Origin of the sequence: Thalassococcus profundi, assembly GCF_003344785.1 — a bacterium.
GTDB lineage: Bacteria > Pseudomonadota > Alphaproteobacteria > Rhodobacterales > Rhodobacteraceae > Puniceibacterium > Puniceibacterium profundi.
Map to the genome: position 1 here is coordinate 219,165 of NZ_QPMK01000006.1, position 50,220 is coordinate 269,384.

52 protein-coding genes (1 of these 52 cut by a window edge) are annotated in these 50,220 nt (G+C 67.2%); 29 read left to right on the top strand and 23 right to left on the bottom strand.

Annotated features, from left to right (window positions below):
* The 24 genes from DU478_RS10815 to ureG all read left to right on the top strand — a co-directional run.
* Nucleotides 1-141, top strand: the end of a protein-coding gene (locus DU478_RS10815; RefSeq protein ID WP_114510965.1) for a DUF6151 family protein. 450 nt of this gene lie to the left of the window's left edge; 141 of the gene's 591 nt are visible here — the last part of the coding sequence; its start codon lies off the left edge, out of view; the stop codon is at nt 139-141.
* Nucleotides 142-225: 84 nt separating this feature from the next.
* A complete protein-coding gene (locus tag DU478_RS10820) occupies nt 226-1,479 on the top strand; it encodes a sarcosine oxidase subunit beta family protein (RefSeq protein ID WP_114510966.1) in 1,254 nt (417 codons plus the stop codon).
* 87 nt (nt 1,480-1,566) lie between these two features.
* Complete coding sequence (locus tag DU478_RS10825; protein WP_114510967.1) at nt 1,567-1,836, top strand: sarcosine oxidase subunit delta; 270 nt, start codon at nt 1,567-1,569, stop codon at nt 1,834-1,836.
* Nucleotides 1,826-4,750 (top strand): sarcosine oxidase subunit alpha family protein, encoded by a 2,925-nt coding sequence (locus tag DU478_RS10830; RefSeq protein WP_114510968.1) that lies wholly within the window; start codon nt 1,826-1,828, stop codon nt 4,748-4,750. Before DU478_RS10825 ends, DU478_RS10830 begins: the two co-directional genes overlap by 11 nt.
* Nucleotides 4,743-5,294 carry a sarcosine oxidase subunit gamma gene (locus DU478_RS10835; RefSeq protein WP_114510969.1) on the top strand — a complete coding sequence of 184 codons (552 nt, stop codon included), beginning with the start codon at nt 4,743-4,745 and terminating at the stop codon, nt 5,292-5,294. The genes DU478_RS10830 and DU478_RS10835 overlap by 8 nt, the downstream gene beginning before the upstream one ends.
* A 58-nt stretch (nt 5,295-5,352) precedes the next feature.
* Complete coding sequence (locus DU478_RS10840) at nt 5,353-5,664, top strand: hypothetical protein (protein ID WP_114510970.1); 312 nt, start codon at nt 5,353-5,355, stop codon at nt 5,662-5,664.
* A 188-nt stretch (nt 5,665-5,852) separates the two neighbouring features.
* Nucleotides 5,853-7,796 carry a DNA primase gene (dnaG, locus tag DU478_RS10845; protein WP_114510971.1) on the top strand — a complete coding sequence of 648 codons (1,944 nt, stop codon included), beginning with the start codon at nt 5,853-5,855 and terminating at the stop codon, nt 7,794-7,796.
* A gap of 123 nt (nt 7,797-7,919) precedes the next feature.
* Nucleotides 7,920-9,908 (top strand): RNA polymerase sigma factor RpoD, encoded by a 1,989-nt coding sequence (gene rpoD, locus DU478_RS10850; protein ID WP_114510972.1) that lies wholly within the window; start codon nt 7,920-7,922, stop codon nt 9,906-9,908.
* A gap of 9 nt (nt 9,909-9,917) precedes the next feature.
* Complete coding sequence (locus DU478_RS10855; protein WP_114510973.1) at nt 9,918-10,196, top strand: HlyU family transcriptional regulator; 279 nt, start codon at nt 9,918-9,920, stop codon at nt 10,194-10,196.
* A gap of 171 nt (nt 10,197-10,367) precedes the next feature.
* Nucleotides 10,368-11,048 carry a ribulose-phosphate 3-epimerase gene (rpe, locus tag DU478_RS10860; protein WP_114510974.1) on the top strand — a complete coding sequence of 227 codons (681 nt, stop codon included), beginning with the start codon at nt 10,368-10,370 and terminating at the stop codon, nt 11,046-11,048.
* A gap of 2 nt (nt 11,049-11,050) precedes the next feature.
* Nucleotides 11,051-11,701 carry a phosphoglycolate phosphatase gene (gene gph / locus DU478_RS10865; protein WP_114510975.1) on the top strand — a complete coding sequence of 217 codons (651 nt, stop codon included), beginning with the start codon at nt 11,051-11,053 and terminating at the stop codon, nt 11,699-11,701.
* A gap of 100 nt (nt 11,702-11,801) precedes the next feature.
* Nucleotides 11,802-12,287 (top strand): tRNA (N6-threonylcarbamoyladenosine(37)-N6)-methyltransferase TrmO, encoded by a 486-nt coding sequence (gene tsaA / locus DU478_RS10870; protein WP_114510976.1) that lies wholly within the window; start codon nt 11,802-11,804, stop codon nt 12,285-12,287.
* Nucleotides 12,288-12,470: 183 nt separating this feature from the next.
* Complete coding sequence (locus tag DU478_RS10875) at nt 12,471-13,274, top strand: urease accessory protein UreD (protein WP_233501200.1); 804 nt, start codon at nt 12,471-12,473, stop codon at nt 13,272-13,274.
* 1 nt (nt 13,275) lies between these two features.
* Nucleotides 13,276-13,578 (top strand): urease subunit gamma, encoded by a 303-nt coding sequence (locus DU478_RS10880; RefSeq protein ID WP_114510977.1) that lies wholly within the window; start codon nt 13,276-13,278, stop codon nt 13,576-13,578.
* Between the two features lie 19 nt (nt 13,579-13,597).
* Complete coding sequence (locus DU478_RS10885) at nt 13,598-13,780, top strand: hypothetical protein (RefSeq protein WP_114511030.1); 183 nt, start codon at nt 13,598-13,600, stop codon at nt 13,778-13,780.
* On the top strand, nt 13,777-14,082 hold the full coding sequence (locus tag DU478_RS10890; RefSeq protein WP_114510978.1) for an urease subunit beta: 306 nt from the start codon (nt 13,777-13,779) through the stop codon (nt 14,080-14,082). Before DU478_RS10885 ends, DU478_RS10890 begins: the two co-directional genes overlap by 4 nt.
* Before the next feature lie 33 nt (nt 14,083-14,115).
* Complete coding sequence (locus DU478_RS10895) at nt 14,116-14,403, top strand: hypothetical protein (RefSeq protein ID WP_114510979.1); 288 nt, start codon at nt 14,116-14,118, stop codon at nt 14,401-14,403.
* 3 nt (nt 14,404-14,406) lie between these two features.
* Nucleotides 14,407-14,814 carry a carboxymuconolactone decarboxylase family protein gene (locus DU478_RS10900; protein WP_114510980.1) on the top strand — a complete coding sequence of 136 codons (408 nt, stop codon included), beginning with the start codon at nt 14,407-14,409 and terminating at the stop codon, nt 14,812-14,814.
* Between the two features lie 60 nt (nt 14,815-14,874).
* A complete protein-coding gene (locus DU478_RS10905) occupies nt 14,875-15,195 on the top strand; it encodes an antifreeze protein (RefSeq protein WP_233501201.1) in 321 nt (106 codons plus the stop codon).
* 10 nt (nt 15,196-15,205) lie between these two features.
* A complete protein-coding gene (ureC, locus tag DU478_RS10910) occupies nt 15,206-16,954 on the top strand; it encodes an urease subunit alpha (RefSeq protein WP_114510981.1) in 1,749 nt (582 codons plus the stop codon).
* A 263-nt stretch (nt 16,955-17,217) separates the two neighbouring features.
* Nucleotides 17,218-17,439, top strand: a complete 222-nt coding sequence (locus tag DU478_RS10915) for a DUF1127 domain-containing protein (RefSeq protein ID WP_114510982.1) — start codon at nt 17,218-17,220, stop codon at nt 17,437-17,439.
* Between the two features lie 19 nt (nt 17,440-17,458).
* Nucleotides 17,459-17,953, top strand: coding sequence for an urease accessory protein UreE (ureE, locus tag DU478_RS10920; RefSeq protein WP_114510983.1), 495 nt, complete (start codon nt 17,459-17,461; stop codon nt 17,951-17,953).
* Complete coding sequence (locus DU478_RS10925; RefSeq protein ID WP_114510984.1) at nt 17,946-18,575, top strand: urease accessory protein UreF; 630 nt, start codon at nt 17,946-17,948, stop codon at nt 18,573-18,575. The genes ureE and DU478_RS10925 overlap by 8 nt, the downstream gene beginning before the upstream one ends.
* 10 nt (nt 18,576-18,585) lie before the next feature.
* The gene (gene ureG / locus DU478_RS10930) at nt 18,586-19,221 is read left to right on the top strand and encodes an urease accessory protein UreG (protein WP_199488325.1); all 636 of its coding nucleotides are present in this window, start codon (nt 18,586-18,588) and stop codon (nt 19,219-19,221) included.
* Nucleotides 19,222-19,344: 123 nt separating this feature from the next.
* Here the strand turns inward: ureG and DU478_RS10935 are convergent, their stop codons facing one another.
* The 7 genes from DU478_RS10935 to ectA form a co-directional block, all read right to left on the bottom strand.
* Entirely contained in the window at nt 19,345-20,082 is a 738-nt protein-coding gene (locus tag DU478_RS10935) for a maleate cis-trans isomerase family protein (RefSeq protein ID WP_114510985.1), read from the bottom strand.
* Nucleotides 20,079-21,230 (bottom strand): M24 family metallopeptidase, encoded by a 1,152-nt coding sequence (locus DU478_RS10940; RefSeq protein ID WP_114510986.1) that lies wholly within the window; start codon nt 21,228-21,230, stop codon nt 20,079-20,081. Before DU478_RS10940 ends, DU478_RS10935 begins: the two co-directional genes overlap by 4 nt.
* Nucleotides 21,227-22,288 (bottom strand): pyridoxal-phosphate dependent enzyme, encoded by a 1,062-nt coding sequence (locus tag DU478_RS10945; protein ID WP_114510987.1) that lies wholly within the window; start codon nt 22,286-22,288, stop codon nt 21,227-21,229. Before DU478_RS10945 ends, DU478_RS10940 begins: the two co-directional genes overlap by 4 nt.
* A 263-nt stretch (nt 22,289-22,551) precedes the next feature.
* Nucleotides 22,552-23,982, bottom strand: coding sequence for an aspartate kinase (locus DU478_RS10950; RefSeq protein ID WP_114510988.1), 1,431 nt, complete (start codon nt 23,980-23,982; stop codon nt 22,552-22,554).
* A gap of 9 nt (nt 23,983-23,991) precedes the next feature.
* Nucleotides 23,992-24,384 carry an ectoine synthase gene (locus tag DU478_RS10955; RefSeq protein WP_114510989.1) on the bottom strand — a complete coding sequence of 131 codons (393 nt, stop codon included), beginning with the start codon at nt 24,382-24,384 and terminating at the stop codon, nt 23,992-23,994.
* 5 nt (nt 24,385-24,389) lie between these two features.
* On the bottom strand, nt 24,390-25,688 hold the full coding sequence (gene ectB / locus DU478_RS10960) for a diaminobutyrate--2-oxoglutarate transaminase (protein WP_114510990.1): 1,299 nt from the start codon (nt 25,686-25,688) through the stop codon (nt 24,390-24,392).
* 44 nt (nt 25,689-25,732) lie between these two features.
* Nucleotides 25,733-26,263 carry a diaminobutyrate acetyltransferase gene (ectA, locus tag DU478_RS10965; RefSeq protein ID WP_114511033.1) on the bottom strand — a complete coding sequence of 177 codons (531 nt, stop codon included), beginning with the start codon at nt 26,261-26,263 and terminating at the stop codon, nt 25,733-25,735.
* A 206-nt stretch (nt 26,264-26,469) separates the two neighbouring features.
* Here ectA and DU478_RS10970 point away from each other — a divergent pair, with 206 nt between their 5' ends.
* Entirely contained in the window at nt 26,470-27,045 is a 576-nt protein-coding gene (locus tag DU478_RS10970; RefSeq protein WP_325048097.1) for a MarR family winged helix-turn-helix transcriptional regulator, read from the top strand.
* A gap of 9 nt (nt 27,046-27,054) precedes the next feature.
* Here DU478_RS10970 and DU478_RS10975 read toward each other — a convergent pair whose 3' ends face one another.
* The 8 genes from DU478_RS10975 to trpS all read right to left on the bottom strand — a co-directional run bounded on the left by DU478_RS10975 (nt 27,055) and on the right by trpS (nt 39,841).
* Nucleotides 27,055-31,878: a translocation/assembly module TamB domain-containing protein gene (locus DU478_RS10975; RefSeq protein ID WP_114510991.1), complete on the bottom strand. Its 4,824-nt coding sequence runs from the start codon at nt 31,876-31,878 to the stop codon at nt 27,055-27,057.
* Nucleotides 31,875-33,689 carry an autotransporter assembly complex protein TamA gene (locus tag DU478_RS10980; RefSeq protein ID WP_114510992.1) on the bottom strand — a complete coding sequence of 605 codons (1,815 nt, stop codon included), beginning with the start codon at nt 33,687-33,689 and terminating at the stop codon, nt 31,875-31,877. The genes DU478_RS10975 and DU478_RS10980 overlap by 4 nt, the downstream gene beginning before the upstream one ends.
* 626 nt (nt 33,690-34,315) lie before the next feature.
* Nucleotides 34,316-35,116, bottom strand: a complete 801-nt coding sequence (locus DU478_RS10985; protein WP_114510993.1) for a peroxiredoxin — start codon at nt 35,114-35,116, stop codon at nt 34,316-34,318.
* Between the two features lie 232 nt (nt 35,117-35,348).
* Entirely contained in the window at nt 35,349-35,804 is a 456-nt protein-coding gene (locus DU478_RS10990) for a universal stress protein (RefSeq protein WP_114510994.1), read from the bottom strand.
* A gap of 125 nt (nt 35,805-35,929) precedes the next feature.
* Nucleotides 35,930-36,793: a branched-chain amino acid aminotransferase gene (locus DU478_RS10995; protein ID WP_114510995.1), complete on the bottom strand. Its 864-nt coding sequence runs from the start codon at nt 36,791-36,793 to the stop codon at nt 35,930-35,932.
* A 60-nt stretch (nt 36,794-36,853) separates the two neighbouring features.
* Complete coding sequence (locus DU478_RS11000) at nt 36,854-37,336, bottom strand: VOC family protein (RefSeq protein WP_114510996.1); 483 nt, start codon at nt 37,334-37,336, stop codon at nt 36,854-36,856.
* A gap of 99 nt (nt 37,337-37,435) precedes the next feature.
* On the bottom strand, nt 37,436-38,749 hold the full coding sequence (locus DU478_RS11005; protein WP_114510997.1) for an ABC1 kinase family protein: 1,314 nt from the start codon (nt 38,747-38,749) through the stop codon (nt 37,436-37,438).
* 60 nt (nt 38,750-38,809) lie between these two features.
* A complete protein-coding gene (gene trpS, locus DU478_RS11010; RefSeq protein ID WP_114510998.1) occupies nt 38,810-39,841 on the bottom strand; it encodes a tryptophan--tRNA ligase in 1,032 nt (343 codons plus the stop codon).
* Between the two features lie 75 nt (nt 39,842-39,916).
* On the opposite strand from trpS, the gene DU478_RS11015 reads away from it, so the two are divergent.
* The gene (locus DU478_RS11015) at nt 39,917-40,603 is read left to right on the top strand and encodes a rhomboid family intramembrane serine protease (protein ID WP_114510999.1); all 687 of its coding nucleotides are present in this window, start codon (nt 39,917-39,919) and stop codon (nt 40,601-40,603) included.
* Here the strand turns inward: DU478_RS11015 and DU478_RS11020 are convergent.
* From DU478_RS11020 to murJ, 3 genes are read right to left on the bottom strand one after another with little or no spacing between them, the layout of a single operon-like run.
* Nucleotides 40,600-41,637: a trans-3-hydroxy-L-proline dehydratase gene (locus DU478_RS11020; RefSeq protein WP_114511035.1), complete on the bottom strand. Its 1,038-nt coding sequence runs from the start codon at nt 41,635-41,637 to the stop codon at nt 40,600-40,602. The two genes, DU478_RS11015 and DU478_RS11020, sit on opposite strands and share 4 nt — an antisense overlap.
* A 21-nt stretch (nt 41,638-41,658) precedes the next feature.
* Complete coding sequence (locus tag DU478_RS11025; RefSeq protein WP_114511000.1) at nt 41,659-43,143, bottom strand: phospholipase D family protein; 1,485 nt, start codon at nt 43,141-43,143, stop codon at nt 41,659-41,661.
* Nucleotides 43,140-44,693 carry a murein biosynthesis integral membrane protein MurJ gene (gene murJ / locus DU478_RS11030; protein ID WP_114511001.1) on the bottom strand — a complete coding sequence of 518 codons (1,554 nt, stop codon included), beginning with the start codon at nt 44,691-44,693 and terminating at the stop codon, nt 43,140-43,142. Before murJ ends, DU478_RS11025 begins: the two co-directional genes overlap by 4 nt.
* Before the next feature lie 138 nt (nt 44,694-44,831).
* Here murJ and DU478_RS11035 point away from each other — a divergent pair, with 138 nt between their 5' ends.
* The 3 genes from DU478_RS11035 (at nt 44,832) to DU478_RS11045 (ending at nt 46,080) form a co-directional block, all read left to right on the top strand.
* Nucleotides 44,832-45,194, top strand: coding sequence for a RidA family protein (locus tag DU478_RS11035; protein WP_114511002.1), 363 nt, complete (start codon nt 44,832-44,834; stop codon nt 45,192-45,194).
* Nucleotides 45,195-45,296: 102 nt separating this feature from the next.
* A complete protein-coding gene (locus DU478_RS11040) occupies nt 45,297-45,680 on the top strand; it encodes an NADH:ubiquinone oxidoreductase subunit NDUFA12 (RefSeq protein WP_114511003.1) in 384 nt (127 codons plus the stop codon).
* Between the two features lie 37 nt (nt 45,681-45,717).
* A complete protein-coding gene (locus DU478_RS11045) occupies nt 45,718-46,080 on the top strand; it encodes a DUF2155 domain-containing protein (RefSeq protein WP_114511004.1) in 363 nt (120 codons plus the stop codon).
* Here the strand turns inward: DU478_RS11045 and aat are convergent.
* The 5 genes from aat to DU478_RS11070 form a co-directional block, all read right to left on the bottom strand.
* A complete protein-coding gene (aat, locus tag DU478_RS11050; protein WP_114511005.1) occupies nt 46,044-46,679 on the bottom strand; it encodes a leucyl/phenylalanyl-tRNA--protein transferase in 636 nt (211 codons plus the stop codon). The genes DU478_RS11045 and aat overlap by 37 nt on opposite strands.
* 84 nt (nt 46,680-46,763) lie before the next feature.
* Nucleotides 46,764-48,116, bottom strand: coding sequence for an acetyl-CoA carboxylase biotin carboxylase subunit (gene accC, locus DU478_RS11055; protein ID WP_114511006.1), 1,353 nt, complete (start codon nt 48,114-48,116; stop codon nt 46,764-46,766).
* A 9-nt stretch (nt 48,117-48,125) separates the two neighbouring features.
* On the bottom strand, nt 48,126-48,623 hold the full coding sequence (gene accB, locus DU478_RS11060; RefSeq protein WP_114511007.1) for an acetyl-CoA carboxylase biotin carboxyl carrier protein: 498 nt from the start codon (nt 48,621-48,623) through the stop codon (nt 48,126-48,128).
* A 300-nt stretch (nt 48,624-48,923) separates the two neighbouring features.
* Nucleotides 48,924-49,205, bottom strand: a complete 282-nt coding sequence (locus tag DU478_RS11065) for a hypothetical protein (protein ID WP_114511008.1) — start codon at nt 49,203-49,205, stop codon at nt 48,924-48,926.
* Nucleotides 49,206-49,359: 154 nt separating this feature from the next.
* Nucleotides 49,360-50,220 (bottom strand): AMP-binding enzyme (locus DU478_RS11070; protein WP_147276336.1); only part of this gene is annotated, 861 nt, incomplete at its 5' end.

The following is a 50,220-nucleotide window of genomic DNA, read 5'->3' on the forward strand; positions in this document are numbered from 1 at the left end:
GGCGGGCTGATCAAGCGCGGGCTGGGGGCCTACATGGCCGGCACGGCGCGGCACAGCCCGTTCTTCGACGCCGCGGGCGCGCCGGTCTCGGTGCCGCATGTGCTGACCGGCGACGAGCGCAGGGCCGCCTACGCTGACTGACCGTTTCCGACGCGGAATGTCGGAAAAGGCAAAGGAAGGCGCGCCTCCTGGCGACTAGTCTGTGGCATCAGGACGGAGCATTCGATGCGTTTTTCCGCGCTGCGCCTTCTTACCGAGGGGCTGACAGGTAATAGGGGCTGGGGCCCGCACTGGCGCGATCCGGCGCCGAAATCCGAGTATGACATCGTCATCATCGGCGGTGGCGGGCATGGGCTGTCGACGGCCTACTACCTCGCCAAGGAACACGGTCTGCGCAACGTCGCGGTGCTTGAGAAAGGCTACCTTGGCGGCGGCAACGTCGGGCGCAACACCACCATCGTGCGCGCCAACTATTTCCTGCCGGGAAATTCCGAGTTCTATTCCCATTCCCTGAAGCTTTGGGAGGGGCTGGAGGACGAGCTCAACTACAACGTGATGCATTCGCAGCGCGGGCTGATCAACCTCTTTCACTCCGACGGCCAGCGCGACGCCTTCGCCCGGCGCGGCAACGCGATGATCAACCAGGGCGACGACGCGGTGCTGCTGGACCGCGCGGGAGTGCGAAAACACCTGCCCTACCTCGATTTCGACAACACCCGCTTTCCGATCTACGGCGGGCTGCTGCATCCGCGCGGCGGTACCGCGCGGCACGACGCGGTGGCCTGGGGCTATGCGCGGGGGGCGGATCGGCGCGGCGTCGACCTGATCCAGAATTGCGAGGTTACCGGCATCGACATCTCCGGCGGCCGGGTCACCGGTGTGCAGACCACCCGCGGGGCGATCCGCGCGAAGAAGGTCGGCATCGTCGTCGCCGGGCGGTCGGGGCAGGTGGCGGCGATGGCGGGCATGCGCCTGCCCGTCGAGAGCCACGTTCTGCAAGCCTTCGTCACCGAGGGGCTGAAGCCCTGCATCGACCACGTGGTGAGCTTCGGCATGGGGCATTTCTACATCAGCCAGTCCGACAAAGGCGGGCTGGTGTTCGGCGGCGACCTGGATTTCTACGCCTCCTACGCAGCCCGCGGCAACTTGCCGATGAAGGAACACGTCATGGAGGCCGCGATGACGCTGATGCCGATGATCGGCAAGGCCCGCGTGCTGCGGTCCTGGGGCGGGATCATGGACATGACGCCGGACGGATCGCCGATCATCGACAAGACCGGCATCGACGGGCTCTATATCGATTGCGGCTGGTGTTACGGCGGGTTCAAGGCGGTGCCGGGATCGGGCTTCAGCTTCGCGCATCTGATCGCGCAGGACCGGCACCACGCGCCGGCGGCGAAGTTCCGGCTCGACCGATTCCGCACCGGCGTGGGTCTGATGGATGAAGAGGGCACCGGGGCGCAACATAACCTGCATTGACGCGGGTCGATGGGGCAGGAGCCTCCGGCGGGAGTTTTGGGGCAAGATGAAGACGGATCGTTTCGAGATGACCGGTAGGGCGCGCCTATGAGGCTGCCCTGTCCGATCTGTGGAGAACGGGACCTGCGCGAGTTTTCCTATCTCGGCGATGCGGTGCGGCTGCACCGGCCCGCGCCCGATGCCGGCACGGACGCCTGGGACGCCTACCTGCATCTGCGCGACAATCCTGCGGGGCGGACGCGCGACCTCTGGCAGCACGAGGCAGGCTGCGGCGCCTGGATCGTGGTGACCCGCGACACGGTGAGCCACGCCGTCGAGGGCGCCCAACTGGCGGCGGAGATGCGCGATGCGGATTAATGGACGCGGCCGTGTGGACCGGGGCAGGGCGCTGTCCTTCACCTTCGACGGGCGGCGCTATTCCGGGTTCGCCGGGGACACCCTGGCCTCGGCTCTGGTGGCCAACGACGTGAAGCTGCTGGGCCGGTCGTTCAAGTATCACCGGCCGCGCGGGTTGCTGACGGCGGGATCGGAAGAGCCGAACGCGCTGGTGACCCTGGGGGCGGGGGCGGCGTCTGAGCCCAATGCCCGCGCGACCATGGTGGAGCTGCGCGACGGGCTGCAGGTCCGGAGCCAGAACCGCTGGCCCTCGCTCGACTGGGATCTGTTGGCGCTCAACGACCTCGCGGCGCCGTTCCTGGGGGCGGGGTTCTATTACAAGACCTTCATGTGGCCGCGCGCCTTCTGGGAAAAGCTCTACGAACCGGCAATCCGCCGCGCGGCGGGGCTGGGGGCCTTGTCGGGAAAGTCGAACCCGGACCGGTACGAGAAGGCCTTTGCTTTCTGCGACCTGCTGGTGATCGGCGGCGGCCCGACCGGGATGATGGCGGCGCACCGCGCGGCGGAGGCGGGGCTCGACGTGATCCTCTGCGACGAGGGCACGGTGCTGGGCGGGCGGCTCTTGTCCGAGGACGAGACGGTGGATGGTCAGCCCGGTGCCGACTGGGCGGCGGCGATGCAGCGCGACCTTGCGGCGCATCCGAAGGTGCGCGTGATGACCCGCACGACGGTGACCGGCGCCTATGACCAGGGCACCTTCGGGGCGCTGGAGCGGATCGTTCCGGACGCCGAGGGCGCGCCGCTGGAATGTTTCTGGCGGATTGTTGCGAAGCGGTCGATCCTGGCCGCCGGGGCGCTGGAGCGGCCGGTGGCCTTTGCGGGCAACGACCGGCCCGGCATCCTGCTGGCCGGCGCGATGCGCGCCTACCTGCACCGCTGGGGCGTGGTGCCGGGGCGCAGGGTCGCTGTCTTCGGCAACACTGACGATGCCCATCGCACCGCGCGCGATCTTGCGGCGGCGGGGGTGCATGTGGCGGCGGTGATCGACAGCCGGACGGATGCGAAGGTGCAGGGCGATTTCCCGGTCTACACCGGCGCGCAGGTCTGCCGCGGCGCGGGCGGGCGCGACGGGGTCGAGGCGATCCGCATCCGCACACCGCGCGGCGAGGAGTCGATTGCCGTCGATGCGTTGGCCGTGTCGGGCGGCTGGAACCCCAGCTTGCACTTGGCGTGCCACATGAACGGCCGGCCGGACTGGCGCGAGGACATCGCGGCCTTCGTGCCGCGGGACGGCATGGTGCCGGGGATGACGGCGGCAGGCGCCTGCGCCGGAGCCTTCTCGACCCATGGCTGCCTGTCTGCCGGGGCCGCGGCGGCGGCACTTGTGGCGCGTGACCTCGGGCGGACGCCGTCCGACGCCGCCCTGCCCGAGGCCGAGGATGCGCCTTACCGGATCAAGGCGCTTTGGGCGGTGCCGGGCAGGGGCCGGGCCTGGCTCGATTTCCAGAACGACGTGACGGTCAAGGACGTGGTGCAGGCGGCGCAGGAGAATTTCCGCTCGGTCGAGCATATGAAGCGTTACACCACGCAGGGCATGGCGCCGGACCAGGGCAAGTCGTCGAACGTCGCGGCGCTTGCGGTGCTGGCGGATGCCACCGGGCGCGGCATTCCCGAGACCGGCACGACCACCTTTCGCCCGCCCTTCGTGCCGGTCAGCATCGCCGCTATGGGGGCGGGGGCGCAGGGGATGGGCTTTGCGCCGCGCCGGCGCACAACCTCGGATGCAGCGGCGCGGGCGCGGGGGGCGCCGATGATCGAGGCCGGGCTCTGGTATCGCGCGAGCTATTTTCCGCAGGCCGGAGAGGCGACGTGGCGGCAGTCCTGCGACCGCGAGGTCGGGATGGTGCGCAATCACGTGGGCATCTGCGACGTCAGCACCCTGGGCAAGATCGACTTGCAGGGACCGGACGCGGCGGACTTCCTCGATCTCGTCTACACCAACCGCATGTCGACGCTGAAACCGGGGCGGGTGCGCTACGGGCTGATGCTGCGCGAGGACGGGCATGTCATGGACGACGGCACCTGCGCGCGGCTGGGAGAAGGGCATTTCGTCATCACGACCACCACCGCGGCAGCGGGGGCGGTGATGAAACATCTGGAGTTCGTGCATCAGTGCCTTGTGCCGCATCTGGACCTCGCGATGATCTCGGTCACGGAAAGCTGGGCGCAGTTCGCCGTAGCGGGACCGAAATCGCGCGACCTGCTGAACGGGCTGCTGGAAACGCCGGTCGACGATGCGTCCTTCCCGTTCATGGCCTGCGGGCCGGTGCGGCTGGGCGGCGTCGCGGCACGGCTGTTCCGCATCTCCTTCTCGGGGGAACACGCCTACGAGATCGCCGTGCCGGCGCGCTATGGCGCCAGCCTCTTCGACCTGCTGGTGGCACGGGCCGAGGCGATGGGCGGCGGCGCCTACGGGATGGAGGCGCTGAACGTGCTGCGTCTGGAAAAGGGGCACATCACCCATGCCGAGATTCACGGGCGCACCACCGCCTTTGACATTGGCATGGACCGGATGGTGAGCGCCGCCAAGGAGTGCATCGGCAAGACCATGGCGGCGCGGCCCGGCCTGGTCGGCCCGGAGCGCGAACAGCTGGTGGGCCTTGCGCCGCAGGATGGCCGGTCGGCGCTGCTGCCGGGGGCGTTCCTCTTTGCGCCCGACGACAAGGCCGAGCGCGCGGCGGCACAGGGCTATGTGACCTCGGCGGGGTATTCGCCGACGCTGGGCGCGCCGCTGGCGCTGGGGTTCCTGCGCGACGGACGGGCGCGGCAGGGCGAAGTGGTGAAGATGGTTGACCACCTGCGCGGGGCGGAGGTGCTGTGCACCGTCACCGACTCGGTGCGCGTCGATCCAGAGGGAGGGCGGTTGCGTGGGTGAGCTTGAAGCCAGATCGCCCTGCGACGTGCTGCTGCCGATCACCCGGGGCGGCTGGACCCTGAGCGAGGTGGATACGGGGCGTATCACCTCGATCGCGCCGTTTGCAGGACAGGAGGCGGCGCTGTCAGGGGCTTTGCAGACGGCGTATGGCCTGGGTTTTCCGGAGCCGGGCCACAGCGCCGAAGCGGATGGCGCGCGCATCCTCTGGTCCGGGCGGCGGCAGGCGTTTCTGCTGGGGCCGGAACCCGATGCGGCACTGGCGCGACATGCGGCGGTGACCGACCAGTCGGACGGCTGGGCGGCGCTGCACCTGAGCGGCGCGGGCTGCGAGGCGGTGCTGGCGCGGCTGGTGCCGCTGGACCTGCGGGCAGAGGTCTTTGCGCCGGGCTGCACCGCACGCAGCCTCTTGCAGCATTGCCATGTGTCGGTCACGCGGCTGGACGATACAGGGTTCCTCATCCTGGGGTACCGGTCCATGGCCGGGACGCTGGTACATGAGCTGGACACGGCAATGTCATCGCTGGCCGCACGGTCGGGGGCGTGACAGCGCGGCCTTTGGGCGCTAGTGCCGGGACAGATGTTCGCAGACCAGGAGACCCGTGATGTCCCTTCGTGCCCTTTGTCTTTCCCTCGCGTTTGTCGCCGCCGGACCGGTCGCTTCGCCCGTTGCAGCGCAGACCGCCGAGGCAGAATGCGACGTGCAGCGGAACGTCGTGATGGCCGTGGTCGAGGCGCGCACGGGTGGTGCCGACAGGACTGCGGCGATCCAGGATGTCTCCGGATCGCTTTCCGGCGAGGCCGAGAAATACGCCACGGTCGTCCCTGACCTCGCAGCATGGATTTACGAACTGCCGGAGGATCAGCTGGGCAGCGGCGTCGGCCTGGGCTGGATGGAGGCCTGCCTCGCGCAGTAAGCCGCACTTTGCAAACGTGATCCAGCGGTGCGGGCACGCCCGCGCAGTGTGTCGCAGCCGCCACCTTTTGGGTGTGGGCCGCGGCGTGGGCTGCATCCTGACACGTTCGATCGAACGCCGCGCGTTTGGCTGGCGGCGGAACGCCTCGCCCGCTGGACTCTGCTTCGGGGGCACGGGATAATACCGGCATGAGTCTGCCCCCGGGATTTCTGGACGAATTGCGCACCCGCACGAGCCTGAGCCAGGTCGTGGGGCGCAAGGTGCTGTGGGACAACCGCAAGTCCAACCAGGGCAAGGGCGACATGTGGGCGCCGTGCCCGTTCCACCAGGAAAAGAGCGCATCGTTTCACGTCGATGATCGCAAGGGCTATTATTACTGCTTCGGCTGCCACGCCAAGGGCGACGCGATCTCCTTCGTGCGCGAGACCGAGAACGTCGGCTTCATGGAGGCGGTGGAAATCCTCGCGCAGGAAGCCGGTATGCCGATGCCCAAGCGCGACCCGCAGGCGCAGCAGAAGGCCGACCGCCGCACCGAGCTTGCCGAGGTGATGGAGGCCGCGGCGGGCTTCTTCCGCCTGCAGCTGCGCACCGGGCAGGGCGGGGCGGCGCGCGACTACCTGGCCCGGCGCGGCATGAGCGAGGCGACGCAGGAGCGGTTCGGCATCGGGTTTGCGCCGGACGGCTGGCAGAACCTGTGGGATCATCTGCAGGGCAAGGGTGTCCCGGCGGAGCTGATCCAGGCGGCAGGGCTCGTGCGCGAGTCCACCAAGGGCGGTAAGCCCTACGACGTCTTCCGCAACCGCATCATGTTCCCGATCCGCGATGCCCGCGGACGCTGCATTGCCTTCGGCGGCCGGGCAATGGACCCCAACGACAACGCCAAGTACCTCAATTCGCCCGAGACCGAGCTGTTCGACAAGGGCCGCAACCTCTACAACCACGGCCCCGCGCGCGAGGCCGCCGGTAAGGGTTTGCCGCTGATCGTCGCCGAGGGCTACATGGACGTGATCGCGCTGGTCGAGGCCGGGTTCGGAGCGGCGGTGGCGCCCTTGGGCACGGCGGTGACGGAAAACCAGTTGCAACTGCTCTGGCGCATCTCGGACGAGCCGATCGTGGCACTCGACGGCGACGCGGCGGGGCTGCGCGCCGCCTACCGGGTGATCGACCTCGCCCTGCCGCTGATGGAGTCGGGAAAGTCGCTGCGCTTTGCGCTCATGCCCGAGGGCAAGGACCCCGACGACCTGATCCGGGCCGAGGGCGCCAAGGGCGTACAGGCGGTGCTGCACCGCGCCCTGCCGATGGTGCAGCTGCTTTGGAAACGCGAGACCGAGGGCAAGGTCTTTGACAGTCCCGAGCGCAAGGCGGCGCTGGACAAGGCATTGCGCGAGACGATCCTGCAGATCAAGGACCCCAGCCTGCGCAGCCATTATGGCCAGGAAATCAAGGACCTGCGCTGGCAGCTGTTCCGTGCGCGCCCCTCCGGCACCGGCCCGCGGTCGCGCCGCGACTGGAAAGCGCCGCCGCCCGCCACCGACAGCGCAAAGCTGTCGCTGCTGGTCGCCGCCGGAGCCGAAGGGCAGGACCGGCTGCGCGAGGCCGTGATCCTCGCTGCGCTGCTGTCGACGCCGCAGATCATTGCGGAATTCGACACCCAAGTCGAGGTGATGACCTGTTCCGACCCGGTGCACGCGGCGTTGCGCGACCTGCTGCTGCGCAGCGACGGGTCCGATCCCGCGGCCCTGCGCGCCGAGGCCGAGAACAGAATAGGGGCCGAGGCCCTTGAATCCCTCTTCGCGGCGCGCCATGTGGCCATAACACCCTGTGTGCGCAATCCCAGCGACGTGGACCTTGCGCGCCAGACGGTGGCGGAGGAGTTGGCGAAACTGGACGCCCGGCGCGGTCTCTTGGCCGAGATCGCGGAGGCGTCGGAAGACCTCGACGGCCTCGCGGACGAAGCGTTGACGTGGCGGCTGGCGCAGGCGGCGCAGGCCATGACACTGGCGGAACGGGCGCAGCAGGTGGATTCGGCGGAATACGACACCGGGCCCAACGGCGCCCGCATGGACAAGGACGAGCGCAGCGCCTTTGCCGCGCTTCTGGAGAAGATCGAATCGCCCAAATCTGGCTCATAAGCCGCTATGGACGAGGAATTGGTAAGGAAATCAGGGTAGACGGGTGTGCGAATCGGTATATCGCGCTATTGATTCGAGTTATTCGAATCAGACCCGAATCATCGCCCCTTGCAGGAGCACCACATGGCAGCCAAAGACAACGAAGACGCCAAGCAGGACGTGCAGGACGAAGAAGTCTCCCTGGACATGAGCCAGGCGGCGGTCAAGAAGATGATCGCCGAGGCACGCGAGCGTGGCTACATCACCTACGACCAGCTGAACGAGGTGCTGCCGCCCGATCAGGTGTCCTCGGACCAGATCGAGGACGTGATGTCGATGCTGTCGGAAATGGGCATCCAGGTCACCGAAGAGGACGAAGAGGCCGAGGAAGAGGACAAGGGGTCGACCGACCTCGTGGAGACCTCCTCCAACAAGGAAGTGGCACTGTCCTCCGGCTCGGGCGAAAAGCTCGACCGCACGGACGACCCGGTGCGCATGTACCTGCGCGAGATGGGGTCCGTCGAACTGCTGAGCCGTGAAGGCGAGATCGCCATCGCCAAGCGGATCGAGGCCGGGCGCAACACCATGATCGCGGGTCTTTGCGAAAGCCCGCTGACCTTCCAGGCGATCACGATCTGGCGCGAGGAACTTCTGTCCGAGGACATTCTCCTGCGCGACGTGATCGACCTTGAAACCACATTCGGCAACCAGCTCGACGAAGACGGCGAACTGGCCGCACCGGTCGTCGACGGCGTCGCGCCGGTGGAAAAGCCCAAGGCAGAAAGTGACGAGTCGCAGGAACTGGACGCCGATGGCAACCCGATCAGCAAGGACGAAGACGAGGACGAGGACGAGCAGGCGAACATGAGCCTTGCCGCCATGGAAACCGCGCTCAAGCCGCGGGTTCTCGAGACTTTGGACACCATCGCCCGCGATTACGAAGAACTGGCCGCGATGCAGGACAGCCGGATCTCGGCGACTCTGAACGAGGACGGATCTTTCTCGGACGCGGACGAGGGCCGATACCAGAAGCTGCGCGGCGAGATCGTGAAGCTGGTGAACGAACTGCACCTGCACAACAACCGCATCGAGGCGCTGATCGACCAGTTGTACGGCATCAACAAGCGCATCATGTCGATCGACAGCGCCATGGTGAAGCTGGCCGACCAGGCACGCATCAACCGGCGCGAGTTCATCGACGAATACCGCGGCCGCGAGCTCGATCCCAACTGGATGGAGCGGATGGCCGAAAAGCAGGGCCGTGGCTGGCAGATGTTCATCGAACGCTCGGCCGACAAGGTCGAGGAGCTGCGCGGCGACATGGCGCAGGTCGGCACCTATGTGGGCCTCGACATCAGCGAATTCCGCCGCATCGTCCAGCAGGTCCAGAAGGGCGAGAAAGAGGCGCGCCAGGCCAAGAAGGAAATGGTCGAGGCGAACCTGCGCCTGGTGATCTCCATCGCCAAGAAATACACCAACCGCGGGCTGCAATTCCTCGATCTCATCCAGGAAGGCAACATCGGCCTGATGAAGGCCGTCGACAAATTCGAATACCGCCGCGGCTACAAGTTCTCGACCTATGCGACATGGTGGATCCGTCAGGCGATCACACGCTCGATTGCCGACCAGGCGCGGACCATCCGTATCCCGGTCCACATGATCGAGACGATCAACAAGCTGGTGCGCACCGGCCGCCAGATGCTCCACGAAATCGGCCGCGAACCGACGCCGGAGGAACTGGCCGAGAAGCTGCAGATGCCGCTCGAAAAGGTCCGCAAGGTGATGAAGATCGCCAAGGAGCCGATCAGCCTCGAGACGCCCATCGGCGACGAGGAAGACAGCCAGCTCGGCGATTTCATCGAGGACAAGAACGCCGTCCTGCCGCTCGACTCGGCTATTCAGGAGAACCTGAAAGAGACCACGACACGGGTCCTGTCGTCCCTCACCCCGCGCGAGGAACGGGTGCTGCGCATGCGCTTCGGCATCGGCATGAATACCGACCACACGCTCGAAGAGGTGGGCCAGCAGTTCTCCGTCACCCGCGAACGCATCCGCCAGATCGAGGCCAAGGCGTTGCGCAAGCTCAAGCACCCGAGCCGGTCGCGCAAGCTGCGGTCGTTCCTGGACCAGTAAGGGCGCGGGATGTCCTGGCTCAAGAAACTTTTCGGCGGCGGCGGTGAGGCATCCGCCGCGCAGGTCGAGCCCGTCGAGTACAAAGGCTTCCGCATCTACCCGGAGCCCGCCGTGGTCGACGGCCAGTACCGGATCGGCGCCCGGATCGAACTGGACAGCGGCGGCGAGACAAGGGTGCACGAACTGATCCGGGCGGACCTGCTGCGCGACCGCGAGGATGCGGTGGAGGCGTCCCTGCGCAAGGCGCGGCAAGTCATCGACGAACAGGGCGAGAAAATCTTTCGGTGAGGACGCAGGCCGCGTCGTCCTCGCTTACCTTCCGAGCGTAGGGTGGGTTTCCAACCCACGGCCCCCCAGACCGCTTCCCGCCATGACGTTTCCACCACCCTTGGCGTGGTGCGTCTTGACACCGCCGCCCGCAGCGCGGATTTGCAGGTCGAACCTGCAAGGAGCCGCGCCATGACCTTTGACCGTTCCATCAAGATCGCCCCGTCGATCCTCTCGGCCGATTTCGCCAACTTCGGACAGGAGATCCAGGCGATCGAGGCGCAGGGCGCGGACTGGGTCCATGTCGACGTGATGGACGGGCATTTCGTGCCGAACCTCACCTTCGGCCCGGCGCTCTGCAAGGCGATCCGCCCGCACATCAAGACCGTGATGGACGTGCACCTGATGATCTCCCCGGTCGATCCCTATATCGACGCCTATGCCCAGGCCGGCGCGGATGTGCTGACCGCGCATCTCGAGGCCGGGCCGCACACGCACCGCACGCTGCAGGCGATCCGCGCGGCGGGCTGCAAGGCCGGCCTCGCGCTCAATCCCGGCACGCCGGTCGAGGCGGCGGCGCCGCTGCTGGGCCTCTGCGATCTGGTTTGCGTGATGACCGTGAACCCCGGTTTCGGCGGGCAATCCTTCATCCACAGCCAGGTCGACCAGGTCCGGCGCCTGCGCGCGCTGATCGGCGACCGCCCCGTGCATATCGAGATCGACGGCGGTGTCGATCCGTCCACGGCGCCCGCGGTGGTTGCGGCGGGCGCGAACGTGCTGGTCGCGGGCTCGGCGGTGTTCCGAGGCGGGTCGGTGGCCGATCCCGCGCCCTATGGCACCAACATGCGCGCGATCCGCGACGCGGTGGCCTGAGCGTGGCGTCGGTTGCGGTTGTCTTCGACCTCGACGGCACGCTGATCGACAGCGCGCCGGACATTCGCGGCATCGCCAATACGCTGCTTGCGGCGCGCGACCTGCCGCCGCTGGACCTGGCCGAAACCGTCAGTTTCATCGGCAGCGGGGCGGGCGTCTTCATCGAGCGGATGCGCGCCGCGCGGGGCATTCCGGACAGCGCGCATCGAGCACTGCTTGAAGAGTTCATCGACCGGTACGAGGGCGCCGTGGAGCTGACGCAGGTCTATCCTGGCGTAAGGAGCGCGCTGGCGGCCCTGACCGGGGCCGGCCATCCGCTCGCGATCTGCACCAACAAGCCCGAAGCCCCTGCCCGCAGCGTGCTCGCGCATTTCGGCCTGCTCGACCGGTTCGCGGCCGTGGTCGGCGGTGACAGCCTGCCGGTGCGCAAACCCGATCCGGGGCCGCTTCTGGAGTGTCTGCGGCGGTTGGACACCGACCGGTGCCTCTACGTGGGCGACAGCGAGGTCGACGCAGAGACCGCCCAAGCTGCCCGGCTGCCCTTCTTTCTCTACACCCATGGCTATCGCAAGACCGGGGTCACAGAGATCGCGCCCGCCGCAGCCTTCGACCATTTCAGCGCCCTGCCGGGGCTGGTGGCAAAGGCGGGCTGAGGCTAGCGATCCGGCGGCGATCTCTTGCCGCACGGGCAATCTGCGATCTGGTCAACGCCCATGGATCGGCTAGGCTGTCTCAAGGCACAGGGGGCAGCGGATGGCAGACACCGACGATATGCGCGCGGGCGAAAAGCGGGTCGACCTTGCCCCGCCAGCCGATGCGGTCCTCCGCTTCATAGGCCATATCGAAACACCCTTCACCTCCCGCGACCTTTGTCCGCGTCAGGGCCGCATCGACGGACCCGAGTGCGTGCTGCACCTGGCGCCGGAATGGGTCCCTGCGCTGCGCGGGATCGAGGCATACGAGATGGTCGAAGTGCTTTACTGGCTGCACGAATCGCGGCGCGACCTGGTGCTGCAGAGCCCGAAATCCGACGGTGAGACACGCGGCACCTTCGCCCTGCGCTCCCCGGTGCGGCCCAATCCGATCGGCACGGCGCATGTGCGGCTGATCCGCGTTGACGGACCGCGCGTCACGGTGCGGGGGCTCGATTGCCTGAACGCCACGCCGCTCATCGACCTGAAGCCCGACCGCTGCGCCTATTCCCCGGCGGCGCCGGAGAAGCCGACGGCGACGGGATGACGGGGCAGGTGCTGAAAAAGCAGGCAGAATGCGCCGTGACACGGGCCGGGCGCATGATATTTCAGCGCGGCGCTTGTCTCTGTCCCGCGGGGTGTGCTGGCATCTGCCCGGGGCCTCCGGCCCTTTGCATGCGCTTTGACAGCCCAGGAGAGAACCGCCATTCCCTTTGACCGCGCCCCAGCCGTGACCGACAGCAACCGCGCCCGCGGATGCGGGCATCTGCGCGTGGGTCGGCGCGGAGTGGCCTCGGTCCTGCGCGACCTGTCGCAGTCCGGATCGGGCAAGCTGCTGTTTCCACGGCACGGGACAGGCGCGTTGCAGGCGGTCTGGCTCAACACCGCGGGCGGCATCACCGGCGGCGACCGGTTCGCGCTGTCGGCAGAGGCAGAGACCGGCGCGGCGCTGTCGCTGACCACCCAGGCGGCGGAACGCATCTATCGCGCCCAGCCCGGCGCGCCGGGCGAGGTTCACACGGTGCTGACCGCCGGCGCGGGCGCGCGCATCGAATGGCTGCCGCAGGAGACCATTTTGTTCGACGGCGCCGCGCTCGACCGGCGCCTCGACATCCGCATGACGGCGGATGCGCGGGTGCTGGCCTGTGAAACGCTGCTGTTCGGCCGCGCGGCCATGGGCGAGGTGGTGCACCGGCTGTCGTTCCGGGACAGGATCGACCTGCGCGTGGATGGCCGGCTCGCCTTTGCCGACCGCCTGCGGCTCGACGGCGATGCGGCGGCGGCGCTCACCCGCTGCGGCGTCGCGGACGGGGCGCATGCCATGGCCTCGGTGCTGCTCGCGGCACCGGGGGCCGAGACCTATCTGGACCCGCTGCGCGCGATCCTGCCGCGGACCGCCGGCGTCAGCGCCCCGGACCGGTCCATCCTCTTCCTGCGGCTCGTGGCTCCCGACGGGTTCGAGCTGCGCCGTCACCTCATCCCGGTCCTGCGCCTGCTCTCGGGCGCGGACTTGCCCAGACCCTGGACGCTCTGACATGCAACTGACCCCCCGCGAAAAAGACAAGCTGATGGTGGCCATGGCCGCCGAGATCGCCCGCAAGCGTCTGGCGCGGGGCGTGAAGCTCAACCACCCCGAGGCCATTGCGCTCATCACCGACGCGGTGGTCGAGGGCGCGCGCGACGGGCGGTCGGTCTCCGAGATGATGCAGGCAGGTGCGCAGGTCGTCACCCGCGACCAGTGCATGGAGGGCGTGCCCGAGATGATCCACGAGGTGCAGGTCGAGGCGACCTTTCCCGACGGCACCAAGCTTGTCACCGTTCACAACCCGATCCGCTGACTTTGAAAGGACTCCGATGATGACCCGTTTCTTTCCTCTGACCGCTACCCTGCTGGCCGCGGGCCCGGCGCTGGCCCATCCCGGCGCGCATCTGCATCCGCATGACGGGGCGTCCTGGCTCGCGGTGGCGGGCGGACTGGCGGTGATCGCTCTCGCCGGGGGTCTTGCCGTGGCGCGGCAGCGCGGGCGCGCCCGCAAATGATCCCCGGAGAGCTCTTTCCCGCGCCGGGCGATCTCACGCTCAACACCGGGCGCGAACCGGTGACGGTCATGGTGGCCAACACCGGCGACCGCCCGGTGCAGGTCGGCAGCCACTACCACTTTGCCGAGGCGAACGCCGCGCTCGACTTCGACCGGGACGCGGCGCGGGGCAAGCGGCTCGACATCGCCGCGGGCACCGCGGTGCGGTTCGAACCGGGCCAGCGGCGCGAGGTGACGCTGGTCGACATGGCCGGTGCGCGCAGGATCTACGGGTTCAACCAGGCGGTGATGGGCGCGCTCTGAGCGGGCCGTTGCGAGAGACAGAGGGAGACGAAGATGAATTGGCGCGTGAAACCCTACGACCTGACCGCAGCCTATTGCACGCTGGCGGGGCGGATGATCGAACAGCAGCTGCGCATGGCCAAGGTCGTCATGGACCACACCTGGCGCAGCCATCTGACCTTTGCCGGACTGGCGCCGGTGACCCGGCCCAAAGCCGTGACGCTGCGCCGGCGCAGCGCCGAGATCAGCGAACTGCGCCCCGGCACCGCGAAACCGCATCGCGCGCCCTCGGCCCCGCCGCCTATGCCGGAGCGTCTGCCGCGAACGGGGTCGGAGGCCTGATCCATGGCGACCCTGCCTCTTTTGTCCGATGCCGATCTGACGCCCGAAGCGCGGGCGGTCTTCGACGACATCCGCGCTACCCGCGGGTCGGATTTCATCAACAATTTCTGGCGCGCGCTGGCCCACGACCCGGCGCTGCTGGCGGCGACCTGGGACCGGCTCAAGGTGGTGATGGGGCCGGGGACGCTCGATCCGCTGGTCAAGGAGATGCTCTACATCGCCGTGTCGGTGACAAACGGATGCAGCTATTGCGTCCATTCCCACACCGCCGCGGCGCGGGCCAAGGGCATGACCGACGCCCAGCACACCGAGATGCTGGCGGTGATCGCCATGGCGGCGCAGACCAACGCGCTCGCCACGGCCACGCAGGTGCCGGTAGATGCCGCGTTCGACGCGGGCGCGCCGACGTGACATGGGACAGACAACCGGTTTCCGCGGGTCAGGCCGCATTTTCAAAGGTGAGACGACGGTATGAAACGCACAACCATGGTCACCCCGTTCGACCTCTGGGGCGCATCACTTCAGATGGGATACCTCCTGGCCGAGGCACAGTCGGTCATCGCCATGCGCCTCTGGGGCATGGCCGGGGTCTGGAACGTCACCGCATCGGAACGAACGCGGATGGTGGATGAAAAGCCCGCCGCTCTGACCCAGTCGGCGATGAATGCGGCCTTTGCCGCGATGCGTGGCGAACGGCCCGACCAGATCGTGACCTCGGCGATCCGGCCGCTGCGCGCCAAGACCCGCAGCAACGCCCGCCGCCTCGCCAAGCGCGGATTGAAACTGAAGTAAGGATTTCGCCATGCCCGCCACCATTTCCCGTGCCGATTACGCGGCGATGTTCGGTCCCACCACGGGCGACAAGCTGCGGCTGGCCGATACCGACCTCATCATCGAGGTCGAGGCCGACCTGACCGCCGAGCGGGTGGGGCAGGCGATGGGCACGAACGCCCCGGTCTACGGTGAAGAGGTCAAGTTCGGCGGCGGCAAGGTGATCCGCGACGGCATGGGCCAGTCGCAACACACCCGCGCAGACGGCGCCGTCGACACCGTCATCACCAACGCGCTGATCGTGGATTCGACCGGCATCTACAAGGCCGACATCGGCCTGCGCGACGGCCGCATCCACAAGATTGGCAAGGCCGGCAATCCGGACACCCAGCCCGGCGTCGACATCATCGTCGGCCCCGGAACCGAGGCGATCGCGGGCGAGGGGCGGATCCTCACCGCCGGGGGCTTCGACAGCCACATCCACTTCATCTGCCCGCAGCAGATCGAGGATGCGCTGCATTCGGGCCTGACCACCATGCTGGGCGGTGGCACCGGTCCCGCCCACGGCACGCTGGCCACCACCTGCACCCCCGGGCCCTGGCACATCGGGCGGATGCTGCAGGCCGCCGACGCCTTTCCGATGAACCTGGCCTTCGCGGGCAAGGGCAATGCCTCGCTGCCCGGCGCGTTGATCGAGCAGGTCATGGCGGGCGCCTGCGCGCTCAAGCTGCACGAGGACTGGGGTACGACGCCCGGCGCCATCGACTGCTGCCTGGGCGTGGCGGACGACTATGACGTGCAGGTGATGATCCACACCGACACTCTGAATGAATCCGGGTTTGTCGAGAACACGGTGAAGGCGATGAAGGGCCGCACCATCCATGCCTTCCACACCGAGGGCGCGGGCGGCGGGCACGCGCCCGACATCATCAAGATCTGCGGGGAAGAGCACGTTCTGCCCTCGTCCACCAACCCGACGCGGCCCTACACGGTCAACACGCTGGAAGAGCATCTCGACATGCTCATGGTCTGCCACCACCTCGACAAGTCGATCCCCGAGGACGTGGCCTTTGCCGAAAGCCGCATCCGCAAGGAGACCATCGCCGCCGAGGACATCCTGCACGACATGGGCGCGTTCTCGATCATCGCGTCCGACAGCCAGGCCATGGGCCGGGTGGGCGAGGTCATCATCCGCACCTGGCAGACCGCCGACAAGATGAAGAAGCAGCGCGGCAAGCTGCCCGAGGAAACCGGCGACAACGACAACATGCGGGTGCGCCGCTACATCGCGAAATACACGATCAACCCGGCCATCGCCCATGGGCTGTCACACGAGATCGGCAGCATCGCTGAAGGCAAGCGCGCCGATCTCTGCCTCTGGTCGCCGGCGTTCTTCGGCGTGAAGCCCGAGATGGTGCTGATGGGCGGCACCATCGTCTGCGCGCAGATGGGCGATCCCAACGCCTCGATCCCGACGCCGCAGCCGGTCTATTCTCGGCCCATGTTCGGCGCCTACGGCCGGTCGGTCGAACACTCCGCCGTGACCTTCGTGTCCGAAGCGGCGCTCTCAGCGGACATTCGCGGCACGCTGGGGCTGGCCAAGCAGACGCTGGCGGTGCGCAACACGCGCGGCATCGGAAAGTCGGACCTGGTGCTGAACACCGCCACCCCGAAGATGGAGGTCGACCCCGAAACCTACGAGGTCCGCGCCGACGGAGAACTGCTCACCTGCGGTCCCGCCGAGGTGCTGCCGATGGCGCAGCGGTATTTCTTGTTTTGAGTGCGGATCACGGTAGGAACTCCGGGATGACTTTCTGGCTCAGGCAAACGGGAAAATGACGACGATGGTTTCCAGCCAAGTTTCGCACGATGCACCCGGCCGGGCGTCCCGCGCGCAACATCGCGTAGAGACAGGCGAAACCCCGCCTGCAGCCATGCAAATGCTGCATTGCGGCATTGCCGAACTCGGGGTTTTGGATCGTTCACAAACTGCCTACTTCCTGTGCAACAGCAACGACGAAGCAAGCACAAGGACGGCTTCAAATGGCACATGCCGCAACATATCCCGACGTCTACCCCAAGGCGGGCGTCTTCACCCGACTGAACGCATGGTTCTTTGCAACCATGGAGAAAATCGCAGAGAACAACCCGCGCATCCGCCGCGTGCGCAAGCTCGAAGCGCTGAGCGACGCGCAACTGGCCGCGCTGGGCATCCGCCGCGCGGACATCGTGCATCACGTTTTCCGCGACGCCTACTACCGCTGACTTCGGTCCGGGGGCGCGCATGAGCGCCCCCGACCTCACCGCGCGCCGCTACCACGGCCACGCGCATGCCGCACCCGCCGGGCGGGCGGTGCTCGACTACGAATCGCGGTTCCTGCGCCGCAAGGTCCTGACGCTCGAAGACGGCCGCCGCCTGCTGGCGGACCTGCCGCAGACCACATCTCTGGACCATGGCGGCGTGCTCATTGCCGAGGACGGCAGCGAAATCGCCATCGTCGCGGCGCCCGAGCCGCTTTTGCAGGTGACCGGCACCGACCTTCCGCGCATCGCCTGGCACATCGGCAACCGCCACACCCCCTGCCAGATCGAATCGGACCGCCTGCTGATCCAGCGCGACCACGTCATCGCCGACATGCTGCGTCGCATCGGCGCCGAAGTCATCGAGTTGATCGAGCCTTTCACCCCCGAGGGCGGCGCCTATGGTCACGGCCGCACCCATGGCCACGACCATTCGCACAGTCACGGTCCCGAGGGTCATGCGCACAGCCATGACTGATCCGCATCTGACCCTGCACCAGCTTTTCTCCCCGGCCTTTCCGGTCGGGGCCTTCGCCTATTCGCACGGGCTGGAGACGGCGGTGCAGGAAGGCGGCGTCGGCGATGCCGCCGCCTTGCAGGCGTGGGTCGAGACCGTCTTGCGACATGGCGCGGGCTGGTCCGACGCGGTGCTGATGGCGCAGTCGATGGAGGGCGATCCCGAAGCGCTGTCGGATCTGGCGCTGGCGCTCTCGCCGTCGTCCGAGCGGCGGCTGGAAACGCTGCTGCAGGGCGCGGCCTTTGCCCGCACGGTCGCCGAGGTCTGGGGCGTCGACCTGCCGGACCTGGCCTACCCGGTGGCCGCGGGCCGTGCCGCGGCGCTGCTGGACCTGCCGGCGGACCCCGCGATCCGGCTCTACCTGCACGCCTTTGCCGCCAATCTCGTCGGCGCCGGCGTGCGGCTGGTCCCGCTGGGCCAGACCGACGGGCAGCGTATCGTGTCGGCTCTGGCGCCGCTCTGCGCGCAGCTTGCAGGCGCAGCCCTGCGGGCCGATCTCGACGACCTCGGCGGTTTCGCCCCGCTGGTGGATATTGCCAGCATGCGGCATGAAACTCTTTATTCCCGGCTGTTCCGATCCTGAGGAGACGATCATGACATCCCCCAACGGACCTTTGCGCGTGGGCCTTGGCGGCCCGGTTGGCGCGGGCAAGACCACGCTGACGGCGGAACTGTGCCGCGCGCTGGGACACCGCCTGTCGATGGCGGTGGTGACCAACGACATTTACACGCAAGAGGATGCCGAGGCGCTGATGCGCATGCAGGTGCTGCCGCTGGAACGGATCCGCGGGGTCGAAACCGGCGGCTGCCCGCACACCGCGATCCGCGAGGATGCCTCGATCAACCTCGCGGCCATTGCCGAGCTGAACGCGGCGATTCCCGACCTCGACCTGATCCTGATCGAGAGCGGCGGCGATAACCTCTCGGCCACGTTCTCGCCCGAGCTTGCCGACGTGACGATCTACGTGATCGACGTTGCCGCGGGCGAGGAAATCCCGCGCAAGGGCGGACCCGCGATAACCCGCTCGGACATCCTGGTGATCAACAAGACCGATCTCGCGCCCCATGTCGGCGCGTCGCTCGAGGTGATGGAGCGGGACGCCACGCGGATGCGCGCCGGGCGGCCCTTCGTCTTTGCCGCCCTGCGCCATGGTGACGGTGTGGGGCGGATCGTCGATCTCCTGTCCGAGATCGGCGGACTGGCGCTGGAACGGACGGCGGCGGAATAGCCTCGGCTGCCGGCGCGAGGAAGCGCGCGTGCCGCGCGCTACGAGAGGCCAGCCTCTCGTGCTCTCCGAGGGTTATTGTGAACCGAAGAAGGGCTGAACCTTCAGGAATGGGACGGTGCGCCGTCAATGGTCGCGGAAGAGGCGACCGAAGCCGGGCATGGCGTCGGTCATGCCGGCCAAGCGCAGCATGTGCCAGGCGATCACCTGGTTGCTCGACAGGACCGGCAGACCGGTCCTGGCTTCGAGTTCCTCGATGAGGTCGAGGGTGCGCAGGTTGGTGCAGGACAGGAAAAGCGCGTCGATGCCGCCCCTGGGTGCGAGGGTTTCGCAGGCGGCCCGAATGGACTGCGGGGCGATGCGGACGACGCGTTCCTCGCGCGCCTCGTTGAAGCTGCCGAAGACCGGCGTGTCGATGCAGTTCTCTGACAGCACGCGGCGCAGGCGGTCCGACACCTCTGCGGTATAGGGCGACAGGATGCCCAGCCGGGTGATCTGCAGTCTTTGACAGGCGGCGAGCAGGGCGGTCAGCGGGTTGGTGACGTGATCCGTGGGCGCAGCGGCTCCCACCAGGTCCGCCACCCGGGCGGGGCCGATCACGGCGGCGCCCGAGGTGCAACCGTAGCCGATCGCCGCGTAGCGTTGCATCTGTGGCAACAGCGCCGCCGAGGCGGGCAGGTCGCGGGCCATTTGGCCCAACGTCTCTTCGGTCACCTCGTCGCCGCTTGGCACGCGGCTCACCAGCAGGTTCACCGAGGCGGGAATGAGCTGGCGCAGGTCCCGTTCGAGGCTTTCGTCGGTCTGCAGGACGATCAGGCCCAGCCGCGCCTCGTCGGCCTGGATCAGCGTGTAGGGCATGTTCATGTGCCGATCTCCATGATGTCGGGGTCTGCCGGCGGCGACAGCCAGGCTGCGCCGGCGTCAGTGATGACGATGTTCTCTTCGTGCACAAGCATCTTGCCGGGGGCGAGGTCGATGCCCGGCTCCAGCGTCAGCACCATGCCCGGGCGCAGTTCGGTGGTGTCGGCGGGGATCAAGGACGGCCCCTCGGTCAGCTGCATGCCCAGCCCGTGACCCAGCCGCCCGCCGGCGCCGCTGCCGCCGCCGCCGAGGGTCACAATCCGGTTCATCGCCTCGAAGAGCGTCGCCGCCGTGGCGCCTGGGCGGGCGGCGTCGAAGCCTTCCTGCGTCGCCTCGATCAGCCGGGCATGGGCGTCGCGGACGGCGGGCGATGCAGGGCCGATGCTGTAGTTGCGGTCGAAGTCGCAAAAATAGCCGCCCCGGGTCAGGCCGGTATCGAGCATCAGCACATCGCCACTTTCGAGCGGGCGGTCGGTGGCGGGTGAGATGACGTCGGCATAGCCCCCGTGTGCCGCGGCACCGGCGAGGTAAGGCACCCAGTCGGCGCCTTCCTCCAGCGCCAGCACCTGGAAGCGGCGGAACACTTGGCTGAGCGGCACGCCGGGGCGGGCGATCTCGGGCACGCGGGCAAAGGCGCGGGCGGCGATCCGGCAGGCTTCGGCGATCTGCGCGATCTCGGCCTCGGACTTGACCAGGCGCAGGCTGCGCAGGATGCCGCCGTCGCCGGTCAGCCGTTGCGGGGCCAGCAGCTGCGCCAGGCGGGCGTAGTCTTCCAACGGCATGCGCAGGTGGGTTTCGTGGCCCGAGGGCAGGCCGATGTCGCCAGCGCCCGCGAGCTCGCGCAGGGTGTCGGCCAGCAGTGTCACGCCGTCGTCCGAAAGGTCCGGCGCGGACCAGCAGCGGATGTCGGTGATCCAGGTGCGGGCCATGAGGGCGGCGCCGATGCCGGGGATGACCGCGACCGGATCGCCTGCGGCGGGAACGACCAGGAACCAGGGGCGCGTGGGGCTTTCCCAGAATCGGGTGAGGAAGCCGGTGAAATAGCGCACATCGGGTTCGGTGGTGAGCAGCAGCGCCGCCAGCCCGCGCTTTGCCATCATCGCCTGGGCTTTCGCGGTGCGGGCGGCGAATTCCTCGGGCGGAAAGATCATGGGGCCTCGGTGACGAAGGTGAGGACGCGCGAGGTCCCGTCCAGGCCCAGCGTGTCGCGGTAGGGTCCGCTCAGCAGCAGCGCCGCGAGGCTCGCACCGCCCGAGGGGGTGGTGTCGAGCCCGAGGTCGGCCAGTCGCGGCAAGTGTCCGGCGACCTCGGCATCGGACACGGTCTGGACGAAATCGGCATCCCGGGCGAGTCCGCGCAGGGCGATGAACGACGGCTCCTTGCAGTCGAGGCGGCCCATGGTTGACACCGGCCCGGCGACGCGCGTCGGCGTGCCGTGGCGAAGCGAGTCTGCGATGCAGGCGGCGGCGGTGGGTTCCACCACGACGATGCGGGGGCTTTCGCCCCAGCTGCGCCGGGCCGCGGCGGCGACGGCGGCGGCGAGCCCGCCGACACCGGCCTGCACGAAAACATGGGTCGGGTCGGTGTCCAGCGCCTCTGCCACCTCGGCCATGAGCGCGAGGTAGCCCTGCATCAGGATGCGCGGCGCGTCCGTGTAGCCGGGCCACGAACTGTCCGACAGGAGCGTCCAGCCGTTGTCCTGCGCGGCCTGGGCGGCGGCATCCATGCTGTCTTCGTAGGTGCGGCCGGCGCGGACAACCTCGGCGCCTTTGTCCTGCAGGCGCTGCGCGAAGGCGTCGGGCACAGTGTCCGAAAGGTACACGATCGCGCGGGCGCCGAAGACACGCGCCCCGGCCGCGACCGACAGGCCGTGATTGCCCGCGGAGGCGGTGACGTAGGTGCGGTCGCCAAGCGCGCCTTCGGGCGCGTCGGGGCGGGCTTCGACGGCCTGGGATGCGATGACATGCGCCGCGCCGAGGGCCTTGAACGACCCCAGCCCCATGCGCCCGCGTTCGTCCTTGGCCCAGACCTCGGCCAGATCCAGTGTCCGGGCAAGATCGGGCAGGGGGGTGAGCGGCGTGGGACGTGCCGCGGGGCAGCGGGACAACAGCCGCTGTACCGGCGCGGCGTCGTCGCACGGCAGGGGGATGTCGGTAAGCGAGAGTCCCCCTTCGGCGCGGCGGGGGTTGGGCAGAAGCGTGGAGCGCATGGCAGGCCTTTCGGGCAGAGTGACCCGATTGGGGCAGCGCGGCGGTGGGCTGTCAAACGATAATGCCGGTGGCCGCCCGGTATTTCAGCGGCCGGAAGCAGGAGTGACGAAACATCGGACGCGTTCACATTGGCGGAGTGTCGCCGGAAAACACGTGTTTTCCGGGCCGTTTTTCTCGAGAAAAACGCGCTCTGCGACACCCTTGGATGCAAGACGGCCCCGCGCGGGGCGGGGCCGTCACGAAGCATCGGACCTGTGTCGCGTCAGGCGGCGAGCTGCTTGTCCTTACCCTTGACCGGGAAGAACGTGTCGTGCAGCACCTTGATGCTGCGGTCCAGATCGGCGCGGCTGACCACGAATTGCGCATCCACCGTCCGCGTGGTCTGGTGGGCGCTGATCACGTCCACATCCGCTTCGCGCAGCGCGCCGAGGCCCCGTTCCAGCACATGCAGCCCGCGCAGGTCGCGCCCGATCACCGACACGATGGCGGCCGATTTCACGTTGATCTCGGCGCCCGGGTAGAATTCGGAAAGGTCCGATTCCACCTGCTTGATCGTGTTGAGCGGCGCTTCGACGTAGTGGGTGATCGTGTTTGCGTTAGAGGTCTTGGACACGATACGGCAGTCGCGGCGGGTCAGCCGCTCCAGCGTCTTGGCGTCGTAGCCTTTCACGCCGACCATATCCTGTTCGAACAGCTCCAGCGCGTAGATCTCGAGCCCGGTGACGATTTCGGCCACGCCTTTCTCGGCCTCGGCCTCGTCGATCAGCGTGCCGGGGTCCCCCGGCTCGAAGGCGTTTGTCACGCGCAGGGGCACCTCGTTCTGGCGCAGGGCCTTGGCGGCGGTGGGGTGGATCGCCTCCATCCCCATGTTCGACAGCTGATCGGCCACGTCGTAATTGGTGTGACCGAGCTTGCGCACATTCTCTGCGCCGACCAGCTTGGGATCGGCGGAGGAGAGGTGGAATTCCTTGTGGATGATCGCCTCGCGCGCCTTGCTCTGCGCGGCGATCTGGCTGAACGTGACCTCGGAATAGCCGCGGTCGTACTTGTTCATCAAGCCTTCGGCGCATTGCGCATAGCCGGTGACGATCGGCATTTCTTCGGACAGATCGACCGAGCCGAGCCCGTCCTCGATCCGTTCCTCCAGGTTCATCTCGCGTTCGTCGCGCCAGCCCGACAGGTCCACGAAACGCGCGTTGACGCCGTGACGGCGCAGCAGCAGCATGGTGACATAGGCGGAATGAGCCTCGCCCAGGCCCGAGAGCAGCTCGCGGGTGATGGCCATGTGCGCCGACAGGCGGAAATGACCGTAGGAACACAGGCGGTGCAGGTCGATCAGGCAGGACCGCGCACCCTCGATCCGGTCGCGCACGAAATCGTTGGCCTCGGATCGGTCGGCGGGATGGTCGAGCAGAGCATCATGCGCCTCGCGCATGGCGTTCTGCACCTTGCTGAGGGCGGCCAGCCAGCCGTGGTCGTCGGTGCCGTTGGCGAAATGCGCATAGACGCCCGGCTCGCCCGACTTCTTGTGCTCCAGCAGCAGGTTGGTAATGCCTCCGAAGGCCGAAACGACGAAGATGCGCCCGTATTCAGGGTCATTGACCTTGAACAGCGGGTCGAGCAATTCCGACAGGCGGGACATGGATGTCCCGCCGATCTTTTCGACCGTGTGATTGGTGAAGTTCAGGGGCATGAAATCCTCTTAGGCTGCCTCGTCCGGAGCGGCATAGGAGCCATCTTCGCGGTGCACTTCCTTGCCGGTGACCGGCGGGTTGAAACAGCAGGCCATGACCAGTTCTTCCTCGGCGCGCAGCGTGTGCTTGTCGTGCAGGTTCAGCGCGTACATCACACCCGGGTAAATCTCGTGCGTCTCGCCGGTGGCGAGGTCGGTGATCGACCCCTTGCCGGACATGCAGTAGACCGACTCAAAGTGGTTCTTGTAGTGGAACGTATGCTCGGACCCGGCCTTGAGATAGGTGATGTGGAAGGAAAACCCCATCTCGTCATCGGCCAGAAGCATCCGCACGGAGGTCCAATCGGCGTCCGAGACGGACCGGTCGGTGCCTTTCAGTTTGTTCACGTCGCGTACAATCATATCCGTTACTCCGCAGCGATCTTGTGGGTGTCGACAGCTTCCTGCGTGGCCTCGAGCAGGATGGAGAGGCCCTTGCGGAAGGTTTCGGTCGACGTTGTCAGCGGGGCGAGCACCTTGACCACCTCGTCGTGGGCGCCCGAGGTCTCGATGATCAGGCCCTTTTCAAAGCAGCGCGCGCAGATGTCGCCGGCCAGATCGCCCGAGAGCACGTCGACGCCCTGCATCAGACCGCGGCCCTTGAGACGGGACCCCGGAACGGCATCGGCCACCGCTTGCAGACCGGCGGTCAGCATCACGGCCTTTTCCTGAAGTTCCTTCTGGAAGTCGTCGGTTTTCCAGAACTTCTCCAGCGCCACGCGTCCGGTGACAAAGGCGTGGGTGTTGCCGCGGAAGGTGCCGTTGTGCTCGGCCGGCTTCCAGATATCGTGTTCGGGCTTAATAAGAAGCGCCGCGAAGGGCAGGCCGAAACCCGACAGCGACTTCGCCTGGGTGATCATGTCGGGCTCGATATCCATGCCCTCGAAGGCGAAATAGGTGCCCGAGCGACCGCAGCCGGACTGGATGTCGTCGACGATGATCAGCGCGCCGATCTCTTTCGCCAGCTTGCCGATGCCCTCGATCCATTCCTTCGAGGCGGCGTTCAGGCCGCCTTCGCCCTGGATCGGCTCGAACACGAAGGCCGCGGGCTTGTCGACGCCCGAGGACGGGTTGTTCACCATCATTTTGATCTGCTCGAGCGTGTCGACGCCGTCGCCGAACGCGCCGTCATAGGGCAGGTGCGTCACGCCGCAAAGGCCGCCGCAGGAGTTGCCCGCGCCCGCACGCTTGCCGGCGTTGCCGGTCAGTGCCAGCGCGCCCATGGTCATGCCGTGGAAGCCGTTGGTGAAGGACACGACATTCCGGCGACCGGTGACCTTGCGCGCCAGTTTTATCGCCGCCTCGACCGCGTTGGTGCCGGTCGGACCGGTCATCATCACCTTGTAGTCCATGTTCCGCGGCTTGAGGATGATGTCCTCGTAGGCCTGCAGGAACGCGGCTTTCTGCGTTGTGTACATGTCGAGCCCGTGGGCCACGCCATCGGCGGTGATGTGGTCGATCAGCGCCTGTTTCATGTCCGGGTCGTTGTGCCCGTAGTTGAGCGAAGAGCAGCCCGCGAGGAAGTCGATATAGGTCTTTCCGTCTTCGCCGGTCATGTGCGACCCCGAAGCGGAGGCGAAGACTGTATCGAAGTTGCGGCAGTAGCTGCGCGCCTCGGATTCGCGGCGCTCGAATACGGTTTTGTCGGCTGAATGTTCAGTCGTCATGGGAGATATCCTTTTTTTAGGGACGTGAGGGCGTCGGTCTGCGCTCAGGCAGCCGACTGTGCGGCCTCACGGAATGTGATGTTGACCATGTGCTCGGTCGCGTGTTCGCCCTGGAAGTGCGTGTCGCGCGTAAAGTGCGCTTCGGACGTCAGGAACGCGTCCTTCTGGTCGGCAAACTTGCGGAACAGGCCCCAGGAGGCGTCATTGTCGAGCGTGATCGTGGTGCGCATGCGACGAACACCCACACACTCTTCGCGCAGCATCAGCGCGTCGAGCATCCGCGTGCCCATGCCCATGCCGCGCGCGGCGCTGGACACGGCCACCTGCCAGACGAACACTGTGTCGGCATCGCTGGGCAGAAGGTAGGCCGAAATCCATCCGACGATTTCTCCATCGAGTTCGGCCACCACGCAGGTGTCGCGGAAGTGGTCGGCTTGCAGCAGGTTCGCATACATGGAATTTTCGTCGAGAGGCTTGCAGGCGCGGATCAGTTCCCAGATCTGGGCGCCGTCCTCGCGGAGGGGCTTTCGAAAGGTCACTGTTCCTTCGGATTTCACGCTTTGCAATGTCTGCACGTTTGTCACCTTGGCTTGGTTTGCTTTGAGGCACTAAGTAATCGAGCGCATTTTTAATTTCAACAGTCAAAGTAACAATGCGCGTCTTAATGAATGGTTCCGCGGCGTCAGGTCGATAATAGCGCAAAATCTGCGGCAGACTGCCGCAGCGCAAGGCGTTAAAGTTGCATATTGAATAGTTTGACTAAGCAAACTAGCTATACTGCATGTTACAGAACGCCAGAAGCCAGAGCGTCGCTTCGAGCATTGCCATCGGCAAGACCCGTCGCGACATCGAAACCACGGACTCGCTGAACGATATGGACCGGACCGATCACAGCCTTGTCGCCCTGCGGCGTATCCTGCGCGCGACAGAGTTATACGGACGTGACCTTGCCCAAGAGGCGGGACTGACGGCAGTGCAGCTGCGCGTGCTCCAGATCATCGGCGAGACCGATCACAGCACCCCTTCCGAGATCGCGACCCGCATGGGGGTCAGCCAGGCGACGATCTCCGTGCTGCTCAACAAGCTTGAAGGCTACGGATTGATCGCACGGCAGAAATCCCGCGCCGACCGCCGGCAGACCGATCTGCAGATCACCGACAAGGGCCGGGCCAAGGTCGAGGTGGCCCCGGATGCGCTGCAACAGCGGTATGTCGCGCAGTTCGAGGCGCTGCCGGACTGGGAACAGTCGATGATCGTCACGGTGCTGGAACGCGTCGCCGGGATGTTGGATGCCGGCAAAATCGACGCGGCCCCGGTGCTGACCGGCGGCGAGCTGCTGCGCAACGGGCGCGGCTGAGCCCGCCGCTCAGTAGTCCTTTTCGAAAAAGATGCCGAGGCTCGTGTTGCCGTCGGTTCCCACCGTTCCACGGGCGGTGACCTGCGGCGTGATGTCGAGGTTGAGGTTCACGTCGGTGCTGCCTTCGGAATTGACCGTGACATCGGTATAGAGGTTCTCACCGATGTACTTGCCAAAGCGCAATTCGGTCGATCCGTCGGCCGCAGTCTGCACGTCGAAATCATCAAGCCCGATACCCGTGCGCAGGCGATCGACGATCCCGGTGCCGCCGCGGCCGACGAGCGTGTTCACGGCGGCCGCGATCCGCACCGCCTGAAATGCCGAGATCTCGGTCACGTCGCGCCCGAACAGCAGCAGTGCCAGCACTTCTTCCTCGGGGCGATCGGGGCTTGAGGTGATATTGACCTCGGGGTCGGACACCGGTCCCTGGATGACAACGGCGATCGACGTCTCGGCACGGGTGGTCTCGGCCCGCACGAAGATGAAGGCGTCGAAATCGCCTTCGAGCTGGATGCGTGCCTGTGCGAGGTCGAGCCGCTGGCCCAGAATGTCGAGCCGTCCGCGGATCAGCTCGAAACTGCCCGCCGGGATGATGTTGGACGTGGTGCCGCCCAGCCGCAGGGTGCCGCCCAATTCTGCATCCAGCCCGCGCCCGCGGATGAAGATGCGCGACGGGGCGTTCACCACAATGTCGAGAGGATAGTTGATGCCGGGACCGCTGGTGCCCGCTTCGCTCTCGATCAGGCCGGCCCGTTCGCGGGTCCGGCGCACGTCCGCCGGTTCGTTGACATGGGTCAGGGTGAAGTCCAGCCCGGCGGCGCCCAAGCCGGTGTCGGGAATGCGGATCTCCATCGTCTCGAAGTCCAGATTGCCCGCAAGCCGCGCATCTCGGGTGAGCGCACCGCGCAGGGTCAGCGCGCCGTTCACTTCGGTTTCGATCAGACCGGGCCGCACGATCCCGACGCTGTTCAGCGCGATGGACAAGTCGCCGTTGAACGGCGCCGACAACGTCACGGGACCGGTGACACTCAGGGACCCGCCCGTGGACACGCCCGATTGCAGGTCGATCTGCGCGCGCCCGCCGGTCAGGTTCACGTTCGCATTGATGTTCTCGAGCGTCAGCTGGGCCGCCTGGATCACCATCTGCGCGCCGGAGCTGGTCACCGTGCCCGACACCGCGTCGAGGCCCGGCGCGCCGTTGACCCGCAGGTTGAATTGCGCGGTACCCGACAGGATGTTCGGTTCGGTGAACTGGTTGACCAGCGCCAGCGGGGCGGAACCGTTGGCGGAAAGGTTCACGCGGCTGAAATCCGGCGCGATGGTGCCCGCCACATCGGCGGTGGTGCCGCCGGGACCGGTCAGCGCTGTATCGATCCGGTATTCGCCACCCGAAGAGGACGCCGTTCCGCGCGCCGTCGCCTGCCCGTCGAAGCCGGGGGCGAAGAGGCCGAGGTTGCGCAGAACCACGTTGTAGCTCAGCTGGCCCGAACCGTTGGGCGACAATGCGCCATTGGCATCGGCCGTCAGCTGCGGGGTGGCGAGGTCGAAGGTTTCCACCACGATCCGCCCGTCGGCGCCGCGCGCCGCATCCACAGTCACGGTGCTGCGCCCTGCGGTCAGCTGGTCCACCGCGGCGATGCCGCTGCGCAGGTTGTTGGTGCTGCCGGTGAGTGCGACGTCGAAACTGCCGTCCGCGGGGTTGAAGCCGCCGTTGCCTTGGAAATCGAAGGAGCCGCCCAGCGACCGGCCGGCAACGCCGGAAAACGCCGACAGGTCCGAGGCGCGGAGCGTGCCCTGCCCGGAAATCCGGCCCAGCGTGTCGTCGGCGTAACGCACCGTCCCTTCGGCATCGACCGCCAGCCCGCCGGGGCCGGAGCCGGTGATGTCGAAGGCGAAATCGTCGCCCGCCTGGTCGATGCTGCCCGAAAGCCGCGCGCCGCCGCTGCCGGCCATCTGGGGCAGGGCGTCGGCCAGATCCTCCAGCACCACGTCGAAGCGCGCGGCACTGGCCTGGTCGCGCAGAATGCCTTCGCCGCTGGCGGTCAGCTGCGGGTTTTCGACACGCAGGTTGCGGACCAGAAGGCCTTCGGCGTCCTGCCCCGCATCGACCGTGAAGGTGGTCACGCCAGCGAGCAGGTTGTCGGCCTGTTCGATGCCGGTGCGCAGATCGCGGGACGTGCCGGACACGTCCACCTCGAAATATTGCGTTTCGGGGTCGAAGGACCCGTTGCCTTCGACCGATACGGCGCCGCCCAGGTCGCGGCCCGCCACGCCGGAATAGACCGACAGGTCGTCGGCGCTGACCGTGCCGTTGCCCGACACCGGTCCCAGAGTGCCCGCGGCGATGTTCTCAAGCCCGTCGTAGGTGTAGGTGACCGTGGCCAGAGCGTCGATGGCGGCGCGGCCGGGGCCGGTGCCGTCGATGTCGATTTCGAAGGCGTCGCCGTTCTGGGTCACCGTGCCGGCCAGTTCCGCTGCGCCTGACAATTCCGGCAGCACGTCCGCAAGATCGACCAGCGCCACGTCGAAGCGGGCGTTGCTGTTCTCGTCGCGCAGGATGCCGTTGCCGCTTGCGGTGATGCGCGGCGTGGTCAGGGTCAGGCTGGTGAGGTCCACGCGGTCGCCGACGCGGGCAGCCACCACGTCGAAGGTGCTGCGGCCCTGCATGAGGTTGTCCACCTGGGCGACGTCCACGCGCAGGTTGTTGGCGCTGCCCTCGATATCCGCCTCGAAGTTCTGGCTGCGCGGGTCGAAGGTGCCCGACCCGGTGATGTCCAGCCCGCCGGCCAGATCGCGCTGCGCCAACTGCGAATAGAGCGACAGATTATCGGCGGCGAGGCTGCCGCGACCGCTGACCTGGGCCAGCACGCCCTCGATCACCTGCACCGTGGCCTGGCCGTCGAAGACTACGCCGCCGGGCGCATTGGCATCGAGGTCGAGCGCATAGCTGCCGCCGGTTTGCCGGACATTGCCGCGCAGCCGGGTCTGACCCTGAAGTTGCGGCACGGCCAGCGCGGTTTCCGGCAGGGTGATGTCGAAATCGGCGATGGTGCCGGTAGAATTCAATCGTCCGTCGGCGGTGATCGTGGCGCCGGGGGCGGTGATGTCGAACTGGCGCAGGCTGACGCCGGTTTCGTCGCGCGCGGCGTCGATGGCCAGCGTGCTCTGGCCGTCCAGCAGGCCGTCGAGCTCGGCGATGCCGGTCACGAGGTCGTTGGCAGTGCCGTTGACCGTCGCGTCGAAGCTGCCGTCGAGCGGCGCCACGGTGCCGATCACCCGCACGTCCACGTCGCCGCCAAGCTCTTGCCCGGCAAGCGCGGAAAAGCGCGATACGTCGTCGGCGTTTACCTGCAGGTCGGCGACCACGACGGGGCTGACGCGGTCCTCGGGGATCTCGACCGACATGGTGCCGTCAAGTGCGTATTCGTCGCCGGACAGGCGGATTTCCGGCAGGTTGAGCGGCATGCCCTCCTGCCAGTCGAAGGTGATGCGGCCGGTCAGCGCGTCGCCGACGCCCGAGGCCAGGCCCGGATCGGAAAAGGCCAGTTGGCTGGCGTCGATGTCGAATCCGCCCTGGACGCGGCCCACGGCAGAGCCGGTGCCGCGGGTCAGCGTGCCATTGCCGGTCAGCGCGGCACTGCCCAGCGACAGGTCCGGTCGCGACAGGTCGTCGAGCGTGATTTCGGCGGTCCAGGCGTCACCTTCGCTGGCATCGTATTGCACCGACAGGTCCACCGCCTGCACCTCGGTGTCGCCGCCGGCGACGGGCAGCACCACCTGCGTGTCGTCGTCATGGGCGATCCGGCCGGTCACGTCGATCAGCGCGGGCCAGCCGTCTGCGCCGATGCGGATCTGCCCGTCCAACGTCATCGCTTCGGTGGTCAGATCCAGCGTGTTGAGCCGCAGCTCGCCGCTTTCGCGGCTTTCGCCCTGCACCGCGAGGCTGAGCTCGGGGCCGAAGAAGGCGCGGTTCGCCTCGGGCATCAGCGGGCGGACATCGCCGTCGATGCTGGCGTTGAAGCCGAGGCCCGCGTCGTCCTGCAGCGCGGCCAGCGTGACCTGTCCGGTGAGGCGGTCGGTGCCGTCGGTGGCCAGCGCGAGATCGGCGGTGAAATCGTCGAGCGGGCCTTCGCCGGTGACTGTCAGCTCCATGGCCGGGCTGTCGGGGATCGACAGCAGCGTCGACAGCAGTCCGCCTTGCTCTTCCTGCAGGTCGAGGTCAAGCGACAGCTGCCGGGTTTCATTGGCATAAGACGCGGTGAAATCCAGCGATCCCTCCGCGCCGTCGAGCCGCTGCACCTGCAGCGATGCGGTGCCTTCGCCGCCCGCGAGTTCGGCCGAACCGGTGGCACTCAACGCCGCCTCGACACCGATCACCCCGGCGCCGAGTTCGACGCGGTCGATGGACAGTTCGTCGATACGGATCGACACCGGAAGTTCCGGCAGGCTGAACGGGGTCGCCTCGGGGTCGGGCAGGTCTTCGGTGGTGGTTTCGGCAGAGGGCAGGCGTGGCAGCAGCACCTCTTCGGCAGTGAGCGCGTTGACTTCGACGCGGCCGCGCAGCAGGGCGGCACGCGACCAGTCAAGCTCGACCCCGCGCAGGGTCAGCCAGATGCCCGCGTCGTCGGCGATGGTCAGTTCCTCGATCGTGGCGACCGAGGACAGCGCGCCCTCGAAACCGACGATCCTGATCTGGCGCCCGGCGCCCGACAGGTTGTCCTCAAGGAACGCTTGCAGATAGCCGCGGTCCTCTTCCTCGGATTGTGCGAACACCGCTTGCGGCGCCAGGCTCAGCGTGAGCAGAAAAACCAGTGCGCGTGCCAGATGTCTCAAAATGCTTGCCCGATCCCGATGTAGATTTGCACCCCGTCGCCGGTGTCGCCGCCGCCGACAGGTCCCGCCACGTCGAACCGTATGGGTCCGATGCCGGTGTTGTAGCGCAGGCCGAGGCCCGCGCCGGAATGCCATTCGCCCGACCCGTCGTAGGTGCTTTCGGCACCGATGTAGCCGGTGTCGGCGAAGGCCACGATCCCGAGGCTTTCGGTGATCGCGCGACGGTATTCCGCCGACATTCCGACGAAGCTGCGCCCGCCGGTGCTGTTGCCGTTGCCCAGATCGACGTCGAGCGACTTGTAGGGCTGGCCGCGAACCGTGCCGCCGCCGCCCGAGGAGAACAGGAATTCGGGGTTGGTCTCGTCGAGGTCCGAGCCGTAGATCGACCCCATCTGGAAGCGCCCGGCAAAGACGTTCGCAGCGTCTTCGCCGACGTTCAGGTAGCCGCGCAGGTCGATGTAGCTGCGCGCGCCGCTCTGGCTGCCGCTGAGGCCCGCATAGGGGGTCAGCTGAGCCTTGGCGTAATAGCCGGTCGTGGGGTTCAGCTCGTTGTCGCGCTTGTCGTAGGTCAGCGCCAAGGGGAATTGCAGCAGCGAAAACTCGCGTTCGCCGAGGTCGTCCTCGGTGTCGGAGTAAAGATAGCTGATTGCCGCCTCGAATTCGAGGTTCTCGCTAAAGCGGCGGGTGGCACCGATGCCGGTTTCGAACGTGTCTGACAGGTAGGTGGGTTCGTCCTCGCGGCTGATCCGGGCAAAGGCGAAGCCCAGCGTCTCGGCGCCGTAGATCGCCGGCACTTCGAGCCGCGCGCCCAGCGAATAATCCATGCCGCCGCCGGCGGTGGTGCCGATATTGGCGACCTCTGCATCGACGCGGAAGCGTTCGGCCCCGCCCACGAAATTGCGGTGCAGCCAGAAGGTGGACAGCTTCAGCCCTTCGAGCGAGGAGATCTCGGCGCCGAACCCGATGCGGCGCGGCTTTTCGTCGACGACATTGGCGGTCATGTCCATGACGTTGTCGGGGCCCACGACTTCGCCCTCGGTCAGGGTGACGGAGGCGAATGTGCCGGTGCGGCGCAGCCGGTTGGCGGCTTCCTGCACCGCGTCGGGCGAGAAATACTCGCCACGAGGCAGCCCGGCGATGCGCCGGATCGAACTGGTCCGGACATTCGTGGTGCTGCTGTCCACCAGCAGCTTGCCGAAGCGGACGCGGGGGCCGGGGTTCAGGCGGATGTCGACGTCAAGCGCGCGGCGGGCGTGGCGCGCAGTCACCTGCGTATCGGTGGTCTGCGTCTTGGCAAACCCGAGGTCGCGCCAGCCCAGAACCGCCGCATCGACCGCGTCGCGTACCAGACCGGCCCGGGCGCGGCGCCCGGTCTTGAAATCTTCGGGCAGTTCCGTGCCCTGCGCGAGCGGCTGCACCTCGGCCCGGCCAAAGCGGAACTTCGGCCCCTGGTCGATGACCAGCGTGACGGTGGTGATCTGGTCGGGCACCCGCAACAGGGGGATGTCGGCGGCTTGCTGGCCGTCCACCAGCACGTCGACCACGCCGCTGTAGTAACCTTCGGAATAGAGGGTTTCGGTCATCCGCCCGTATTCGGCCAGGGCGGCGGCGTAGATGTCGGACGCGGCGGTGCGGTCCTCGGCCTGCGCCGCCTTGACGACGGAATTGTTCTTGAGGATCTCGCGCAGTTCCTCGTCCGGTGTCGCCAGTTGCACAACGACGTTTTCCACGGCCGCGACGGGCAGGGCGAAACCGGCAGAGGCGAGGGTGAACAGCGCGGCGCGTGCCCGCACGCCGATCCGGATTTTCATGTCACTCGTCCCCACGGATTGCATATTTGCATTGACTGCACCTTAGACATGACCATGGGGCACTGCTACCGGGATTCAATCACAAAATGGCGTGTTTGGCGGTCAGGCGCGCGTCGTTTGGGGGGCAGGCTGCGGCCGGAAACGGCGCAGATTTCCCCGATATGCCATGCAAGCCTTTGACTCGGGACGGCTTTGCGACACGGCCGAGCTTGGGCCGGCTGTCAGAGGCAGAGGTGCGAGTGCGGCGTTGTTGCAACGGCTGGAACGCCGGGCCCCGGGCGCGGATGAACGCCCGGGGCCCGTGTTGTCTGCCGATGTCTCAGCAGTCTGCCGACGGGATCGGCTGTGGGATGTCAGGCTGCCGGGTCCCGTCTGGCGGTGGTGCGCGGTGATGGCTCCTTTCGGCAAGCGGCGGGTTGCGGGGGCCAGGCGGCGCTGGCGCGAGGGTGCGGCCGGAAAATACGGCCGCGACACGTGGTGCCGGACAGGGTGAGCAGCGGAGAGGGCGCCTGCGCGCGGCGACCACGTGGGGCGGGTCGGGATGTGTCGGTGCACCTGCTGTGAGGGACTGAGGTGCCCGTCCCGATCCTGTCAGATGCCCGTTTCGGGCCGATGGTGGAGGCTGATCAGGGCGTGTCCTCCTCGGTCGCGGTGACGCTGTAGAGTGCGGGGCGGCCGGCGTGGCGCGGGTCGATCCGTTTCGACACCAGCGACAGGTAGGAGGTGACGGGCCGCACGAACCGGAGCGTCTCCTGCGCATCCAGGCGTTGCGTCAGCCGCGTCGTCAGCATGTAGTCGTCGCCCGGGCACCAGTCGGCGGGGGTCGCCGCACCGATGCGGTCGTGCGCCTGCAGCGCGTCCACGGCCCGCAGGATTTCCGCGGTGCTGCGCCCCACCGCCTGGGGATATTCCATGATCATCCGCACCTGCATGTCCGGGTCGACGATATACGTCTTGCGGACCGGCGCCTGGCTGAGCCCGGTGCCGTCGAGCATGCCCAGGATTTCGGACAATCCGCCCGAGGGGTCGGCGGCCATCGGAAACGGCACGTCGATCCCGAAGCTTGCGGCGATATCGGCGCACCAGGCGCGCTGTTCGTCCAGTGCCGATGTCGAGATCGACATCACCTTGATGCCGCGTTCTTCCAGGTCGCCCTCCGCATCGGCCAGCGACAGCACCTCGGAGGTGCAGACGCCGGTAAAGGCCGCGGGGTGGCTGAAGAATACCGTCCAGTGGCCCGCGGCCCAGTCGCGGTAGCGCAGGCGGCCATGGGTCGTGTCGGCTTCGAAATCGGGGAGGGTATCGCCGATGCGCAGGCACCAGCCAAGGCCGGCGGTCGACGGGGCGGGCTCTGCGGCCCGCGACGGTGCGAATTGTTCTGCCGGCGTCACCATCCGGTCGCGGTCGAGAATGAAGGGCATCGTCATGGATCATCTCCGGTGTGTGTCGATGAACCCAGAGTTGTATCGAATTATGTCGGGAAATAGGCCGTCCTCAGGCGCGGCGGTCGCATTTACACTGTTTATGTTGTCAGCTCCGCAAACCTGCCCTTGCAAAATTTGCGCATCCATCTGGCGTCGGGCTGCTGCCGACCGGCGTCAATTCCACCTCTTCGGTTAAGTCATTGTGATTTATTTATTTTCACGCAAAAGCGGGGTCTCAGGTGATCGCCTCGAGACGTTCCTTGGACAGGTCTCCGGGCACGATCGTGATCGGAATGGGCAGGCTTCCGGACGACCGGCTGAGCTGCGTGACAAGCGGGCCGGGGCCCTTCTTGTCGGTGCCGGCGCCCAGCACGAGGACGCCGATCTCCGCGTCCTCGCGCACCTGTTCGATGATCTGCGGGACCGGCTCGCCCTCGCGGATGATCAACTCCGGGTCGACCCCCTGCTTGTCGCGCATCCACTTCGCAAAGACCTCGAAATGCGCGACGATGCGTTCGCGCGCCTCTTCGCGCATGATGTCGCCGACGCCGATCCAGTGGTTGAACTCGTCGGGCGGGATCACCGACAGGATCGCCACCCCGCCGCCGGTCTTGGCGGCGCGCATTGCGGCGAACCGCATCGCGTTGAGACATTCGCGACTGTCATCGAGCACAACAAGAAACTTGCGCATCTGGACCTCCCGTTGCACGGATCATGGCCGAGCGCGCCGGACCTGTCCAGCACTGCCGCAGCCGGGCCGGAGGGACGCCGCGCTTTGCCGCAGGCAAAGACGCCCCGCCCGCCGTCCCGCGGGCCTCAGCCTTGGCTGGCCGCCCAATCCCAGTAGAGCGAACGGGCGCGGCGCGCCATGGGGCCGACCTGATACTGCGTCTCGTCGAAGGCGGTCACCGGCGTGATCTTGTTCATGTTGCCGGTGGCAAAGACTTCGTCCGCGGCGAGGAAATCGTCGAAGCTCAGCACAGTTTCCACCACCTCGACCCCGTCGGCGCGCAGGTTGGCGATGTGGCGCGCGCGGGTGATGCCGGCAAGGAAGGTGCCGTTGGGCACGGGCGTGAAGACAACGCCGTCGCGGACCATGAAGATGTTCGAGGTCGCGGTTTCGGCGACGTTGCCCATGGCGTCGGCCACCAGCGCGTTGGCGAACCCCTTGGACCGCGCTTCGGCCAGCATCCGGGCGTTGTTGGGGTACAGGCATCCGGCCTTGGCGTTGACCACCGCATCCTCCATCACCGGGCGGCGGAATCGCGTGCGGGTGACGGTCATCGACGCGCTCTCGGGCGCCATCGGGATCTCTTCCAGGCAGATGGCAAAGCCGGTCTCGTCGGCCAGCGGCACGATCGCCGTCGCGTCGCCGTGGATTCCCCAGTACATCGGGCGGATGTAGACGGCGGCGTCGGGAGCATAGGCCGAAAGGCCCTCGCGGACGATCTGCACCATGTCCTCCGTCGTGACCGTGGGCGCGATCATCAACGCCTTGGCCGAGGCGTTGACCCGCGCGCAATGCAGGTCGAGGTCCGGCGCGCGGCCATGCACGTAGCGCGCGCCGTCGAAGACCGTGCTGCCCAGCCAGGCGCCGTGATCCGCTCCGCGCATCACGGGCACATCGCCGTCGTGCCAACGGCCGTCGAAATAGGTGCGGATGTTGCTGCCGGTGGCCATGGGATGTCCTTTCTGATCGCCGCGCGACACTAGGCCGGTGCGGCGCAGAGGTCCAGACGGTCAGGACGCCTCGGCCAGCAGCGCCTCGAGGTCCAGGCGGCTGTTCGACAGGATCACCCCACCGTCCGCATCGCGCGGCCAGTCGGCGCGCGGGCGGTCGCGGTAAAGCTCCACACCGTTGCCGTCGGGATCGTCGAAATAGACCGCTTCGGACACGCCGTGATCCGCTGCTCCGGTCAGCTGCACCCCGGCGTCGAGCACAGCTTGCAGGGCGCGTGCCAGCGCCGGGCGGTCCGGATAGATGAATGCGGTGTGAAACAGCCCGGTGCTGCCCGGCGGCGGCGGCTTGCCGCCCTTGCTGCCCCAGGTGTTGAGCGCGATGTGATGATGATACCCGCCGGCAGACAGGAACGCGGCCTCTTTGCCCTGCGTGACGACCTCGAGTCCGATCACGTCGCGGTAGAAAGCGACGGCGCGGTCAAGCTCCGCCACGCGCAGGTGGACGTGGCCGATCTGGGTGGCGGCGGGGGCGGTGTAGCTCATCTCGAGCCTCCTTGATCTGTGCCGGGACAAGATAGGCGCAACAGGTCGCCGCGCGAAGGGGCGATCCAAGAGAGGCACCGTGCGCTGCCGCACAGTTCTTTACAGGTAGGGCGCGAGGAGCCTTGGCATGTCGACCCGGGCGCGCAGCCTGGCCGCCAGAAGGTAGAGCCCGCCGATCTTGCGATGGAGAAACAGCGTCTCGGGCGGCGGCACGTCGGCAAAGCTGCGGTCGGCGGCGAAGGCCGCGCCCTTTTCCTGCAGGTCGCGGACCAGCGTCGCAGTACCGAAATCGAACATGCCCGGCACATTGAGCGGCGCAAAGGCCATCTCCATCATCTCTAGCAGCAGGGCTTCGTGATGCGGCGCGGTCGTTTCGCTGATGTAGCCGATGTCGCGCGCGGCGGTGCGCAGGGTCTCGCGGTCGCGGCCCAGGGCGGCGTGCAGCAGCCGACGGAACTGCGCGGCGGTTTCGGGCGCGATTTCGCGCGTGGCGCCGAAATCCAGCAGGACGATGCGGCCGGTGTCACGCTGGACGCGGTAATTGGCGAAGTTGGGATCGGTCTGCATCAGCCGGAAGTCGAAAAGCTCCTGCAGGACCAGTTCCAGCAGCCGGATGACCGCTCGGTCGCGGCTGGCCTGATCGGCCTCGGCAAGGTCTTCGATCGGATCGCCGGGCAGGTAGTCCATGGCCAGGATGTCGGTCGTGGTGAGGTCGTCATGCAGCCGTGGCACGGCGAAATGGCTCTGGTCCGCCAGCAGGTCGTAAAAGGCGGAAAGATACCGGCCTTCCCGGCGGTAGTCTGCTTCTTCGTGAAGCTGCGTGCGCGCTTCGTCGAGGAACGGACCAAGGTCCAGCCCGCGCGGGACGAGGCCTGACATGCGCAGCAGCGCCGCGACGTTGGCAAGGTCGCTGTCGATGGCGCGGCGCACGCCGGGATATTGCACCTTGATGGCCAGATCGCGACCATCCTTCGTTTGCGCCCGGTGCACCTGCCCGATGGAAGCGGCGGCGATGGGGCGGACGTCGAATTTCTCGAACCTTTTCAGAAAGTCCGCACCCCAGTTGGCCGCCAGCAACTGTTTCAGCTGCCCGCCGGGCATGACGTGGCCGTCGTCGCGCAGGCGGGCGAGGATGTCCGACAGCTCGGGCGCGAGAAATTCTCCCGCCTCCATCGACAGCAGCTGGCCCATCTTCATCGCCGCGCCGCGCATCTGGCTCAGCTGCGCGGTCAGCCGCGTGGCATTGGCGGGGGTCAGCAGCAGGCCGCGCCATTCGGGCCGTTCGCCGCGCGCGAACTGGCGGGTGCCTTCGGCGGCGGCGGCACCGAGGATGCCCGTCGTCATCGCGCCAAAGCGCGTGAGGCGCGACAGGCGGCCCGAGGGCACGCGGGTTTCTGAAGGGGGGCGTTTCATGCGGCATACCTCTGATCGTCCAGAAGTATGCCGCGGATGAAGAGCGGCAATGGCGGCAGGTTACCGCACGATTCCCATGATGTCGTAGGTCTGCTCGAGAATCGGCGTGGCGATGGCGCGCGCCTGGTCCGAGCCGCGGCGCAGGATCGCGTCGATCTCGTCGGGCTGCTCCATCAGCCGCGCCATTTCGCCCGAGATCGGCGACAGCTTCTCGACCGCCAGATCCGCCAGCATCGGCTTGAACTCCGAGAATTGCTTGCCGCCCACATCCGCCAGCACCTGCGCGACGGTCATGTCGGCCAAGGCCGCGTAGATGTTGACGAGGTTGCGCGCCTCGGGCCGGTCCTCCAGCCCCTTGGCCTCGGACGGCAGGGCGTCGGGATCGGTGCGGGCCTTGCGGATCTTTGAGGCGATGGTGTCGGCATCGTCGGTCATGTTGATCCGGCTCATGTCCGAGGGATCGCTTTTCGACATCTTCTTTGACCCATCCCGCAGGGACATGACGCGGGTGGCCGCACCCTCGATCACCGGTTCGGTGAGCGGGAAGAATTCGACGCCGTAATCGTGGTTGAACTTCGTCGCGATGTCGCGGGTCAGCTCCAGGTGCTGTTTCTGGTCCTCGCCCACCGGGACATGCGTGGCGTGGTAGCACAGGATGTCGGCGGCCATGAGCGCGGGATAGGCGAAAAGCCCCAGCGAGGCGTTCTCGGCGTTCTTGCCGGCCTTGTCCTTGAACTGGGTCATGCGCTTCATCCAGCCCATGCGGGCGACGCAGTTGAACACCCAGGCCATCTGCGCGTGTTCGGGCACCTGGGACTGGTTGAAGAGGATCGAGCGCGCGGGGTCGATGCCGCTGGCGATGAAACCGGCGCACAGCTCGCGGGTGGCGCGCGACAGTTTTTCGGGGTCCTGCCAGACGGTGATCGCGTGCAGGTCGACCATGCAGTAGATCGACTGGATGCCTCGGTCCTGGCTGTCGACAAAGCGCTTGAGCGCGCCCAGGTAGTTGCCCAGCGTCAGTCCGCCCGAGGGCTGGATGCCGGAGAAGACCCGCGGCGTGAAGGCAGGAGAGGTTTGGACCCCCTCGGACATGGCAATTCTCCGTCTGGAATTATGGCTGCGGCAGGCTTATCCATGGGGCTCAATGCCGTCAAGCAAAGGGCCCCCATGACCCATCCGCATACCGAAAGCCCGTTGAACCCGCTGCCGCCGGTGGTGGTGGCGCTGTCCCTGCTGATCGTCGCGGTCGAGGTTGTGCTGAACCTCGGCGCGCGCGGCATCCTCGGCGGGCCGGGGGCCATCGGCTGGCGGCTCGCGGCGGTGCAGGACTATGCTTTCTCCGGGCGGGTTCTGGCCTGGATGCTGGAAACCGGGCAGATGCCGCCCGAGCACCTGATGCGCCTGGTGACCTATCCTTTCGTGCATGCCACCTTTACCCATGCGCTCTTTGCCGTGGTGATGCTTCTGGCTTTGGGCAAGATGGTGGGCGAGGTCATGGGCAACCTTGCCACGGCGGTGATCTTCCTGGGCTCCGGCATCGGCGGCGCGCTGGTCTACGGGTTGGTGGTACCGGACGGCGCGCCGCTGCTCGGGGCGTTTCCGCCGATCTACGGCCTCATCGGCGGGTTCACCTACCTGCTCTGGGTCCGCCTCGGAGAGATGGGGGCGCAGCAGATCCGGGCGTTTTCACTCATCGGGATCCTGCTGGGGCTGCAACTGGTCTTCACGCTGCTTTTCGGCTCCGGGCAGGAGTGGGTCGCGGATATCGCCGGTTTTGCGGTCGGGTTCGGCCTGTCGGTGCTGCTGGTGCCGGGCGGGCTGGCGCGCATCCTGGCGCGGCTGCGGCGGGACTAATCGCGACCGGGCATCGGCCAGGTGTCTGACAGGCGGTAGCCGCGCGGAAACGGGTCGTCGGGGTCCAGCATGTGCTGATGGGTGCCGGTGATCCAGGCGCGGCCGCTGATCTCGGGCCGGATCGCGGGCAGCCCGCCGACCGAGGTTTCGCCCAGGATCGTGCCGCGGAACTCGGTGTCCAGCACCGACACGGCGGTCAGGACGTCGCCGACGGCCATCTCTCCCCGCGCATGCAGCAGCGCCATGCGCGCCGAAAGGGCCGTTCCGGTGGGGGAGCGGTCGAGCTTTCCGGGCGCGATGCTGACCGCCGACCGCACGCGCAGGCCGTCCGACCTGTGCTCGGGCTTGCCGGCAAAGAGGCAGAATGAGATGTGCCGCCAGTCCGGCAGGTCCGGATGGGTGAAGCCAAGCTGCCGGGTCGCCGCATCGGCGATACGGGTGCCGAGCCGGGCCAGAGCCTCGGCATTCTCGGGCACCAAGTCGAGCTCCAGCCCCGCCGGATCGACCACCACGAAGCTGTCGCCGCCCCAGGCGATGTCGACGGTGAGCGTGCCCAGTCCCTCGACCTCGAGCCGCTGGTCCAGCGGCCCGGCAAAGGCGGGCAGGTTTTCCACATGGATGCGCTCTGCCTTGCCGTCCCGGCAGTCGGCGCGCAGGCGCACCAGTCCGCCCGGCGCTTCGAGCACGAGGTGCGTCACCGGCTCAGTCATCGGCAGGATGCCGGTGTCGAGCAGCACCGTCGCGACGCAGATGCTGTTCGAGCCGGACATTGGCGGCGTGTGCTCCGGCTCCATGATGATGAAGCCCATCTGCGCCTCGGGGTGTGTCGCCGGGACCAAAAGGTTGACGTGCCGAAACACGCCGCCGCGCGGTTCGTTCAGCATGAAATCCCGCAATACGCCGTCTTCTGCGATCCAGCTGCGCTGATCCCAAAGCGTGGCGCCCGGCGGCAGGTCAACGCCGGCGGTGATGACGTCACCCACTTCGCCTTCGGCATGGCAGGACACGGTATGGATGACGTGGGTGCTGCGCACGGAGGGGCTTTCGGGCATGCGTCAGAAGATGTCCGACGGCACGAACGGGATACGACGCGAGAACTTCCTTCCCCGCTCCAGAGGGAAGGGCACGACAAAGCCGATCCGCTCTTCGGGGGTGAGGCCGCGGTTGGCCTCGGCCGCCTCGGTCCATGTCGCCGCCTGCGTCGGATCCTTGCCGTCCAGGTGATCCGCCAGCCACATCCGCGCCAGCCGGTGACGCAGGTCGCGCATGACCTCGCCGTCGCGGAACGCGATCGAGGCTTCGGTGTCCCAGCGCAGCGACCGGCCGTTGAGGTTGGCCGATCCGATGATGCCGAAACGGTCGTCGATCAGCGTAAGCTTGGAATGCACGTAGATGGGGCCCGCGCCATGGATCGCGATATTGCCTTCGGGTGCCGGCTTGGGCTGTGCCGGCGCGATGACGGCGACGCGGTCACCGTAAGCCTTTTGCAGTGCCTCGACCGCGTCGACCTGAAGCCTGTGCGCGTGCCGCGCGTCCCAGCCTTCGTGGCCGTCGAAGAGCACCCGGTCGGGCGCCGCGGGCAGGACGACGACCAGTTGCAGCTCCGGCGACCGCTGCGCGGCTTCGGTCAGCGCCTGCACAATGGGCGGATGCCGCAGGAATTGCGTTTCGATATAGATGTGGCGCTCGGCCTTGCCGATCTCGCGCAGGAGCACGGTTTCATGCTCGATGATGCGCGGCTTGGGGCCAAGCCGCCCGACGCCGCGGCAGGCGTCGGAAAAGGTCCGCACCAGCCGCAGGTCGGCCGGGGACTGCGGTCGCTTCGAGACGTCGATCGGCAGCGCGCGGTCGGCCAGCGACGCGGCCCCGCAGTTCAGCGCCGCGTTCCAGGTGTCGGCCAGGTGCGCGCGCAGCGCGGCGGCGAAATCGCCGTCCACCTCGATGCTCAGATCGTGCCAGGTCTCTTCGGGGGGCAATTCGTGGCCCAGCGTGTCATACCGCCGCTCGTCCACGTCCAGTCCGCCGATGATGCAGCGTTCGCTGTCGGCGACGGCGCATTTCTGGTGGATCGTGACCGGCCGCAGGATCGGCCCGGATTTTAGGACAGTCCGCTGCACCGGAGTGAGCCGCGTCGGCTCCTCGTCCCGCAGGCGCTGTATCATGCGGGTGATCTTGCCGCGCATCAGCAGCTTCCAGATCCATCCGGCCTCTTGCCCATGCGGGGCGCAGAGGATCTGCACGTCACCCTGCGCCGTGTCGGCAAAGCCCGAAGCATTGGTCCAGGCCGCGCGGTGAAGCGTCGAGGTGAAAAGCGGGTCGAAATCCGCAACCAGCAGGCGCAATTTCACGCCGCGTCGCGCCACCAGCGCCAGCAGGTCCGCCCAGGTATCGAGACCGCGTTCGCGGATCTCCGGGTCGCGCAGCTTGGTGCGCGGGTCGAAGATGCGGAAGGTCAGGAACAGCTCGTCCCGCGCGGAATCCGCAAGTCTTTCAAGCGCCGGGAAGCCCTCGGCAGCGGTGATGAGCGGTTTGAGCGTCATGTGTCTCTGGGTTTCCTACGCAGGGCGTTTCTGAATTCGGACAGACGAAAGGCCCCCATGGCTTGGCCGACGATGCCGTAGGAGGCCGCACCGACGGCCAAAAGCACGAGCAGCGCCAGATAGCGCCACCCTGCCTCTCCGAACAACGGGCCAAGTATCAAAAGGGTTCCCCACATCGCGGCACCCATGATCGCCGAAGCCAGGCAAATGCGCCAGACGCGCCGCCGGAACCGGTCGTCGAAGCGCGCGACCTCGCCAAAGCGGCGCGCGCCAAAGCCGAGTTGCGCAACCATGATCCAGCCCGCGAGCGTCGTGGCGATGGCCGGTGCGATCCAGCCGATCACCGGCGCCAGGCCGATGGCCACCGCAGCGTTGACCACCATGGCAACGAGGGCATAGCGGAACGGGCTGCGGGTGTCTTCGCGCGCGAAGTAGAGCGGTTGCAGCACCTTCTGCAGCACGAAAGCCGGCAGGCCCAGCCCGTAAAGCGCGACGGCGAGCGCAATCGCGGCGCTGTCGTCGGGGCCGGTGGCGCCGCGTTCGAAGAGCACCGACACCATCGGCAGCGGCACCACCACCAGCGCCACGGCGCAGGGCACGGTCAGGGCCAGCGAAATCTCTCCGGCGCGGGAAAACGCCTGCCGTCCGCCGATGCTGTCCTCGGCCTTGAGCCGCCGTGACAGGTCCGGCAGCAGCACGATGCCGACGGCGATGCCGACGACCCCCAGCGGCAGCTGGTAAAGCCGGTCGGCGGCATAGAGCCAGCCCACGGCCTTGTCGAAATAGGAGGCGACCTGCTGGCCCACGAGAAGGTTGACCTGCATCACCCCGCCGGCCAGTGCCGCCGGGATCGCCACTGCTGTCAACCGCTTCATGTCCGGCGTGAGGCGCGGCCGAGATGGGCGCAGCCGGATGCCGGCGCGGTCCGCGGCGATCCAGACCAGTGCGAGTTGCGCAATTCCCGCCAGCGGCACCGTCCAGACCAGCCAGATCACCACCTCTCCGCCCAGGTAATAGCCGGCTGTCATGGCGATCAGCACGAAGATGTTGAGCAGAACCGGCGCTGCCGCGGCGGCGGCGAAATGCCCGGCGGCGTTCAACGCGCCGGAAAACAGCGCCGCCAGCGACACGAAGAGGATATAGGGAAAGACAATGCGCCCGAAGCCCACGGTCAGGTCGAACCGCTCGGACCCGGCAAAGCCCCCGGCGGTGGCCAGCACCAGCGCCGGCATGAAAACCATCGCAAGGCCGGTCAGCACCAGCAGCACGAAGGCCAGCCCGCTCATCGCGTCGCGGGCAAAGCGCAGCGGATCGTCATCCGCCTCGAGCTTTTTCGAGAACATCGGCACGAAGGCGGCGTTGAACGCGCCCTCGGCAAAGAAGCGGCGGAACATGTTGGGCAGGCGGAAGGCGGCGACGAAGGCGTCCATCACCGGGCCGGGGCCGATCAGCGCAAGAATCACGATCTCGCGGGCTACGCCCAGAACGCGGCTGGCCAGCGTCCAGAAGCCGACGGTGAGGATGCCCGACATCAGGCGGATGGGTTTCATTTCGGCTTCGGCTCCAGAACAGCGCGCCCGACACGCAGCAGTAGTGCATCGCCCGCGGCGGGGGAAGGGGGCGCATGGCGTTGACACTGCCGTGGCTTGGGCATTGAGTGGCGGCGACGCCGCAAGGAGAAAAAACCCATGACCATCAAGCGCATCGGATCGGGCAGCCCGTTCGAGGAAAAGATCGGCTATTGCCGCGCCGTCGTGGCGGGCGGGTTCGTGCACGTGGCCGGCACGGTCGGGCAGGGCGACACGGTCGAGGACCAGTGCCGCCACGCCCTGGGCACCATCGCCTCGGCCTTGCGGCAGGCAGGTGCCAGCCTGTCCGACACGGTGCGGGTGACCTACTACCTGCCCGACGCGTCGGAATTCGAAGCCTGCTGGCCGATCCTGCGCGACACCTTCGGTGACGCGCCGCCAGCGGCGACCATGGTGCAATGCGCGCTCATCGACCCGAAATACCGGATCGAGATCGAGCTGACCGCGCTGGCCCCGGCCTGAAGCCGGTTTCCGCCGACGCCGGGTCCCCGGTGCGGCGGCGCGGCACTGGACCTCTGCGCCGCGATGGGCCATAGAGAGGACCAAGGATCACGGGAGTCGTCCATGGGTATTCTGAGCAACCTGCTGCGCGCCGTCACCTGGTGGAACGGGCAGACGCTGAACACGCAGCTCTACACCTGGCGCAAGGGCCACAAGGTCGGCGAAGATGCGCAGGGCAACGTCTTTTACCAGAGCGGCGATGGCGCTCGCCGCTGGGTGATCTTCAACGGCGAGGTCGAGGCGACGCGCGTCAGCCCGGAATGGCACGGCTGGCTGCACCACACCTACCAGGAACCGCCGACCGAACGCCCGCTGCCGCGCAAGACCTGGGAAAAGCCGCACCAGGAGAATCTGACCGGCACCGCACTGGCCTATGCGCCCGCCGGGTCGATCCGGCGCCAGGATCCCAAGGACCGCGGCGATTACGAGGCCTGGTCGCCCGAGTGATGCTCGGACGCGCCGGCCCCGGAAACGAAAGCCCCGCATGAGATCCCTGTTCGCCACGCTTCTGTGCCTTTCGCTGGCCTGGCCCGTCCAGGCGCAGGAAACGGTGAGCCATGGCTCCGGCGCGGTGCTGCGCGCGCTCGACAAGCTCAACGGCACGGTCACGGATATCGAGGTCGGAGACCGGCAATCGCAGGCCGTCGGCCGGATCGAGGTGACTCTGGACGATTGCCGCTATCCCGAGGGCGATCCGGCGGGGGATGCCTATGCGTTCCTGACCGTGCGCGAGGTCGGCGTCGCCGATCCGGTGTTCCGCGGCTGGATGATCGCCAGCGCCCCGGCGCTCAACCCCATGGACCATCCGCGCTACGACGTCTGGGTGCTGCGCTGCATGACCTCCTGACCGGTTTCGGGTAGGGCCACGGCGTTGAAATCCGCCTCTTTTTCAAGTGCTTCGGCCAGCAGGCGGTGATAGGCGGCGCGGGTGATCTCCTGCCCGCCAAGCGACGCCAGGTGCGGCGTCAGGAACTGCGTGTCGAAGAGCGTGAAACCGCAGCGGTTGAGGTGATCCACCAGCCAGGCAAGGGCCACCTTCGACGCGTCCGCGCGGCGCGAGAACATCGACTCGCCGCAATAGGCCGCGCCCAGCGTGACGCCGTAGACCCCGCCCACCAGCGCGTCGCCCTCCCAGACCTCGATGGAATGGGCCGCTCCCCTGTCGAAAAGCGCCCGGTAGAGCTGGCGGATCTCGTCGTTGATCCAGGTCTCTTCCCGGTCGGCGCACCCCGCCATGACGCCGTCGAAGGCGGTGTTGCGCGTGACCCGGAAGGTGTCGCGGCGCAGGCGCCGCGCCAGGCTGCGGGAGATGTGGAAGCCGTCCAGCGGCAGGATCCCGCGGCGGCGCGGATCGACCCAGAAGATCTCCGGATCGTCCTGCCGCTCGGCCATGGGAAAGATGCCCGAGCGATAGGCGTGCAACAACAGATCAGGCGTGATGCTCATCCGGCGGACCCAAGACTTTTGGCGAAAGTCTTGGCAAACATTTTCTGAAAATGTTTGCGCGGCCCCTGGATCATGCGGCGCCGCTCAGTCCGCCTTGAGGGCCTGTTCCAGCCAGTGCTCCAGCCAGTGGATGTTGTAGTCGCCCCTGTGAATGTCCGGTTCCTGCAGGAGCGCGTGGAACAGCGGAATGGTCGTGTCGACGCCGTCGACGATCAGCTCGCCCAGGGCGCGGTTCAGCCGTGCCAGCGCTTCGGGCCGGTCCCGGCCGTGCACGATCAGCTTGCCGATCAGGCTGTCGTAATAGGGCGGGATCTTGTAACCGTCATACAGTGCGGAATCCATCCGAACGCCAAGCCCGCCCGGTGCGTGATACTGCGTGATCCGGCCCGGGCTGGGCGAGAAGTTCGGCAGTTTCTCGGCGTTGATTCGAACCTCGATGGCGTGGCCGTTGATCTTGAGGTCTTCCTGCGTGAAGGACATCGGGAGTCCCGCAGCCACCCTTATCTGCTCGCGCACCAGATCGACGCCGAAGATGCCTTCGGTCACCGGGTGTTCGACCTGCAGCCGGGTGTTCATCTCGATGAAGTAGAACTCGCCCTTCTCGTAGAGGAATTCGATGGTGCCGGCGCCGGCATAGTTGATCGCGGCCACTGCGTCGGCGCAGACCTTGCCGATGCGCGCCCGTTCCTCGGCGTTGATCGCCGGGCCCGGGGCTTCTTCAAAGACCTTCTGGTGGCGGCGCTGCAGCGAACAGTCGCGTTCCCCCAGGTGCACCGCGCGGCCCTTGCCGTCACCGAACACCTGTATCTCGATGTGCCGCGGCGTGGTCAGGTATTTCTCGATATAGACTTCGTCGTTGCCGAAGGCGGCCTTGGCCTCGGACCGCGCGGTGAGAAAGGCGCGTTCCATCTCCGACGCGTTCTGCGCCACCTTCATGCCGCGCCCGCCGCCGCCGGCGGTGGCCTTGATGATGACCGGGTAGCCGATCTCCTCCCCCAGCTTGCGCGCGGTGTCGAGGTCGGGCACGCCGCCGCCCGATCCGGGGACGCAGGGGACGCCAAGTTCCTTCATCGTCTCGATCGCGGCGATCTTGTCGCCCATGACGCGGATATGCTCGGCGGTGGGGCCGATGAAGGTCAGGTCGTGATCCTCGACCACCTGTACGAAGCGGGCATTCTCCGACAGGAAGCCATAGCCCGGGTGGATCGCCTGGGCGCCGGTGACTTCGCAGGCGGCCAGGATCGACGGGATGGACAGGTAGCTGTCGGTCGAGGACGGCGGGCCGATGCAGATCGTTTCGTCGGCCATCCGCACATGCATGGCGTCGCTGTCGGCGGTGGAATGCACGGCGACGCTCTGGATGCCCATCTCGCGGCAGGCCCGGATGACGCGGAGGGCGATTTCGCCGCGGTTGGCGATCAGGATCTTGTCAAACATGCCCGGACCTTATTCCAGGATCACGAGAGGCGCGCCGTATTCGACCGGGGCGCCGTCTTCGACGAGGATGCGCTTGACCGTGCCCGACCGCGGGGCAGGGATGTGGTTCATGGTCTTCATCGCTTCGACGATCAGCAGCGTGTCGCCTTCGGAGACGCTGGCGCCGACCTTGATGAAGGCGGGCGCGCCCGGTTCGGCCTGCATGTAGACCGTGCCGACCATCGGCGAGGTCACGGCGCCGGGGTGGGCGGCGGGGTCTTCGAATGCGTCGGCCCCCGTCGCAGGCGCGGGGGCCGCGGCTGCGGCCGGAGCGGGGGCAGCGGGCTGCGGCATCGCCGGGGCGGCAGCGGGCGCGGCCTGCGGCTGCATCCGGCTGACGCGCACGTTCAGGCTGTCGTCCTCGCCATATTCTCGCTTTACCTGAAGCTCGGTCAGGTCATTTTCGCGCAGAAGCTCTGCCAGCGCCTGGATAAAGGCCACGTCTGCGTCTTTGGTGTTCTTGGTCATGCCATCCTCGCCCGATTTGCGGTGCCGCTGCCCTGTGCGGGCCTTTTTCGGTTGGCCCGCTTATAGGCCATGTGATTGGGCATGAAAAGCGATGGCGTGGCACCATGTCGCGGCATGTGATCTGCCGCCTGAAACGCGGGGAGTTGGGAAGGTCGGGGAGGCGTTCAGGCGCCGGTAAACTCTCGATGCCGGGTGCGCGCTGTGGTCTGCGGCGACGCCGGGCGCGCGATCGGCGAAGGCATGTCGGTTCGCAAGGTCCGGTGGCCATGCGGGGACCGGGAATCATGCGGCGTCCGGTGGCTAGGCGGGCGTCTCGTCGGCCCGTGCTTCGGCCTGTTCCTGAAGCATTGTCGCGATCTTGATCTGCATGATCGTGGGCGGCGCGGCTTTTTGATCCTTGCGCGATGCCGTGCCGTCGTCCTGTGCGCTGCCGTCGCCGCTTTGGCCCAGGCTCGCCTCCTTGCTGCCGGGCAGGGCGACGACGCGGCTGTCGCTGGCTGCGGGTGCGGGCGTTGCAGGCAGCGCCTGTGGATGGCCGGTACTTTGCGGCGCGGCCCAGGCTGGAATTCCTGATATGAGCATCTGTCATCTCCTTCCGAAAAAACCCCCATGGAAAGAGTTTATCACGCGGCAGGAAGCCTCGCCAAAGCCATTCGAGTCAAGTGGTTAACCAGGTGGTTAACGCAGAAAGGCGGCGCTGGACGCGCCGCCTTTCGACTGACCATGACTGTCGGTGTCAGGTGTTCATACGGTTTTCGATGAGGTTGTCGACGACATCGGGGTCGGCGAGGGTGGAGGTGTCGCCGAGGGAGCCGTAGTCGTTTTCGGCGATCTTGCGCAGGATGCGGCGCATGATCTTGCCGGAGCGGGTTTTCGGCAGGCCTGGGGCCCACTGGATGAGGTCCGGGCTGGCGATCGGGCCGATCTCCTGGCGCACCCAGGTGCGCAGYTCCTTGGTGAGCTCGTCCGAAGGCTCGACCCCGTTCATCAGGGTCACGTAGCAGTAGATGCCCTGGCCCTTGACCTGGTGCGGGTAGCCCACCACCGCCGCCTCGGCGACCTTGGCGTGGGCGACGAGGGCGGATTCGACCTCGGCCGTGCCCATGCGGTGRCCGCTCACGTTGATCACGTCGTCGACCCGGCCGGTGATCCAGTAATCGCCGTCCGCATCGCGCCGGCAGCCGTCGCCGGAGAAGTAATAGCCCTTGTAGTCCGAGAAATAGGTCTTCTCGAACCGCTCGTGATCGCCCCAGACCGTGCGCATCTGTCCGGGCCAGCTGTCCTTCAGCGCCAGCACGCCCTCGGTCGGGCTGGCGTGGATTTCTTCGCCCGACTGCGGGTCGAGCACCACCGGCTGCACGCCGAAGAACGGCTTCATCGCCGCGCCCGGCTTGGTCGCATGCGCGCCGGGCAGGGGCGTCAGCAGGTGCCCGCCGGTTTCGGTCTGCCACCAGGTRTCGACGATGGGGCAGCGGCCCTGGCCCACGACGTCGTTGTACCAGYTCCAGGCCTCGGGGTTGATCGGTTCGCCCACGGTGCCCAGCAGTTTCAGCGAGGATAGATCGCATTTGGTTACGAAATCGTTGCCCTGGCCCAT

Bases quoted from the DNA above. Each gene is read 5' to 3' on its own strand.
- DU478_RS10820 (WP_114510966.1), top strand. From the start codon at position 226: ATGCGTTTTTCCGCGCTGCGCCTTCTTACCGAGGGGCTGACAGGTAAT.
- DU478_RS10825 (WP_114510967.1), top strand. From the start codon at position 1,567: ATGAGGCTGCCCTGTCCGATCTGTGGAGAACGGGACCTGCGCGAGTTT.
- DU478_RS10830 (WP_114510968.1), top strand. From the start codon at position 1,826: ATGCGGATTAATGGACGCGGCCGTGTGGACCGGGGCAGGGCGCTGTCC.
- DU478_RS10840 (WP_114510970.1), top strand. From the start codon at position 5,353: ATGTCCCTTCGTGCCCTTTGTCTTTCCCTCGCGTTTGTCGCCGCCGGA.
- dnaG (WP_114510971.1), top strand. From the start codon at position 5,853: ATGAGTCTGCCCCCGGGATTTCTGGACGAATTGCGCACCCGCACGAGC.
- rpoD (WP_114510972.1), top strand. From the start codon at position 7,920: ATGGCAGCCAAAGACAACGAAGACGCCAAGCAGGACGTGCAGGACGAA.
- DU478_RS10855 (WP_114510973.1), top strand. From the start codon at position 9,918: ATGTCCTGGCTCAAGAAACTTTTCGGCGGCGGCGGTGAGGCATCCGCC.
- rpe (WP_114510974.1), top strand. From the start codon at position 10,368: ATGACCTTTGACCGTTCCATCAAGATCGCCCCGTCGATCCTCTCGGCC.
- tsaA (WP_114510976.1), top strand. From the start codon at position 11,802: ATGGCAGACACCGACGATATGCGCGCGGGCGAAAAGCGGGTCGACCTT.
- DU478_RS10880 (WP_114510977.1), top strand. From the start codon at position 13,276: ATGCAACTGACCCCCCGCGAAAAAGACAAGCTGATGGTGGCCATGGCC.
- DU478_RS10885 (WP_114511030.1), top strand. From the start codon at position 13,598: ATGACCCGTTTCTTTCCTCTGACCGCTACCCTGCTGGCCGCGGGCCCG.
- DU478_RS10890 (WP_114510978.1), top strand. From the start codon at position 13,777: ATGATCCCCGGAGAGCTCTTTCCCGCGCCGGGCGATCTCACGCTCAAC.
- DU478_RS10895 (WP_114510979.1), top strand. From the start codon at position 14,116: ATGAATTGGCGCGTGAAACCCTACGACCTGACCGCAGCCTATTGCACG.
- DU478_RS10900 (WP_114510980.1), top strand. From the start codon at position 14,407: ATGGCGACCCTGCCTCTTTTGTCCGATGCCGATCTGACGCCCGAAGCG.
- DU478_RS10905 (WP_233501201.1), top strand. From the start codon at position 14,875: ATGAAACGCACAACCATGGTCACCCCGTTCGACCTCTGGGGCGCATCA.
- ureC (WP_114510981.1), top strand. From the start codon at position 15,206: ATGCCCGCCACCATTTCCCGTGCCGATTACGCGGCGATGTTCGGTCCC.
- DU478_RS10915 (WP_114510982.1), top strand. From the start codon at position 17,218: ATGGCACATGCCGCAACATATCCCGACGTCTACCCCAAGGCGGGCGTC.
- ureE (WP_114510983.1), top strand. From the start codon at position 17,459: ATGAGCGCCCCCGACCTCACCGCGCGCCGCTACCACGGCCACGCGCAT.
- DU478_RS10925 (WP_114510984.1), top strand. From the start codon at position 17,946: ATGACTGATCCGCATCTGACCCTGCACCAGCTTTTCTCCCCGGCCTTT.
- ureG (WP_199488325.1), top strand. From the start codon at position 18,586: ATGACATCCCCCAACGGACCTTTGCGCGTGGGCCTTGGCGGCCCGGTT.
- DU478_RS10935 (WP_114510985.1), bottom strand. From the start codon at position 20,082: ATGAACATGCCCTACACGCTGATCCAGGCCGACGAGGCGCGGCTGGGC.
- DU478_RS10940 (WP_114510986.1), bottom strand. From the start codon at position 21,230: ATGATCTTTCCGCCCGAGGAATTCGCCGCCCGCACCGCGAAAGCCCAG.
- DU478_RS10945 (WP_114510987.1), bottom strand. From the start codon at position 22,288: ATGCGCTCCACGCTTCTGCCCAACCCCCGCCGCGCCGAAGGGGGACTC.
- DU478_RS10950 (WP_114510988.1), bottom strand. From the start codon at position 23,982: ATGCCCCTGAACTTCACCAATCACACGGTCGAAAAGATCGGCGGGACA.
- DU478_RS10955 (WP_114510989.1), bottom strand. From the start codon at position 24,384: ATGATTGTACGCGACGTGAACAAACTGAAAGGCACCGACCGGTCCGTC.
- ectB (WP_114510990.1), bottom strand. From the start codon at position 25,688: ATGACGACTGAACATTCAGCCGACAAAACCGTATTCGAGCGCCGCGAA.
- DU478_RS10970 (WP_325048097.1), top strand. From the start codon at position 26,470: ATGTTACAGAACGCCAGAAGCCAGAGCGTCGCTTCGAGCATTGCCATC.
- DU478_RS10980 (WP_114510992.1), bottom strand. From the start codon at position 33,689: ATGAAAATCCGGATCGGCGTGCGGGCACGCGCCGCGCTGTTCACCCTC.
- DU478_RS10985 (WP_114510993.1), bottom strand. From the start codon at position 35,116: ATGACGATGCCCTTCATTCTCGACCGCGACCGGATGGTGACGCCGGCA.
- DU478_RS10990 (WP_114510994.1), bottom strand. From the start codon at position 35,804: ATGCGCAAGTTTCTTGTTGTGCTCGATGACAGTCGCGAATGTCTCAAC.
- DU478_RS10995 (WP_114510995.1), bottom strand. From the start codon at position 36,793: ATGGCCACCGGCAGCAACATCCGCACCTATTTCGACGGCCGTTGGCAC.
- DU478_RS11000 (WP_114510996.1), bottom strand. From the start codon at position 37,336: ATGAGCTACACCGCCCCCGCCGCCACCCAGATCGGCCACGTCCACCTG.
- DU478_RS11005 (WP_114510997.1), bottom strand. From the start codon at position 38,749: ATGAAACGCCCCCCTTCAGAAACCCGCGTGCCCTCGGGCCGCCTGTCG.
- trpS (WP_114510998.1), bottom strand. From the start codon at position 39,841: ATGTCCGAGGGGGTCCAAACCTCTCCTGCCTTCACGCCGCGGGTCTTC.
- DU478_RS11015 (WP_114510999.1), top strand. From the start codon at position 39,917: ATGACCCATCCGCATACCGAAAGCCCGTTGAACCCGCTGCCGCCGGTG.
- DU478_RS11025 (WP_114511000.1), bottom strand. From the start codon at position 43,143: ATGACGCTCAAACCGCTCATCACCGCTGCCGAGGGCTTCCCGGCGCTT.
- murJ (WP_114511001.1), bottom strand. From the start codon at position 44,693: ATGAAACCCATCCGCCTGATGTCGGGCATCCTCACCGTCGGCTTCTGG.
- DU478_RS11035 (WP_114511002.1), top strand. From the start codon at position 44,832: ATGACCATCAAGCGCATCGGATCGGGCAGCCCGTTCGAGGAAAAGATC.
- DU478_RS11040 (WP_114511003.1), top strand. From the start codon at position 45,297: ATGGGTATTCTGAGCAACCTGCTGCGCGCCGTCACCTGGTGGAACGGG.
- DU478_RS11045 (WP_114511004.1), top strand. From the start codon at position 45,718: ATGAGATCCCTGTTCGCCACGCTTCTGTGCCTTTCGCTGGCCTGGCCC.
- aat (WP_114511005.1), bottom strand. From the start codon at position 46,679: ATGAGCATCACGCCTGATCTGTTGTTGCACGCCTATCGCTCGGGCATC.
- accC (WP_114511006.1), bottom strand. From the start codon at position 48,116: ATGTTTGACAAGATCCTGATCGCCAACCGCGGCGAAATCGCCCTCCGC.
- accB (WP_114511007.1), bottom strand. From the start codon at position 48,623: ATGACCAAGAACACCAAAGACGCAGACGTGGCCTTTATCCAGGCGCTG.
- DU478_RS11065 (WP_114511008.1), bottom strand. From the start codon at position 49,205: ATGCTCATATCAGGAATTCCAGCCTGGGCCGCGCCGCAAAGTACCGGC.